Annotated in this window: 47 protein-coding genes (1 of these 47 running past the window's edge); 17 read left to right on the top strand and 30 right to left on the bottom strand. The window is 63.9% G+C overall.

Annotated features, from left to right (window positions below; genetic code table 11):
- The 5 genes from SPHV1_RS13155 to SPHV1_RS13135 form a co-directional block, all read right to left on the bottom strand.
- On the bottom strand, positions 1 to 2,082 hold the 5' portion of the coding sequence (locus tag SPHV1_RS13155; RefSeq protein ID WP_054946494.1) for a xanthine dehydrogenase family protein molybdopterin-binding subunit. It extends 177 nt beyond the left edge of the window; only the first 2,082 of its 2,259 coding nucleotides appear in the window; its start codon is at positions 2,080 to 2,082; the stop codon falls past the left edge of the window.
- Positions 2,079 to 2,567, bottom strand: a complete 489-nt coding sequence (locus tag SPHV1_RS13150) for a (2Fe-2S)-binding protein (RefSeq protein ID WP_054946493.1) — start codon at positions 2,565 to 2,567, stop codon at positions 2,079 to 2,081. The genes SPHV1_RS13155 and SPHV1_RS13150 overlap by 4 nt, the downstream gene beginning before the upstream one ends.
- Positions 2,564 to 3,433 carry a xanthine dehydrogenase family protein subunit M gene (locus tag SPHV1_RS13145; protein ID WP_054946514.1) on the bottom strand — a complete coding sequence of 290 codons (870 nt, stop codon included), beginning with the start codon at positions 3,431 to 3,433 and terminating at the stop codon, positions 2,564 to 2,566. Before SPHV1_RS13145 ends, SPHV1_RS13150 begins: the two co-directional genes overlap by 4 nt.
- Before the next feature lie 152 nt (positions 3,434 to 3,585).
- Positions 3,586 to 4,548: a sterol desaturase family protein gene (locus SPHV1_RS13140; RefSeq protein WP_054946492.1), complete on the bottom strand. Its 963-nt coding sequence runs from the start codon at positions 4,546 to 4,548 to the stop codon at positions 3,586 to 3,588.
- 237 nt (positions 4,549 to 4,785) lie between these two features.
- Positions 4,786 to 5,214: an organic hydroperoxide resistance protein gene (locus SPHV1_RS13135; protein WP_054946491.1), complete on the bottom strand. Its 429-nt coding sequence runs from the start codon at positions 5,212 to 5,214 to the stop codon at positions 4,786 to 4,788.
- 119 nt (positions 5,215 to 5,333) lie between these two features.
- Between SPHV1_RS13135 and SPHV1_RS13130 the strand changes: the two genes are divergently transcribed.
- Positions 5,334 to 5,798, top strand: a complete 465-nt coding sequence (locus tag SPHV1_RS13130; protein ID WP_054946490.1) for a MarR family winged helix-turn-helix transcriptional regulator — start codon at positions 5,334 to 5,336, stop codon at positions 5,796 to 5,798.
- Positions 5,799 to 5,849: 51 nt separating this feature from the next.
- On the opposite strand, the gene SPHV1_RS13125 is transcribed toward SPHV1_RS13130, so the two are convergent.
- Together SPHV1_RS13125 and SPHV1_RS13120 are read right to left on the bottom strand one after the other, a co-directional pair.
- A complete protein-coding gene (locus tag SPHV1_RS13125) occupies positions 5,850 to 8,381 on the bottom strand; it encodes a penicillin-binding protein 1A (protein ID WP_054946489.1) in 2,532 nt (843 codons plus the stop codon).
- A gap of 51 nt (positions 8,382 to 8,432) precedes the next feature.
- The gene (locus SPHV1_RS13120; RefSeq protein WP_054946488.1) at positions 8,433 to 9,302 is read right to left on the bottom strand and encodes an N-acetylmuramoyl-L-alanine amidase; all 870 of its coding nucleotides are present in this window, start codon (positions 9,300 to 9,302) and stop codon (positions 8,433 to 8,435) included.
- A 598-nt stretch (positions 9,303 to 9,900) separates the two neighbouring features.
- Here SPHV1_RS13120 and SPHV1_RS13115 point away from each other — a divergent pair.
- Positions 9,901 to 12,543 carry a ribonuclease E/G gene (locus tag SPHV1_RS13115; RefSeq protein ID WP_054946487.1) on the top strand — a complete coding sequence of 881 codons (2,643 nt, stop codon included), beginning with the start codon at positions 9,901 to 9,903 and terminating at the stop codon, positions 12,541 to 12,543.
- Between the two features lie 89 nt (positions 12,544 to 12,632).
- On the opposite strand, the gene SPHV1_RS13110 is transcribed toward SPHV1_RS13115, so the two are convergent.
- Positions 12,633 to 13,349: an SDR family NAD(P)-dependent oxidoreductase gene (locus tag SPHV1_RS13110; protein WP_054946486.1), complete on the bottom strand. Its 717-nt coding sequence runs from the start codon at positions 13,347 to 13,349 to the stop codon at positions 12,633 to 12,635.
- Between the two features lie 433 nt (positions 13,350 to 13,782).
- Here SPHV1_RS13110 and SPHV1_RS13105 point away from each other — a divergent pair, with 433 nt between their 5' ends.
- The 3 genes from SPHV1_RS13105 to zapE are packed head-to-tail and all read left to right on the top strand — an operon-like array spanning position 13,783 to position 16,156.
- Positions 13,783 to 14,565: a succinate dehydrogenase iron-sulfur subunit gene (locus SPHV1_RS13105; protein WP_054946485.1), complete on the top strand. Its 783-nt coding sequence runs from the start codon at positions 13,783 to 13,785 to the stop codon at positions 14,563 to 14,565.
- 20 nt (positions 14,566 to 14,585) lie between these two features.
- Entirely contained in the window at positions 14,586 to 15,044 is a 459-nt protein-coding gene (locus tag SPHV1_RS13100) for a PaaI family thioesterase (protein ID WP_054946484.1), read from the top strand.
- Complete coding sequence (gene zapE / locus SPHV1_RS13095) at positions 15,041 to 16,156, top strand: cell division protein ZapE (protein ID WP_054946483.1); 1,116 nt, start codon at positions 15,041 to 15,043, stop codon at positions 16,154 to 16,156. The genes SPHV1_RS13100 and zapE overlap by 4 nt, the downstream gene beginning before the upstream one ends.
- A gap of 419 nt (positions 16,157 to 16,575) precedes the next feature.
- On the opposite strand, the gene SPHV1_RS13090 is transcribed toward zapE, so the two are convergent.
- The 13 genes from SPHV1_RS13090 to SPHV1_RS13030 form a co-directional block, all read right to left on the bottom strand.
- The gene (locus tag SPHV1_RS13090; protein ID WP_054946482.1) at positions 16,576 to 18,876 is read right to left on the bottom strand and encodes an EAL domain-containing protein; all 2,301 of its coding nucleotides are present in this window, start codon (positions 18,874 to 18,876) and stop codon (positions 16,576 to 16,578) included.
- Positions 18,877 to 19,105: 229 nt separating this feature from the next.
- Positions 19,106 to 21,001, bottom strand: coding sequence for an XrtA/PEP-CTERM system amidotransferase (locus SPHV1_RS13085; protein ID WP_054946481.1), 1,896 nt, complete (start codon positions 20,999 to 21,001; stop codon positions 19,106 to 19,108).
- A gap of 12 nt (positions 21,002 to 21,013) precedes the next feature.
- Positions 21,014 to 22,564: an exosortase A gene (gene xrtA / locus SPHV1_RS13080; protein ID WP_054946480.1), complete on the bottom strand. Its 1,551-nt coding sequence runs from the start codon at positions 22,562 to 22,564 to the stop codon at positions 21,014 to 21,016.
- A gap of 1 nt (position 22,565) precedes the next feature.
- Positions 22,566 to 23,801 carry a TIGR03087 family PEP-CTERM/XrtA system glycosyltransferase gene (locus SPHV1_RS13075; protein ID WP_054946479.1) on the bottom strand — a complete coding sequence of 412 codons (1,236 nt, stop codon included), beginning with the start codon at positions 23,799 to 23,801 and terminating at the stop codon, positions 22,566 to 22,568.
- Entirely contained in the window at positions 23,801 to 24,877 is a 1,077-nt protein-coding gene (locus SPHV1_RS13070; protein ID WP_054946478.1) for a FemAB family XrtA/PEP-CTERM system-associated protein, read from the bottom strand. The genes SPHV1_RS13075 and SPHV1_RS13070 overlap by 1 nt, the downstream gene beginning before the upstream one ends.
- Positions 24,874 to 25,746, bottom strand: a complete 873-nt coding sequence (locus SPHV1_RS13065) for an XrtA system polysaccharide deacetylase (protein WP_054946477.1) — start codon at positions 25,744 to 25,746, stop codon at positions 24,874 to 24,876. The genes SPHV1_RS13070 and SPHV1_RS13065 overlap by 4 nt, the downstream gene beginning before the upstream one ends.
- A 40-nt stretch (positions 25,747 to 25,786) precedes the next feature.
- Complete coding sequence (locus tag SPHV1_RS13060) at positions 25,787 to 27,034, bottom strand: XrtA/PEP-CTERM system-associated ATPase (protein ID WP_054946476.1); 1,248 nt, start codon at positions 27,032 to 27,034, stop codon at positions 25,787 to 25,789.
- A gap of 20 nt (positions 27,035 to 27,054) precedes the next feature.
- Positions 27,055 to 28,809, bottom strand: a complete 1,755-nt coding sequence (locus SPHV1_RS13055) for a hypothetical protein (protein WP_054946475.1) — start codon at positions 28,807 to 28,809, stop codon at positions 27,055 to 27,057.
- Complete coding sequence (locus SPHV1_RS13050) at positions 28,806 to 29,855, bottom strand: AAA family ATPase (protein WP_054946474.1); 1,050 nt, start codon at positions 29,853 to 29,855, stop codon at positions 28,806 to 28,808. The genes SPHV1_RS13055 and SPHV1_RS13050 overlap by 4 nt, the downstream gene beginning before the upstream one ends.
- A 12-nt stretch (positions 29,856 to 29,867) precedes the next feature.
- Positions 29,868 to 31,388 carry an XrtA system polysaccharide chain length determinant gene (locus SPHV1_RS13045; protein ID WP_054946473.1) on the bottom strand — a complete coding sequence of 507 codons (1,521 nt, stop codon included), beginning with the start codon at positions 31,386 to 31,388 and terminating at the stop codon, positions 29,868 to 29,870.
- 18 nt (positions 31,389 to 31,406) lie between these two features.
- On the bottom strand, positions 31,407 to 32,051 hold the full coding sequence (locus tag SPHV1_RS13040) for an XrtA/PEP-CTERM system exopolysaccharide export protein (RefSeq protein ID WP_054946472.1): 645 nt from the start codon (positions 32,049 to 32,051) through the stop codon (positions 31,407 to 31,409).
- Between the two features lie 172 nt (positions 32,052 to 32,223).
- Positions 32,224 to 33,450: a pyridoxal-dependent decarboxylase, exosortase A system-associated gene (locus tag SPHV1_RS13035; RefSeq protein WP_054946471.1), complete on the bottom strand. Its 1,227-nt coding sequence runs from the start codon at positions 33,448 to 33,450 to the stop codon at positions 32,224 to 32,226.
- Positions 33,447 to 34,973 carry an acyl-CoA ligase (AMP-forming), exosortase A system-associated gene (locus tag SPHV1_RS13030; protein WP_054946470.1) on the bottom strand — a complete coding sequence of 509 codons (1,527 nt, stop codon included), beginning with the start codon at positions 34,971 to 34,973 and terminating at the stop codon, positions 33,447 to 33,449. Before SPHV1_RS13030 ends, SPHV1_RS13035 begins: the two co-directional genes overlap by 4 nt.
- Positions 34,974 to 35,011: 38 nt before the next feature.
- On the opposite strand from SPHV1_RS13030, the gene SPHV1_RS13025 reads away from it, so the two are divergent.
- The 4 genes from SPHV1_RS13025 to SPHV1_RS13010 are packed head-to-tail and all read left to right on the top strand — an operon-like array spanning position 35,012 to position 37,797.
- Positions 35,012 to 36,037, top strand: a complete 1,026-nt coding sequence (locus tag SPHV1_RS13025) for a GNAT family N-acetyltransferase (RefSeq protein ID WP_231634672.1) — start codon at positions 35,012 to 35,014, stop codon at positions 36,035 to 36,037.
- 38 nt (positions 36,038 to 36,075) lie between these two features.
- Complete coding sequence (locus SPHV1_RS13020) at positions 36,076 to 36,339, top strand: acyl carrier protein (protein ID WP_007011125.1); 264 nt, start codon at positions 36,076 to 36,078, stop codon at positions 36,337 to 36,339.
- A gap of 7 nt (positions 36,340 to 36,346) precedes the next feature.
- On the top strand, positions 36,347 to 37,021 hold the full coding sequence (locus tag SPHV1_RS13015; protein WP_054946468.1) for a hypothetical protein: 675 nt from the start codon (positions 36,347 to 36,349) through the stop codon (positions 37,019 to 37,021).
- Positions 37,018 to 37,797 (top strand): hydrolase 1, exosortase A system-associated, encoded by a 780-nt coding sequence (locus SPHV1_RS13010; RefSeq protein ID WP_054946467.1) that lies wholly within the window; start codon positions 37,018 to 37,020, stop codon positions 37,795 to 37,797. Before SPHV1_RS13015 ends, SPHV1_RS13010 begins: the two co-directional genes overlap by 4 nt.
- 143 nt (positions 37,798 to 37,940) lie before the next feature.
- Here the strand turns inward: SPHV1_RS13010 and trxB are convergent, their stop codons facing one another.
- Positions 37,941 to 38,912, bottom strand: a complete 972-nt coding sequence (gene trxB / locus SPHV1_RS13005; RefSeq protein ID WP_054946466.1) for a thioredoxin-disulfide reductase — start codon at positions 38,910 to 38,912, stop codon at positions 37,941 to 37,943.
- 190 nt (positions 38,913 to 39,102) lie between these two features.
- Between trxB and SPHV1_RS13000 the strand changes: the two genes are divergently transcribed.
- The 5 genes from SPHV1_RS13000 to SPHV1_RS12985 all read left to right on the top strand — a co-directional run bounded on the left by SPHV1_RS13000 (position 39,103) and on the right by SPHV1_RS12985 (position 44,338).
- Positions 39,103 to 39,981, top strand: a complete 879-nt coding sequence (locus SPHV1_RS13000; RefSeq protein WP_054946465.1) for an alpha/beta fold hydrolase — start codon at positions 39,103 to 39,105, stop codon at positions 39,979 to 39,981.
- Between the two features lie 213 nt (positions 39,982 to 40,194).
- Positions 40,195 to 40,452 (top strand): hypothetical protein, encoded by a 258-nt coding sequence (locus SPHV1_RS25795; RefSeq protein WP_231634671.1) that lies wholly within the window; start codon positions 40,195 to 40,197, stop codon positions 40,450 to 40,452.
- Between the two features lie 87 nt (positions 40,453 to 40,539).
- Positions 40,540 to 41,304 (top strand): HlyD family secretion protein, encoded by a 765-nt coding sequence (locus SPHV1_RS12995; RefSeq protein WP_231634670.1) that lies wholly within the window; start codon positions 40,540 to 40,542, stop codon positions 41,302 to 41,304.
- A 24-nt stretch (positions 41,305 to 41,328) separates the two neighbouring features.
- Positions 41,329 to 42,870 (top strand): MDR family MFS transporter, encoded by a 1,542-nt coding sequence (locus SPHV1_RS12990; protein WP_082431005.1) that lies wholly within the window; start codon positions 41,329 to 41,331, stop codon positions 42,868 to 42,870.
- Between the two features lies 1 nt (position 42,871).
- The gene (locus SPHV1_RS12985; protein ID WP_054946464.1) at positions 42,872 to 44,338 is read left to right on the top strand and encodes an efflux transporter outer membrane subunit; all 1,467 of its coding nucleotides are present in this window, start codon (positions 42,872 to 42,874) and stop codon (positions 44,336 to 44,338) included.
- A 49-nt stretch (positions 44,339 to 44,387) separates the two neighbouring features.
- On the opposite strand, the gene SPHV1_RS12980 is transcribed toward SPHV1_RS12985, so the two are convergent.
- A complete protein-coding gene (locus tag SPHV1_RS12980; protein ID WP_231634669.1) occupies positions 44,388 to 44,558 on the bottom strand; it encodes a hypothetical protein in 171 nt (56 codons plus the stop codon).
- A 621-nt stretch (positions 44,559 to 45,179) separates the two neighbouring features.
- Here SPHV1_RS12980 and modA point away from each other — a divergent pair.
- From modA to SPHV1_RS12965, 3 genes are read left to right on the top strand one after another with little or no spacing between them, the layout of a single operon-like run.
- On the top strand, positions 45,180 to 45,959 hold the full coding sequence (gene modA, locus SPHV1_RS12975) for a molybdate ABC transporter substrate-binding protein (protein ID WP_054946462.1): 780 nt from the start codon (positions 45,180 to 45,182) through the stop codon (positions 45,957 to 45,959).
- 12 nt (positions 45,960 to 45,971) lie between these two features.
- A complete protein-coding gene (gene modB, locus SPHV1_RS12970; protein ID WP_054946461.1) occupies positions 45,972 to 46,673 on the top strand; it encodes a molybdate ABC transporter permease subunit in 702 nt (233 codons plus the stop codon).
- A complete protein-coding gene (locus SPHV1_RS12965) occupies positions 46,663 to 47,298 on the top strand; it encodes a molybdenum ABC transporter ATP-binding protein (protein WP_054946460.1) in 636 nt (211 codons plus the stop codon). Before modB ends, SPHV1_RS12965 begins: the two co-directional genes overlap by 11 nt.
- Before the next feature lie 62 nt (positions 47,299 to 47,360).
- Here SPHV1_RS12965 and SPHV1_RS12960 read toward each other — a convergent pair whose 3' ends face one another.
- The 7 genes from SPHV1_RS12960 to SPHV1_RS12930 all read right to left on the bottom strand — a co-directional run.
- On the bottom strand, positions 47,361 to 47,579 hold the full coding sequence (locus tag SPHV1_RS12960; protein WP_231634668.1) for a formate dehydrogenase subunit delta: 219 nt from the start codon (positions 47,577 to 47,579) through the stop codon (positions 47,361 to 47,363).
- Between the two features lie 10 nt (positions 47,580 to 47,589).
- On the bottom strand, positions 47,590 to 50,430 hold the full coding sequence (gene fdhF / locus SPHV1_RS12955; protein WP_054946458.1) for a formate dehydrogenase subunit alpha: 2,841 nt from the start codon (positions 50,428 to 50,430) through the stop codon (positions 47,590 to 47,592).
- A gap of 6 nt (positions 50,431 to 50,436) precedes the next feature.
- A complete protein-coding gene (locus tag SPHV1_RS12950) occupies positions 50,437 to 51,990 on the bottom strand; it encodes an NADH-ubiquinone oxidoreductase-F iron-sulfur binding region domain-containing protein (protein ID WP_054946457.1) in 1,554 nt (517 codons plus the stop codon).
- Positions 51,987 to 52,451, bottom strand: coding sequence for a formate dehydrogenase subunit gamma (locus SPHV1_RS12945; protein WP_082431007.1), 465 nt, complete (start codon positions 52,449 to 52,451; stop codon positions 51,987 to 51,989). Before SPHV1_RS12945 ends, SPHV1_RS12950 begins: the two co-directional genes overlap by 4 nt.
- Positions 52,452 to 52,535: 84 nt before the next feature.
- The gene (locus SPHV1_RS12940) at positions 52,536 to 53,432 is read right to left on the bottom strand and encodes a LysR family transcriptional regulator (protein WP_054946456.1); all 897 of its coding nucleotides are present in this window, start codon (positions 53,430 to 53,432) and stop codon (positions 52,536 to 52,538) included.
- 178 nt (positions 53,433 to 53,610) lie between these two features.
- Positions 53,611 to 55,428: a translation elongation factor 4 gene (lepA, locus tag SPHV1_RS12935; RefSeq protein WP_054946455.1), complete on the bottom strand. Its 1,818-nt coding sequence runs from the start codon at positions 55,426 to 55,428 to the stop codon at positions 53,611 to 53,613.
- Positions 55,429 to 55,460: 32 nt separating this feature from the next.
- On the bottom strand, positions 55,461 to 57,671 hold a 2,211-nt coding region (locus SPHV1_RS12930; RefSeq protein ID WP_054946454.1), incomplete at its 5' end, for an EAL domain-containing protein.

The raw sequence follows: 57,671 nt of genomic DNA, 5'->3' as shown, positions 1-57,671 counted from the left end.
TACCGTATCGATCATCGGCATGTCCGATGCGACCGGCATACGGTAGTCGAGAAAGCCCGGATTTTCGAGCTTGCCATCCTTGTTGTAGATGTAGGTCTCGTTCAGCGCCCAGCCGATGCCCTGGGCGACCCCGCCCTGGATCTGGCCTTCGACATAGTCGGCATGGATTGCGCGCCCCACATCCTGCACGGCGGTGTAGCGAACGATGGAAACGTGGCCGGTTTCCTGATCGACTTCGACGTCGCAGATGTGGAAGCCGAAGCCCGGCAGCCAGCCCTGCGCGCTGAGCGCCGAGGTCGCCGTGACCGGCCCGCCCGAATGCAGTGAACTGCCCGCGACTTGCGCCGCGCTCATTTTCGAACCCTGCCTTTCGCCCGAGGTGCACACGGCATGGCCATCGAGCCATTCGACGTGCTGGGCGGGGACCTGCCAGGTGCGCGCGGCGCGCTCGCACAGGAGGCGCTTCACTTCCCTGGCGGCTTCGACCGTTGCCATGCCGGTCGCAAAGGTGGTGCGACTGCCGCCGGTGACGAAGGACAGGCCGATAGACGAGGTGTCGGCCACCACGCAACGAACCTGCTCGTACGGCACCTCGAGCACTTCGGCCGCCATGATCGCCATCGAGGCGCGGCTGCCGCCGATGTCCGGGCTGCCGGTGGCGACGGTGAAGGTGCCGTCCTCGGCAACGCTGAGATTGACGGTGGAGGGACCGCCGTAGTTACCCCAGTAACCGCCGGCGATGCCGCGTCCCTGGTTGGGGCCTAGCGGCGCAGACCAGTGCGGATGCGCCTTGGCCGCCTCCAGGCACTGCATCCACCCGATTTCGCCCCAGGGCAGACCCGATGTCTGCAGGTCGCCGGGCCTGGCCGCGTTCTTCATGCGCAGTTCGAGCGGATCCATGCCGAGCCTGATCGCCAGTTCGTCCATCGCGCTTTCGACCGCGAAGTTGACCTGCGGCGCCCCCGGAGCGCGATAGGCTTTCGCCGCCGGACGGTTGCACAGAACCTCGATCCCCGAAACGCGGGTATTGGCGATGCGGTAGTGTCCGATGGCGCTGGAAACGCCCGCGCCGGCATCGTTCGCGGCAAAGGCTCCGGAGTGGTACTTGAACGTCACTTCGGCGGCGACAAGGGTTCCGTCCGCATCGGCGCCGAGGCGTACGTCGATGATGGCACCGGGCGCGGGACCCGTGGCGCGGAAGACGTCTTCGCGGCTCATGCCCAGGCGCACCGGCCGGCCCGACTTGCGCGAGAGGATCATAGCCACCGGTTCGAGATATACCGTGGTCTTGCCGCCGAACCCGCCGCCGATCTCAAGCGGCGTTACGCGAATGTCCGACTGCGGGATCGCCAGCACCGATGCCGTAAGCGAACGGACCATGAAATGGCCCTGGCTCGAACACCAGATCTGCGCCTGCCCGTCCCCGTTCCACGAAGCGACGCAGGCGTGCGGCTCGATGTAGCCCTGATGGACCGGCTCCATCGTGTAGCGTCCCTCGACGACGACAGCAGCGCCCGAAAGCGCGGCTTCGACCTCGCCCCTGCCCATGGTCACATCCATCGCCACGTTGGAGGGCGTTTCGCCCGCCCCCCCCTTGGCCGGCTCCCGGATCAGCGGGGCATCGTCGGCCAGCGCTTCCTCGAGCCCAAGGACATGCGGCAGGACTTCGTATTCGACCGAAATCAGCGCCGCCGCCTCACGCGCAAGTTCCGGGGTGATTGCAGCGACCGCCGCGACCGGATGGCCCTCGTAGAGAACCTTGTCGTAGGCCAGGCAATTGTGGGAGATGTCGACGATGTCCGAAGCGCCCTCGCCCACGTGCATGACGAGCGACTCCAGCGTCGGCAGGTCCTTGCCCGTCGCTACCGCCTTCACGCCCTCCAGCTTTTCTGCGGCGCGGGTATCGATGGACAGGATCCGCGCATGGGGATGCGGGCTGCGCAGGATCGCGCCCCACAGCATGCCCGGCGCCTTGAAGTCGGTGCCGTAAAGCGCTTTGCCGGTAACCTTGTCGACCCCGTCGGGGCGAACCGGGCGCGTACCGATATGGCGGAAAGTCTCGATCTTTTCGGGTGCGTTCATGCCGGCGTCCTTTCCTGGCGAAGCTCGGCCGCGGCATCCATCACCGCACGCACGATCTTGTCGTAGCCGGTGCATCGGCACAGGTTGCCCGCCAGCCAGTAGCGCACTTCGGTCTCGGTCGGATTGGGATTGCGATCGAGCAGCGACTTGGCGGCAACGATGAATCCGGGCGTGCAGAAACCGCACTGGAGCGCGGCATGCTCAAGGAACTTCTGCTGCACCGGGTGCAGCACCGAACCTTCGGCAACGCCTTCGATCGTGGCAACGGTGCGTCCTTCGGCCTCGGCTGCAAGGACAAGGCAGGAACACACCATTTCGCCGTCGAGTTCGACCGTGCAGGCCCCGCAGTCACCCGAGCCGCACCCTTCCTTGGAGCCGGTCAGGTGAAGCGTATCGCGCAGGACGTCGAGCAGCGATGCGCCGGGATCGCAGAGGAATTCCGTGACATCGCCATTGATCGTGGAATTGACGTGAATTCTGTTCATGCCTTCGCTCCTGCGCGCTCGGCGGCAATCTGGACGGTGCGCTTCGCAAGGACGCCGGCCATCGCCTTGCGATAGGCCACGGTCCCGCGCTTGTCGTCGATGGGAGCGCAAGCCGCTGTCACGGCCTCGACCATGGCCGACAGCGCGCCATCGTCGAGCTTCGTGCCCACCAGCGCCGCGCCAGCAGCCTCGACCAACACGACAGTCGGCGCGACAGCGCCCAGCGCGATCCGCGCCGCAGTGCAGGTGCCCTCGGCATCGAGATCGAGATTGGCGCCCACGCCGACCACGGCAATGTCCATCTCCGTGCGTGGAATGGAGCGCAGATAGGCATCGCCTGCGCGCGCACCTCGCGCAGGAAGGCGGAACTCGACCACGAATTCGCCGGACGCAAGAGAGGTCTTGCCCGGCGAGACGGGAATGTCCTGCACGGCGACTTCGCGCGTGCCCGCAGGCCCGGCGACCACGCAGGTCGCGCCAGCTGCGACGAGCGCCGGAACGCTGTCTGCAGCGGGCGAGGCATTGCACAGGTTGCCGGCCATCGTCGCGCGGTTGCGAACCTGGACCGAGCCGATCAGGTTCGCCGCCTCGACGACACCCGGCCAGGCGGCGCACAGATCGGCATTATCCTTGAGCGCGGTGCACCGCGTTGCCGCGCCGATCACGAAAACATCGCCTTCGCGCCTGACGCCAGACAGCGCCGCAATCCGCTTGAGGTCGACCACGGCACCCGGAGCGATCCGGCCCGAGCGCATCTGAACGATCAGATCGGTTCCGCCACCAAGCGGCCGTGCGGTGGGATCGCCGGACAGGAGTGCGACGACGCCCTCCACGGTGTCGGGTGCGTGAAAGGCTGGTGACGGCATCGAACTCCCCTGCCGGTGGATCACTTCGCGCACAAGGTCGTGGCCGCAAAGGGATTAGTCAACCGACGGGCAAGAATATTGGCGGCACCATAGCGTCAAGCCGTACTCCCAGCGACTTCGATAGCGCCGTGGAACAACGCTGAGGCGCGCTTTCAGTGCGCCGCCAATCGACCTGTGCGCAGTCCGGCAAAAATCAGTCGCCCCATATTCACGACCGGATCGACCAGTATCCCCTTCAGGGAAGTGAACTGCCTGTCATCGGCTTCGGCACCGATCCCGTAGACCAGCATCTCGCCCTTGCCGGGCCGATAGGCGGTACCGAAAATCCAGTCGAGCAAGGCCAGGTTCGTGGCGAAGTTACGGTCCCAGTGGTGGACCAGCTTGCTGTGATGGACCTGATGCATGTGCGGACTGATGAATATCCGGTCGAACGGCCCCAGCCCGATCGGAAAGTGCGAGTGACGCAGGGGATCGAGCGTCACCGTGGTGATGACCTTGTTGAACAATCCCGAATAGGCAAAAATCAGGACGACATCTTCGTCGGTCAGGAAGCAGATAACGGCCAGCGGGATCGCGATGAGGATCGCGCGCATGTTTTCCGTGAAAAGGACTTCCACCGGGCTTCCACGCTGCGAAGTGATCGGGATCAGCGACGATGCCGAATGATGGACCTTGTGCAGTTCCCACAGGAAGGGAACCTTGTGGTGCAGATAGTGCAGCACGTAATCGACCAGTTCCTTCCACACGAACAGAAAGATCAGGACGAGCGCGGTGGTCGCCACACCGGCATGGATACGCGCATCCACGCCCCGCTCCGGCCCGGCCATGTAATCGAGGAACTGCGTGATGATGATGGCCGAGACGACGAGCGGAACGTACCGCTGGGACACCGTCAGCAGCTTGGAAATCGTCCAGAGCACGCAGTCATGGGCTGTGCTGCGGGACAGGTAGAATTCAGGCGGAAAGCAGGTTCGCAGAAGTCCGCGAAGGGAGAATCGGTCCTGCCCGTGCAGCACCGCCGAAGCGCAAATGGCCGTGCCGAAGACCAGTACGGTCACATAGGAGATCAGCAGAAATGGCACCTTATCGATAACGTGCAAAGCTTGGTCGATCATGACACCGGCACCCTCGGGATCTACGATTCGTGCTTTGACATCGGACGCCAGACCGCCGCCGTGACGCCCGCGACTTGGCTCAATTTAATGAAATCCGCAGCGAGGCTCCATTCGCGTGATGGACGAAACGCTCAAGACTTTTGGAGTACCTCCAAGGGATTTGTCGTTTCTGTCGGTCATGAACGAAAAAGGCCGCGCGACAACCGTCGCCCGGCCCTTTCGCGACTGCCCGTGGTGTCAGGCGACGGCGAGGGTCACGTCGATATTGCCGCGCGTCGCATGGCTGTACGGGCAGACGGTGTCCGCTTCGGCGACCAGCGCTTCGGCTGCGCTGCGATCGACGCCGGGCATCCTCACTTCAAGCGCGACTGCGAGAGCAAATCCCTTGTCGCTGCGCAGCCCGATGCCGACCGTGGCATTGACGCTGGCGTCGGCAGGGACCGCCGGAAGGTCCTTGTTCTGCGAGGCGACGAACTTCATCGCACTGAGGAAGCACGCGGCAAAGCCGGAAGCGAAGAGCTGTTCGGGATTGTTGCCGTCACCGTTGCCGCCCAGTTCCTTGGGCGTTCCCAGCTTGATCGAGAAGCTGCCGTCGTCGGTTTCGGCCTTGCCGTCGCGGCCGCCGGTGGCCGTTGCGCTGGTCTTGTAAAGGGCATTGATGGACATCGCTGAGTACCTTTCCTGATATAGATAGTGCACGATTAACTCGCATACGATTTAAATGATCGCAGCGACGCGATTCGTCAAGCCTTGCGATTAAATCGCGCGCAAATTATATTGCAGCCATGTCCAAGCAACCCGACCTGCCGCAGCCCTCAGCCACCGATCCCTTTGCGGATTTCCTTTGCTTTTCGGTGTACTCGACGGGTCTGGCCTTCAACCGCCTCTACAAGCCCCTGCTCGATCGCTACGGGCTGACCTATCTGCAGTATCTTGCGCTGATCGCCCTCGCCCTGCGCGGTGAACAGACCGTCAGCGAATTGGGCGAGAGCCTGTTTCTGGAATCGAGCACGGTCACGCCGCTTATCAAGCGCCTCGAAGCGGCCGGTACCGTCACCCGTCGACGCGACACGCGCGACGAGCGCGTCGTGCGCGTTTCCCTCACCGATCAGGGCAAGGCGATCCTGGAAGAAGCCCGCTGCGTGCCCCTGGAAGTCATGGAAGCCACGGGCACGCCGCCCGAACAGCTTCACCTGCTCAACGAACAGCTCAAGGCCCTGCGCGCCAAGCTCGTCACGAAGTCGGACTGACATGCGAAGAAGACGGCCGCGCCCGACCGAGCGCGCCGTCACTCCCGCAACTTAGTAAACCCCGCCCTGTTCCTCGGCGAAGTCACGCGCCTCGCTTGACGCCGCGGTTGCAGCGGCACGCGCTTCACGGGCCTCGCGGATTTCCGTCACCAGTGCGTCCCGGCGACGGGTGAATTCGTCCTCGGCAGTGTACTGGCGCGGTTCGGTGTCGGCCTTGAACGCTTCCCAGATGACGGAAGCCTTGGGCTCGTTGGTGGGTTCGACTCCCATGACCTTCTTGCCGGTCACGCGGTCGATGCGGACCATGCGGATCCCGGCCGGCGCGATGAAGGGCTGATCGCTCCAGCGCGAGCGGGTGTCGAGCACGACGTCCTTGAAGATCGGCGCGGCAATGCGGCCGCCTTGTGCGTAACCGCCCAGCGAACGCGGATTGTCGTAGCCGACATAGACACCGCCCACGTAGTCCTGGTTTCCGCCCATGAACCATACGTCGGTCGGGCCATTGGTGGTGCCGGTCTTGCCGAACAGCGGAAGGTTCAGGTCACGCAGACGCACCGCAGTGCCGCGAATGACCACGCCTTCGAGCATGTGGATCACCTGGTAGGCGGTGTCCGCGTCAAGCACCTGCTTGCCCTTGCGCTTGATGCGCGGCATCGGCTTGCCGTCCCATTCGGGCATGTTGCAGGCATCGCAGCGGCGCTTGTCACCGTTCCAGATCACCTTGCCGTTGCGGTCCTGAACATAGTCGATGACCGTAGATGGGAACTGCACGCCATTGTTGGCGAGCGCCGAATAGGCATTGGCCATGCGCGCCACCGTCGTCTCTCCGGCGCCAAGCGCGAAGGACAGGTAGGGCTTGTAGTCGCCGATGCCGAGATTGTGGAAGGTGCGGATGACGCGCGGCATGCCGGTATCGTTGGCAATGCGCACGGTCATCAGGTTGCGTGACTGCTCGAGGCCCCAGCGCATCGTGTGGCTGCCCGATCCGCCCTCGTTGCCGAAGTTGCGGAAGCACTTGTCGCCAAGCCCCGCGCCCTGGAAGACGCAGAACGTCCCGTCCAGCACCTGGGTCGCCGGAGTCATGCCGTACTGCAGCGCCGTCGCGTAGACGAAGGGCTTGATGGTCGAGCCAGGCTGGCGCTCGGCCTGCGTGGCGCGGTTGAACGAACCGAGCCCGGAATCGAAGCCTCCCTGCATGGCAAGGACGCGTCCGGACCAGGGCTGCTCAATAACCATGCCGCCCGAAACCTCGGGAATGGTGCGCACGGCGTAAGTGCCGGAGGAAATCGGTTCTGCCGCGACGAAATCGCCGACCTTGGCATTGTCCGGAATATTGGTCAGGGCGAAGGTATTGCCATCTGAGAAACCGATCTGGCCGTTACCGTCGCCAACGCTCAGGATGACGCCGACCTTCCAGTTCTTGTAGTCGATCGTCTTGTTCGAGACGATGAGCTGGGTCTGCCAGCTGTCCATGTCCTTGATGTGCGCGACCGGACCGGTCCAGCCACGGTTGCCGTGATAGCTCAGCAGCCCCTTGCGCAAGGCTGCGCGAACCGAGTCCTGCAGTTGCGTGTCGAGCGACGTACGCACCCACAGGCCGCCGGCATAAACACTGTTCGAACCGTCCTCAGCCTTTTCGCCATAGCGTTCGATCAGGCGGCGACGGACTTCCTCGATGAAGTAGCCATTACCCGGATCGTAGTTCGTCCCGCGCTGGGTCACGAGGCCGAGCGGCTCGGCCTTGGCCTTCTCCGCGTCTTCCCTGCTGGCCCAACCGTTGCGGACCATCTGGTCGAGCACCCAGTTGCGGCGTTCAATCGCCCGGTCGGCGTGCTTCTTGCGCCCGTAGACCTCCGGGGCGCGCGGCAGAATCGCGAGAAAGGCCGACTGGCTGAGCGTCAGTTCGTCGACGTCCTTGTCGAAATAGGCGCGCGCCGCGGCCTGCACGCCGAAGGAGCGGCGGCCCAGCGGGATTTCGTTGAGGTAGAGTTCGAGAATCTGCTGCTTGCTCAACACGCCTTCAATGCGGCGGGCCAGCACCATTTCCTTGAGCTTGCGGGTGACCGAGTACTCGTCACCGATAAGGATGTTCTTGGCGACCTGCTGGGTGATGGTCGAGCCGCCCTTGGCGCGTTCACCGCTGCCGTACTTGGCGATGTAGTCGACCACGGCGCCGGCAAAACCGCCGAAGTCGACGCCGCCATGGGTCCAGAACGTACGGTCCTCGGCCGAAAGGAAGGCATTGACCAGCGGACGCGGGAAATCGACGAAGCGCAGTTGCACGCGCCTTTCGCGCGCATAACTGTAGACGATCTCGCCATCGAGGCCGCGCACCATGGTCGGCAGCGGCGGCTGATACTCGAGCAGCTTGTTGGCGTCCGGCAGGTCGCGCGTCAGGAAGATCCAGAAACCGATCAGGCCGATAAGGCCCACGACGCACAGATAGGCGAAGCGGCGCACCCAGTTGCTGGTGCGCCAGAGCTGGCGGACTACAGAGAGTCCTCCCGACGCTTCCCTGCGTATCCGGAAAGTGAAGTCTTCAGGCTGCTGCTGGCTGCCCTGCTCGTTCGTCTCGTCGGTCATTGCGCCAGCCCTCTAGCATGAGCCTTCGGCGATATGCCAGATATCACGCGCTTACAGCGCCGCTTTCCTGGCGAAAAAGGCACGGATCGCCCGGGACGTCGCGCCGGCGATCGTGCGCTGTCCCTGTTTCGAGCCTAGGAATTGCGCGTCGTCCGCATTGTTGATGTAACCGGTTTCGAGCAGGATCGAGGGAATGTCGGGCGCCTTGAGCACCGCCAGCGCGGCGGTTTCGACATGGTCGCGGTGAAGGCCGACGCGCACGTCCTGCAATTCGCGCAGCATGAGCCCGGCGATTTCGCTCGAACTGACCTGGGTGTCGCGCTGCGACAGGTCGAGAAGGATCCTGCTCACATCGGAATCGATCCCGGAAAGCGGCACGCCGTTCACCTTGATCGAATGGCTGTCGGTGGCGGCAAAGCGCCGCGCCGCCTCGTCCGAGCCCTTTTCGGACAGGACGTAGACGCTAGCCCCGCGCGCGCTATCGTTCTCTGCACTGTCGGCGTGGATCGAGACGAACAGGTCCGCGCCGAGGCGCCGGGCGATATCGGGCCGGTCGGCAAGAGCGATGAAGCGGTCGTTATCCCGCGTCAGCGCCACCCGCACACCGCCACCCTCCAGAAGACGGTCGCGCACGGCGAGCGCGATCTGCAGTGCGACATTCTTTTCCTTCAGCGTGCCCTGCCCGGCGCCCGGATCGAAACCGCCGTGACCGGCATCGATCACCACCAGCGGACGACTGGCATCGGGCGGCCCCTCGACCCCGGGCAGGTCGACCGGGGCATCGATCGCCGGCATGTCGAAGCGGATCAGGTAGTGCCGTGCGCCGACCGGGCGCTCGAGCTCGCGGTGAACGACAAAGACCGCCAGTGCCAGCGACAGCGGCGCAGAGAGCAGTATGATCAGGCGAACGACCCGCGACATGGCCGAGTGACTAAGTGCCGCGCCGCGCCTCGACAATCCTTTGCCTGCGCAGTTCCCACGGAATTCAGCAAAGAAAACCTTAACCATGAGCGTGTCAGATATCTGTCAGGCAAGTAACTTGCCGTGCAAGGCCATGAATGCTAGGCCGAACCGACCCGGGGCAGGAATGCTTCGGTCCTTGCAATTCGGACAAGCGCCACGAAATGGTGCCGGGCAGGACCGACAGCACTGAAGCTCCGGTCGTCAAAGCCGGAAATTGTTCCGGATCCTAACAGGTTGACGCGAGACATGAGAAGCCAATTGCCGCCTTGCCAGCCGACGCCCCCGAGGGCGTGGGCGGTCTGGTCGCAATTCAACGCGTGTACGATTTCGCCACGCGGCCTTCCTCTCGCAGACACGCTCACCGCTTACGAAGCGGACGTAACGATAGCCGAAAACGGGGCGCTGGATTGCCCCGACTTCATTCTTACCCACGCCCGGAACACGAAGAGCTTCGCCGCGACTGGCCATGCCTTCGGAAACGCAACGGGCATTTTCGAACAGAATCGCGCCACCACGGCTGATCCGGCCGGGATAAGGCGCGTTTGGAGATCACATAATGGCAACGCGCATGCTCATCGATGCGCGCCACCCGGAAGAAACGCGGGTGGCGGTACTCAAGGGAAATCGCATTGAAGAGTTCGATTTCGAATCGACCGAACGCAAGCAGATAAAAGGCAATATCTACCTCGCGAAGGTGACCCGTGTCGAACCTTCGCTGCAGGCTGCCTTCGTCGACTTCGGAGGAAACCGTCACGGCTTCCTCGCCTTCAGCGAAATTCACCCCGACTACTATCAGATTCCGAAGGAAGACCGCGAAGCGCTGCTCGCCGAGGAAGCGGCCCACGCCGAGGAAGAGGCCGCCCTGCGCGCCCGTGACGGCGACGAGGACGATGAAGACGACGATCACGGCAATGACAGCGAGGACTTCGACGACGGCGGCCTGACCGAGGTCGACACGTCCGAGAAGGACGAAGTCGCCACGATCGAGGACGGCAACGTCGAGAACGGCTTCGATCACGGCAGCGAGGAAGAAGGCGAAACGTCGGAAGACGACAACGGCGGCTCGCGCCGTCGCGGTCGCCGTCGCCAGGGCAAGGGCCGTTCGAAGGAAGCCGACGAACTGCGCGCCAAGCGCATCGCCCTGCGTCGCCGCTACAAGATCCAGGACGTCATCCACCGGCGCCAGGTCCTGCTCGTGCAGGTCGTCAAGGAAGAGCGCGGCAACAAGGGCGCGGCGCTGACCACGTACCTCAGCCTCGCGGGCCGTTACTGCGTGCTCATGCCGAATTCGAGCCATGGCGGCGGCATCAGCCGCAAGATCAGCTCGGCCTCGGACCGCAAGCGCCTCAAGTCGATCATCGCCGAGCTGGAACTGCCGCGTTCGATGGGCTGCATCGTGCGCACGGCCGGCCTCCAGCGCACCAAGACCGAGATCAAGCGCGATTTCGATTACCTCGCCCGCCTGTGGGACGAACTGCGTGACAAGACGCTGCACTCGGCCGCGCCGTCGCTGATCCATTCGGACAGCGACCTGGTGAAGCGCGCGATCCGCGACATCTACAATCGCGAGATCGAGGAAGTCGTCGTCGAGGGCGAGGAAGGCTACCGCGCCGCGAAGGACTTCATGAAGCTGCTCATGCCCAGCCATGCGCGGCGGGTGAAGCCCTACTCCGACCCGGTTCCGCTGTTCCAGCGCTATGGTGCTGAGGACCAGCTCACCGCGATGTACGACCCTGTCGTCCAGCTCAGGTCGGGCGGCTACATTGTCATCAACCCGACCGAAGCACTGGTTTCGATCGACATCAACTCGGGCCGCGCCACCAAGGAGCACGGTATCGAGCAGACGGCGGTCGCAACCAACCTCGAAGCCGCGCAGGAAATCGCCCGCCAGCTGCGCCTGCGCGACATGGCCGGCCTCGTCGTCATCGACTTCATCGACATGGAGTACGGCTCCAACGTCCGCAAGGTCGAGAAGGCGATGAAGGAAGCGCTCAAGAACGATCGTGCGCGCATCCAGGTCGGCCGCATTTCCAGCTTCGGCCTGATGGAAATGAGCCGCCAGCGCCTGCGCACCGGCGTGCTGGAAGCGACCACCCGCTCCTGCCCGCACTGCGACGGTACCGGCCTCGTGCGCACCGCCAGCTCGGCGGGCCTCTCGGCGCTGCGCCTCATCGAGGACGAAGCAGCCAAGGGCAAGGGCGTGATTGTCTCGCTCTTCGCGTCGACCGAAGCGGCAGTCTACCTGCTCAATGCCAAGCGTGCGGACCTCGCCGACATCGAGGCCCGTTACGGCGTGGCCGTCGAAGTCATTCCGGAAGGCGAGAACGAAGGCGCCAAGATGCGCGTCATCTCGTCCGGTCCGCGCAATGAATTCGTCCCCCGCTTCGAACCGATCGCCGTCGAGGTCGAGGATGACGAAATCTTCGAGGAAGACGAGGACGAGATCGAGCGCGAGGAAACCGAATCCCGCGCCGAAGGTGAAGGTCGCCGCAAGCGCCGCCGCCGCCGCCGTGGTCGCAATCGCGACCGCCGTGACGAGCAGTCCGGTGAGGAAGGCGCCGAGACCGAGGTTTCGGAAAGCGCCGAAAACGACAACGAAGGCGAGGAATCCTTCGTCGGCGGTGACGAGGAAGAAGGCGATGCGCCCCGCAAGCGCCGCCGCCGTGGCGGTCGCCGCAGGCGCGGTCGTCGCAATGGCGAGGCCGGTGAGCATAGCGAAGGCGAGACCGGCGAAACCGGCGATGAGAGCCAGGACTCGGACGATGAAGCCGGTGTTGCGAAAGCTCCTGTCGAAGCCGAAGCTCCGGTAGCCGAGGCTGAACCTGCAGCGGAAGAGGCTCCCAAGCCGAAGAAGCGCACGCGCCGCAAGAAGGCCGAGCCCAAGACCGAAGCAACCGAAACCGCAGCCGAGGAAGCGCCTGAAGCAGTCGCCGCCGAAGCTCCGGCAGAAGAAGCTCCGGTTGCCGAGGAAGCGCCGGCCAAGCCCAAGCGCACCCGCCGCAAGAAGGCCGAGCCCAAGGCGGCCGCAGAAGCCGAGCCGGTCGCGGTAGAAACCGCTGCACCCGAAGCGGCACCTGCCGAAGCCGCGCCTGCTGGCGAGGAAGTGACTGCGGATGCATCGTCGGGCGACGAAGCTGCCGATGGCGAGAGCGCAGAACGCCCCCGTCGCGGCTGGTGGCAGCGCACGTTCGGCGAATAAGCCCAGCTAACGGGAAAAAGCCCCGCAGCGCCTTCGCGTGCTGCGGGGCTTTTTCGTATCCGCGACTGCTGACTGGATTTGTAGCGTCGTCAGAACGGGATCGGTTGGCCGTCCCAGGCGAAGAATCCGCCGCTATCGGCGGAACCAAGCCCATCGATAACGGAAAGCAGGCTTTGCGCAGCCTGTGCAGCGCCCGTTACCTGGCCATCAGGCAAGTTGCGCTGATAGGGACGTGAGAGCGGCGTATCCACGGTACCGGGATGGAGGGAGACGATCACGCTTTCGCTGTGAGTGCGCCGCAGTTCGATCGCGAAATTGCGGATGAGCATGTTCAGCGCCGCTTTCGACGCGCGATAGCTGTGCCAACCGCCCAGACGATTGTCGCCGATCGAGCCAACCCGTGCGGATAGCGCTGCAAAGACACTACGCCTGTCTCTTGGCAAGAGCGGCAGGACATGGCGCGCAACCATGGCCGGAGCAATCGCATTGAGCGCAAAGAGCTGCGCCATCCTTGCCTGGTCCAGCTTGCGATAGGACCGCTCGGGCCCTGTCCCATCGGCAAAGTCGAGCGCGCCGCTGGCTACGATCACGAGGTCGGGCCGCCCTTCCCTCTCCATAAGCCGTGCAGCCTCGGCAATAGCGCTTTCCTCGGTAACATCGCAGATCAAAGGGACGATCTTGTCGCTGGCCGCCACCGGGTTTCTGCTGGCAGCGTATATCCGTTCGACATCGCCGCGCGCATCGAGCGCTGACACAAGCGCCGATCCAATCCCGCCTCCGGCCCCGAACACACAGGCGCATGTCATCAATCCCGCTCCTTGCTCAATCCAGCGAAACCGCGTGATCCTGTCATCTTCTACGCTACCGGGGCGCAGCGGTTCCCATGTGTGACGCAGACCCAACCGGATCACCAACGCATTCAAAGGGCGCACCGGAAGGCCGCCTTCCACGGCGAAACAGCTGTGATTCGCGCAAATCTTCCATCGCCCTGAACACAAATCCGGGCACCGGCCCCACGCCCAAAAGCACACAAGCCTCCTCCAAACAGATCGAAATTCGTTACTTATATCATAATTTTCAATGACTTAAATCGCAAATCAGACCTTACATGACCGTAATGGCACCCCCTATCCAAACAGCAGAACCTGTCACTCTGGCCCCTTGCCCCGGCCCGCTGAATCGCTAGAGGGGTCTGCAGAAGCGGTTCATGCCGCAATGCGAGATCACGGGGATTCTTTCATGGCGACCTTCACCCTCCCGGCCAACAGCAAGATCAAGAAGCAGGGCAACGTCCACAAGGCGGAAGGCGCCGCGCGCGTGAAGAAATTCACCGTCTACCGCTATGATCCGGACTCGGGCGAAAACCCGCGTTACGACACGTTCGAAATCGACCTCGACAACTGTGGCCCGATGGTCCTCGACGCGCTCATCAAGATGAAGAGCGAGCAGGATCCCTCGCTGACCTTCCGCCGTTCGTGCCGCGAAGGCATCTGCGGTTCGTGCGCGATGAACATGAACGGCTCGAACGGCCTCGCCTGCACCACTGCGATCGAAGACCTCAAGGGCGACATCCGCATCACCCCGCTGCCGCACATGGAAGTGATCAAGGACCTCGTTCCCGACTTCACGCACTTCTACGCGCAGTACGCCTCGATCCGGCCCTGGCTGCAGACCGTCTCGACGACGCCGTCGGGCAAGGAACGCCTGCAGAGCCCCGAACAGCGCGAGAAGCTGGATGGCCTTTACGAGTGCATCCTGTGCGCTTGCTGTTCGACCTCGTGCCCGAGCTACTGGTGGAACTCCGACAAGTTCCTCGGCCCGGCGATCCTGCTTCAGGCCTATCGCTGGCTGGCCGACAGCCGCGACGAGATGACCGGCGAGCGCCTGGATGAGCTGGAAGATCCCTTCCGTCTCTACCGCTGCCACACGATCATGAACTGCGCCAACGTGTGCCCCAAGGGCCTCTCGCCGGCGCGCGCCATCGCCGAAATCAAGAAGATGCAGGCGGAGCGCCAGGTCTGATCCTCGCGGTCTGAGCCGAGGTGGAACCTACCAGCGCATTCATCCACGCCCCCGATCCGGAACATCCGGGTTGGCATACGTGGGACATGACCGACCAGGAACGCTTCAACCCTGTCGTTATGGGCAAGATGCTCGTGCGACAGGAAGGCGACCGGGCGGCCCGTCTGCGGCTGCTCAGCACCAGGACGATGCACGGAAACCTGCACGGCAACATTCACGGCGCCGTGATTCTTGGCCTGATCGACATCTCCCTGTTCGCGACCGTTAACCAGGTGATCGGCGGCAATTCTGCCTCTTCCGTGACCCTCGACCTGTCGACACAGTTCATTGGAAGCGGGCGCATCGGCGAGCCGCTCGATGCCGTCTGCGAGATCATGAAGGAAACCGGTCGCCTGTTCTTCCTTCGCGGAAATCTTGAACAAGGGGGCGATCTGATCGCTTCCTACATGGGCACCTTGCGGAAACCGTCAGCGCGATGACCGGCATGCTCAACCGTTACGAGGCGCTCGTCGCCACGGGCGAACTCCGCGTCGATCCGGAGCAGGCAGCGGCAGCCGAACGCCTGGATCGTCTCCAGCGCGAGATGTACAAGGCGCGCTCGTCCACCGGGCTGCTCGGACGCCTGCTCGGGAAGAAGGCCCAGCCCCCGCGCGGCGTCTACATGTGGGGTGGCGTCGGCCGCGGCAAGTCGATGCTGATGGACCTTTTCCACCAGACGCTAGACATCACCGAAAAGAAGCGCGTCCACTTCCATGCCTTCATGCTGGACGTACACGCGCTGCTGCGCGACGAACGCAAGAAGGAAACCGGCGATCCGATCCCGCCGGTCGCAGCCCAGATCGCGCGCAACGTCCAGTGTCTCGCCTTCGACGAGATGGTGGTCAACAATTCCGCAGACGCCATGATCATGAGCCGCCTGTTCACGCACCTGATCGTGAACGAGGGCGTGACGATCGTCACCACCTCGAACCGGGCGCCATCGCAGCTCTACAAGGACGGCCTCAATCGCGAACATTTCCTGCCCTTCATCGGTCTGATCGAGCAGGAACTGGACGTGATGACGCTGAACGGTCCAACCGACTATAGGCTTGCACGTCTCGGCGGCATGCCGACCTGGCACATGCCTTTGGGCGAACCGGCAACCCAGCAAGCGCGCGAAGCCTTCTATCGCCTCACCGACTATCCGCCCGAGGATGCTGAACACGTACCATCCGCCGAGATCGATGTCGGCGGCGGTCGCACCCTGTTCGTGCCAAAGAGCCTCAAGGGCGTCGGCGTGTTCAGTTTCAAGCGGCTGTGCAACGAAGCGCGCGGTGCATCAGACTATCTTGCCATTGCCCGCGCCTATCATACGGTCATCCTCGTCGGCATTCCGAAGATGGGGCCCGACCGTCGTAACGAAGCGGCCCGCTTCGTGACCCTGATCGATGCGCTCTATGAGAACAAGGTAAAGCTGATCGTGGCGGCCGACGCCTCCCCCGAGGAGCTTTACGAGGCCGGCACCGGCCGGTTCGAATTCGAGCGCACGGTAAGCCGCCTCAATGAAATGCAGAGCGCAGATTATCTTGCGCTCGGCCATGGCGAGAGCTGAATTCGTTAACGAATTCACCCGTTCGAGCCTCTTGGATCGTTAACGAGTCCCGAATCGGGACTCGAGCGAGTCGCGAACTACAGCCCGTTAACCAGGTCTCGCGAACAACAGGCGTCCCGCACCTTACTATCGCCAAAATATCAAAAGCGCCCTGAGCCAACGCGGCCAGAGCGCTTCGTTACGGAGCTAAATGCATCCGTTAAATACCTGATTTAGAGCGATAAATGCCCAGAAATCGGTATTGGAAGACGCCGCGACCCGTCGAGACATTTACTCTCGAAGAGGTCGCTGACAGTCCGATTTTTAGCGACCGAGGCCGCCCCAAAGCCAGCTGTACATTGTATTTCCCCATGTGAACCGCCGCGTTTTTGCGGCTGCCCATATGGATAACAATGAGTTAAGAAGTCAGCAAGACTTTTTTAACCATTCATTCGGACGTGCTTCCTTTCGATATTATCGATCAGGTCCATGAACGGGACGGGACGACTGACGTAGTAACCCTGGATCGTATCGCACCCCATGCCCTTGAGAATTTCGAGCGCAGTCCCTGTCTCGACCCCTTCCGCGACCACTATGCGGTCGAGCGAATGGGCCATTTCGATGATCGACTGGACGAGCAGATAGTCTTCCTTGTTGGCCTCCATGGCCTGAACGAAGACCTTGTCGATCTTGATCTCCGAGGCCGGAAGGTAACGCAAGTAGTCGATCGTCGCGTTACCGGTGCCAAAATCGTCGATCGACAGGCGCAGTCCTGACTGGACCAGGCGCTGAAGCATCTGGAAGGTGCGCGAACTGCGATCGAGACGATCGGTCTCGGTGATTTCAAGGACCAGCTTCTCGGGAGGCAGACCGTGGGCAGCCAGAATCTCCGAGATCATTCCCGGAAGGCCCGGATTGCGCAGGAGCTGGGCCGAGATATTGACCGACATCGAGAAGTCGTATCCCATCTGCGCAAGGTCTACGGCTGAACGCACCGCTTCGTTGACGACAAAGCGCGTGATGCGTTCGATCCGATGGAATTCCTCGGCAATGCGGATGAACTTGTCCGGGCTGATCGGCCCGCGTTCGGGATGCGTCCAGCGAACGAGTGCCTCCGCTCCGGCGATACGGTTGGTCTTCACATCGAGTTTGGGCTGATAGGCCACCCAGACTTCGCCATTGTCGATGGCCCGGTCCAACTGGGTCAGCAGCGAGAGCTCCCACTGCGCCTCGTGCCGGCGACTGTCATGCTGATAGACCAGTTCGTCATTGCGAACCGCTTCCTCGGCCGACTGCATAGCGCTCGCGACACGGCTCGAGACTGTCCGGTCGAACTCGGAATCGATGCCGCAGTTGAACGACAGGTCGATGTCCATGCCGCTGACCTGGATGCCGTTCTGGACAATGCGATGCAGGCCCTCGAGGTTCTCGAACAGATCGAAAGTGCTGCGAATGTTGGACAGCCACAGGAACATGCCGCCTTCGTGATAGACGGTAACGTCATGATCGCTAATGCGGATTCGCCGGACAATTTCGTGCGCAACCTGCGCTTCAACATGCTCGGCGAAGCTTCCGATTATAGCGCCGTAGTTACGGATTTTGAGAGCAACCAGAATCTTGGTGGACATCGCTTCGTAGTTGCGCAGCGCCTGAACGCTAGGAAGTCCCGATCCTGCGTTGGTCTCGCCAGCCACTTCGACACGATCAAGGTTTCGCATGCGGAAGACTGCTACCGCAGCTGTCGCCAAGGCAGGGAAGATCGCAACCTGTACACTAATGTAATTAAGGACGAAAGGAGCCGCGATAAGGACCACAGTCAGGCCGCTAAAGCGATATACATCGAAAACTCGCCCTCGGCCCAGGCCAGAGACGATGATGACGCATACAAGCAGAAATGGCGGAAGCCATCCCAACTGAACCGGCAATCCGCGTTTGAGGGTCTCTGCAGCAATTGCATGTGCATATCCGCCCGGAGCGTAGCCCTGCCCCGGCAACGGATGGATATCGTTATAACTGATCGCGCCAGGTGCGATAATTACATCTTTGCCGCTGACCAAACTGACATCGAGCTTCCCTCGAATTACATCGATATAGCTCGAGGTCGGTATCGTCTTGTAATCTATAGAATAGTCTGGCTGAAAAACGCCATCAGGATAATCTTTCAATCCTGCAATTGCGACCGACATGCTGGGAATTTGTCCCATCGGACTATCCGATGAAAAGGGTATACTCATGTTCAAGTTGAAAGGATGGAACAGGGCCAGCAAAGAGACAACATGCGCCTCTTTGCGGAACTGACGAACAGGTAGCGACGCAGCGTAATTGCCGCCTACGCCATTGTTGCTTGGCATCGCACCAAGAAAGACCCTGTTCGGATATTTCTTCAGTACTTCGACAAACTCATCGTTGCCCTTGTTGTCAGCATAATAGCTCAGCGCTCGATCGAAAAACACGCGCTTCGCCCCAGCCTTGAAGAGCGCATCGACGACTACGGCGTCATTCGAACGTGACACGTCCATCGCGCCCAAGGCATTAAGCGTGTTCGTGTCCTGCAGGACCATCGCGATTTCACCCTTAGACGGATGAATCCTGAGGTAATTTCTGAGGTTCGACAGCACATCCTCGACCGGCAAACCAACGCCCGAGACACCGCACAGTACGCCGGTCAGCGTCGCCCAGAAGACGATGCGGAAGCGGGCATTGCTCCAGAACTTGCGGAAACGGGCCTTGAGATCGGTCATTTCGGCCTCACCCTTCGTTCCACGGCATTCACGGACGTCGGGTGCACGTCAGCACCGCGGGAATCCCCCGCATTTTTCGTCCGAGAATCGTAGACCTTGACCTTCATACACGTCCTTCAATGACGCTTCTCAGGGATGGCCTAGAGTAAATGTCCTAAGATTGGGTGTAGTTAATTCCCGGCTTTTACACAGGCTGGTCAAGACCGGTTTATCCAGCCCGCAGGCGGGTTCAGGCAATACCCAACTTGGTAAATGCCTTCTCAAGCATCAACAACTGCCAGAGCAGCCGGGAATTGTCAGAAGTTCCCGCAAGATGGGCATCGACCAGACCCGTCAGGCGGCGGCTGTCGAACCAGCCGGTCCGGGCCAGCTGTGCGCTGGAGCAGACGTCCCGGGCTACCTGGGCCAGCGGACCGCGAAACCACTGGGCAATCGGCGTCACGAAGCCCTGCTTGGGGCGATAGAGGATGTCGTCCGGCAGGAATCGCTGCATCGTGCGCTTCATCAGCCACTTGCCCTGCCCGCTGCGCACGCGCATCGATTCGGGCAGGCTGGCGGCGAATTCGATCAGCCGGTGATCGAGCAAGGGCTCGCGCGCTTCGAGACTGACAGCCATGCTCGTACGGTCGACCTTGGTCAGGATGTCTCCCGGCAGCCACGCCTTGAGATCGGCATACTGCGCCCGGTCCAGTCCGGAGCGCGCCGGCGCGCGGCGCATCAGGTCCAGCAGCGGCGCCTCGGCACGATAATCCCCACGCAGGCGGAGGAATTCGGGCGAGTAGAGACTGTCGCGAAGTTCCGGCGGGGTAAAACCGATCGCACGCGCATAACCTTCCGCGGAATCGCCGGCCAGCGAAAGCAGTGTCGTCTTCGCCCGCAGCGGGCGCGGCGCCCAGTCAGCCTTGGGATAGATCGCGCCCAGCGTTCCGAAGACCGGTGCGCGCACCGCCTGCGGCACAAGCGCGCGAATGCGATCCTCTCCGTACTGGAACAGATGCCGGCGATAGCCCGCAAGCGCCTCGTCCGCGCCGTCGCCGGACAGCGCAACGGTCACGCTTTCGCGCGCCAGTTGGCAAACGCGCCATGTCGGCAGCGCCGAGGCATCGGCGAACGGCTCGTCGAACATGCCCGCCAGTGCATCGATCATTCCGAAGTCGTCCGGTGAGACCTGCCGGGCCTGGTGATCGGTGCCATAGCGCTGCGCGACCTGACTCGCGTAAGCCGTCTCGTCGAGCGCAGCGACATCGAAGCCGATGGAGCAGGTGCGCACGGCTTGCGAAGATGCCTCCGCCATCAGGGCCACCACGCTCGAACTGTCGACCCCGCCCGAGAGGAATGCCCCGAGCGGAACGTCCGCTGCCATGCGCGAGGTCACCGCCTGCCGCATCAGGTGCAGCAATTCGGCCTCGAGATCCTCCACTTTGCCCTTGCGACGCTCGGCGAAGGAAACGTCCCAGTACTGCCTTGGGGCAGGCATCGCCTTGCCGTGCTGCAGGAGCAGCGAATGGCCAGCGGGCAACTTCATCACGCCCTTCAGCATGGAGCTGCTGTCGGGCACGTAGCCCCAGGCCAGGTAATCCTCCACAGCGAGCGGATCGACTTCCCGCCGCAGCATCGGATGGGCGAGAAGCGCCTTGAGTTCGGAGCCGAACGCCAGACTTCCGTCGCTCAGGGGCGCCATGAACAGCGGTTTCACGCCCAGACGGTCACGAGCGAGGAACAGCGTGCGCGCCTCGCAGTCGTAAAGGGCGAAGGCGAACATCCCGTGCAGGCGGCTGACGCATTCCGGGCCCCAGCGCTGCCACGCAGCGAGAATGACTTCGCTGTCGCCATCGGTGTGGAACATCGCGCCCGCCTTGCGCAGTTCCTCGCGCAGCTCGCGGTAGTTGTAGATCTCACCATTGAACACGAGCATCGCGCGGCCGTCGCTCGACGCCATCGGCTGAGGCGAGCCGGCAAGGTCGATGATCGACAGGCGTCGATGCCCCAACCCTACGCCCGGCGCCGTCCATACGCCGTGGCCGTCTGGCCCGCGATGGACCATGGCGTCGCACATCGCCTCGACCCTTGCGGGGTCGACGGGCTTGGGCGTTTCAAGATGATAGATACCGGCAATGCCGCACATGCAGACGGGTACCTACCGGAGTTGGGCGACGCGGTCCATCCACGCGTCCAGCGGTCCGGTGGATGACACAAAGCGCGATATGGCCTCGGCAGCGGGCTGGTCAGGCGTATCCGTGGCGGAGACGATCAGCATCGTCGTCGGGCGTGCCCTCAGGAGAAGATGATTGCCGATCACCGCCAGCTTGAGACGCGCATTGCTTCCTGTCAGCAGGTCTCCGTTGCGATACCAGGTGACGGCCAGCCGCTCGACCTTGCCGGCACCGAGCAGCCGTTCGCTCCTGCCGCTGGCGAAGGCCCTGCCCGGCCCCTGCCATGCCCAGGCGCTGTCCGGCATCAGCGCGCCCTGCCCAAAGCCGCCGGCTTCGCGTCCTTCCCCCTGCGAGGCATAGAGCGCGAGGAAGACGTCCACCTTGCCGCCCTCGCCATCGACATAGCGGCCTAGCAGGCGGTGCTCCGCCCCTGACGCTTGCGGTTCCCACCAGATCGCTGGTGCATAGTCCGCGCGGCTCCAGCCGGAGACTTCTGGAAGGTGAATTTGCGCCGGCAGGGGCGCAGCGATCCGGTCGGCTCCAAAGGCCCAGCCGCGCGCCAAGAACAACAGGGCAACAAGGCCGAGCAGAGCGAAGGTGTAACTCACCTCCATTGCGCAAAGGCGTGCCAGTACCGCATGGCCGCGGATCGCTTCGGCATCGATGATGGGATCGGCCGGCGGACGGTCGAAGAACCGCCAGGCCCCGAGGATGACGAGCCCCAGCACGATGGCGAAGAAGAACCAGCCATAGACGATATGATCGAAGCCTGCCGCGACGTCTGCGCCAAACCACTGCGCAGCATAGATCGTGCCCCATGCCCTGACGCCATTGGCGAGGATCGGCACGACCACGCACGCTCCGACCATGGCGATCCGGCGCGGCCAACTGACGAAACAGACATTGGCGGCCAGAACGCCGAATGCGACCATCGCGATCAGGAACTTCACACCCGAGCAGGCTTCGGCCACCTCGAACAGGCCAGCCGGGGTATCGATGAACACGCCGTCGATAACAGCGGGAATGCCGCTCAGGTGCGTGAGCCCGACCGTAATTTTGGCCGTAATCATCTGCAGGACGTTCACCAGTTCCTCGCCCAGCGGGACGAGGAAGGCGAGGTAGCACAGCGGGAACAGCAACCCTGCGCTCACCTGCGGGCCCAACAGCAGCGGAACGCTCGCGCCCAGCATGGCGATGGCCCCGGCCTGCCGCGCAAGATCCAGTCCCGATATCGCCCCCAGCAACCAGATGAAGGCGGCTGCTCCCAACAGAAGCAGGCCCGGCCACCACGCCTGCGGCTCAAGCTTGCGCAATTCGCCCCAGCGCTGCCAGACCAACCAGCCAAGGATCGGCGGGATCAGTAGGATATGGTTGTAGGTAGAGATGTCCCACCACTGCCGCACCATCGCCGCCCAGTCCGCGGCGAATGCGCCAAGAAGAACGAGCCAGACCCCTGCCAGTCGCAGGAGCGGACCGTGCCAGCTTGCAGGAATCGGGCCTCCTCCGGAATGGAGGACTTCGGCGAAGGAGCGCATGTCAGGCAACGTCGCTCAGGCGTGGGCATGCACGACCGATGTATTCAGGCAGGCGCGACAGCGCGGCCGACCAGCTTGCGTTTTCAACGATCCAACGGCGTGCAGCCGAACCCTTGGCCTGCTTGCGCGCCGCGCTCTGGGAAAAGGCGAGGATCGCACCGGCCATGGCGGCATCGCCGTCGGCTATGTGAAAATCGCGCCCGTCGACGGCATCGATGCCGTTGGCCGCTCCCGGAGTGAGGATCACCGGCAGTTCCATCGCCATTGCCTCGAGCACCTTGTTCTGCACGCCGCGCGCGATGTCCAGCGGCACCAGTGCAAGATCGGCACCTGCGAGCCACGGGCGAATATCCTCGACGCGCCCCCATATCCGCGTGCCGTTCACGCCGTCGCGCGCAAGCAATGCCTCGACCGGATTGCGGCCGACGACATGCAGTGTCGCATGTCCGCAGGCCGCGCGCACGGCAGGCATGATGCGATCGATAGCGCGCAGGACCGCCGCGACATTGGGCGCATAGTCCATTTGTCCGGTAAAGATGATCCGCGGACCGCCCGACTGAACGATGCGCGGTTCGGGCTCCACCAGGGCCGGGTCGAACCATGCGCTGTCGAGGCCATTGCCCATCGCGTGGACCTTTGCACTACCAGCAAGATCCAGCGGCAGGCGCGAACACAGCAGTTCGGCTTCGAGCGAAGTGATCAGCAGGCTGGCGTCGGCACGGCGGACGATGCGCGCTTCTTCCGCGCCGAGGACGCGCCCTTCGCGACGATCGATCCAGCTGCGCAGGCCCTTTCCGTTCGCCCCATAGGCTTCGAACTTGGCCGAATCGACATCGACCAGATCGGCGACGACGCGGCCGGTGAAGCTGTCGGGCACGTACTGCGCCATCTGCCCGGAGAAGACGTAGATGACGTCGATTTCACGCTTGCGCAGGGTTTCGCGCACCCACCCCTTCAGGCGGCGGTCGTGAAAGGCGGTGAGGCTGACCGGCCTGCCCCACGACAGGGCTTCGATAGCGGCAAGCGGCAGCGGCTTTATCCGGCGCAGCAGCAGGTGGCTTGCCGAAATCGCAGCGAGGTCAGACTCGCTCGCGAAGTCCTGCTCATCGTCGGCAAACGTGGCGACGTGGACCGGAGCCATGCCCGCCAACGCCTTGAGAACGTGGTGCGAGCGGATCTTGTCGCCCCGGTCGGGCGGGAACGGAATGCGGTGGGACAGGAACAGGATTTCACCCATCAGCCGATCCCCCGGGCGATCAGCGGGCCGAGGCGGTTGGCGATGCCAAGCGGCAGTTTCTGCCAGATCGCGATCTGGAGCGACAACTTGGAACTGGCAGGGTCGGCCTCGCGCGGGGTGGCTCCGGGAGCGGTCCAGCTGGCATAAGTCAGCGGCTCGGGTTCGAAGCCCCAGTTGCGCTTGAAATGGTAGGCTCCGCTTCGCGTCTTCGACCGACCGAAATCGAACGTGCTGCACCCGCGCCTGCGGGCATGGAGCATGAGTTCATAATACATCCGGTCATTCGCGCGCAGGCGCCGCGCTTCCCATGTGCCACCGCCCCAATAGGGCATGGCAGCGCCCCGGTGATAGACCGTGATCACGCTGGCGAGGGGACGTCCTTCGTGTCGCACGGTCAGGATGTCCGCATCCTCGCCGAAGGCATCGACAACGGCGTCGAGCAGCGCGCGCGGAAATACCGGCGTGCCGAGATTGCGGTAGCTTTCGGCAAAGACCGCATAATGCGCAGACCGGTCACGCTCGGACGTGCCGATCTCGACGGACAGGTCATTCGCCAGCGCCTTGCGCACCTCGGCGCGCTGCTTGCGCGGGATCGCAAGCAGTTCCGCCTCATCGTCCGCCGCCAGAGGCCGTGCGAAATTGCAGTGCGATTCGGTCTTGAGGGCCCAGCCCTGCCCCGCCTCGGGAAGCACGCCGCCGCGCAGCTCGACAGTCGGGCAGGACAGACGCAGCGCCAGTTCCTCTGCGGCGCGCAGCACTTCACCGGGTTCGGAGCCTTCATCCGCCAGCAAGCCGCCGCCGACCGCAAAACCGCTGGAGGCCAGCATATCCCCGAAGATGGGCGAATGGATCGCGCTCAAGGGAAGGAAGGCAACGAGTTCGCCGTGCCGCTCCTGCACCAGCGCGAATGACCGGTTGCCGGTCGCACGGGCAGTCGCCACGAACCAGGCGGGACGGTGAAAAGGCGTGCCTTGCGGATGCGCCGCGACATAGCCTTCGAGCCGGGCGACCTCATCCGGATCGGCCAGATCGGCCAGCCGCACTTGCGCGCGGGTCGGGGCGAAAGGCGCGTTCATGCCGCCAGCGCCAAAGCCCTGCCAGCTTCGCGCGCGGCCAGTTCGTCCATGCGGCCCCAGCTGAACTCGTCGATGAGCTGGCGCAGCTTGGCCGCCATGACATCGAGATTGGTGTAGTGCCGCAGACGCGAGCGAAGCGGAGCGTTCTCGACTCGCGGCTGGTCCGGATCGATTTCCCAAGGGTGGAAATAGAAGACCGCCGGACGGCCCTCGACGCGGTTCACCTGCCGGATCGCCCAACGCGAAAAGCCATAGGGCAGAACGCGGAAGAAACCGCCCCCGCCCGCGGCAAGACGGCGGCCGGCGAAAGTGGCCGTCGTGACCGGAATCTCGACGAAATCGCTGCCTGCCAGCGGATGGAAGGTAAAGCGCGGCGCCTCGCGCCAGCCGTAGTGATCGTGAGCGATCGGCGCGACGCTGGAGCTATAGGCATAGCCCTGTCCGGCCAGAACTTCGAAGGCCCAGGGCGTGCGCGCATCGATGGAAAAGCTCGGTGCCCGGTAGCCGGTTACGGCCACACCGGCGGCGTCCTCGATGGCCTTGCGGCTGCGTTCGAGATCGCGTGCGAAACCTTCAGCACCAAGGCGGAAGACGCGCTCATGATCCCAGCCGTGGCTTGCTACTTCATGCCCCTCACCCGCGATGCGGCGCATCAGCGGACCGTGACGCTCGGCCACCCAGCCCAACGTGAAGAAGGTGCCCTTCACCCCGGCATCGGCGAACATCGCAAGGATCGCATCGCAATTGCGCTCGACGCGGTCCGCCAGCGTGGACCAGTTTTCGCGGGCAATGACGGTTTCGAAGGCGCCGACCTGGAACCAGTCCTCGACGTCGACCGAGAGACCGTTGATCGGGAGACTGGCAGGCATCGGGCTCACTCCGGTCAGACGCGAACGAAGGCTGGGGCTATCAGGCGGCGCGGCGCTGGCCCTCGCCGCCTTCGATCCACTCGATCAGCATTGTCAGGGTATGACGCAGCATGCGGTCATGCTCGGCAAGGCGCGCCTCGAGATCCGAAACATGGCCGGTCATCGCCTGAAGCTGCGTTTCGAGAGCCGCGACCCGCGCCTCACTGGCGACGGCAGCTTCCTGCTCGCGCGCTTCGGCTGCGGTCGCGAGTTCAAGCACGGCCTGCTGCAGTTCGGTGATCTGCGCGTCCCGGTCAGCCAGCGCCGATTCGATCACCGCGGCGACTTCCTCGGTATCGATGCCTGCCTGAACGGGCTCGGCCTGTACCTGGACTTCGCGTTCGCCCCCCTCCGTTTCGGCAGCCTCGACCTGCATGGCAGGCCCCTTGCGCTCGACTTTCGGCTCGGGAGCCTTGCGGCTTACCAGCGAGATCGACCCATCGGCATCCAGTTCGGCAAGGACCTGTGACAAGACGTCCAAATCGATCACGGAACGCTGCTCGACCGCACCCAGCAGCAGCAGGCGATTGACCAACTGGTTGATCCGCCGCGGCACGCCACCCGTCGCTTCGAAGATCCCGGCAAAAACTTCCGCATCGAACTGCGGATTGCCCTGCCAGCCCACGCAACAAAGGCGGTGCTCGATATAGGCCTGCACTTCGTCTGCCTGCATCGCTTCGAGGTGGTGCGTGGCGATGACACGCTGACGCAGCTGTTCCAATTCCCTGCTATCGAGCAGGGTCGCGCGGAATTCCGGCTGGCCGAGCAACAGCGTCTGCAACAGCGGATGCGATCCGAGCTGGAAGTTCGAAAGCATGCGCAGTTCTTCTAGCGCGGAGACCGAAAGGTTCTGCGCCTCGTCGACGATCAGCAGGCAGCGGCGACCGTGGCGCGCCTCTTCATGCAGGAAACCCTCGATAGCACCCAGCGCCGAGGCCTTGTCGTGCCCGGCAACCGGCAGGCCGAACGCCTGTGCGACGACATGGACGATTTCCTCGCCATCGAGCGCGCTGGTGACGACCTGCGCCGCCGTCAGGCGACTGGGATCGATCGTCGCCATGAGATGCGCGACCAGCGTCGACTTGCCCGCACCCACTTCACCGGTGATGACAACGAAGCCTTCCCCCTGGGCGAGGCCATAGCCGAGGTAGGACAGCGCCTTGCGGTGCGTCCGGCTCTCGAAATAGAACGCCGGGTCGGGCGTAAGCTGGAACGGGCGGCTTTCGAACCCGTAGAAATCGTCGAACATCTCTCGTCCTCCTTAGGACTTCAGAAATTGTACCGCAGGCCGACGAGGGCCGATGCGGTCCAGATATCGTCAATGGAGGGATCGTTGCGGGTCGTCCCGTCGATCCCGAGCGCCGCGGTAGCCCGCAAGCGCTGCGTCAGCAGGCGGTAGTAGGCCGCCGTGGCGCCATAACCGGCAACGTCGCCGCCCAGCGGGCCGGAACTCGAAAGCCAGTTGGCATAGACATTCGTGCTCCAGCCGGCATCGGGGCCGAGCCGACCGCTCAAATAGGCCGCCAACCAGTAATTTTCGTCGATGAGGCCGTTGGCCGAGGCCAGAACCGTCCCCTCGGCGGCGATGAACTTGCGGCGATCGTAACCGGCACCCACGCCTGCATTGAGGCGTCCCAGCTTCATCGCATAACTTGCCGTCACCCCGCGCGACCGGAACGTGGCCGACCGCACCGAACCGAGTGCACCGGCAAGGCAATTGCTGCCTTCGAGCGAATCGACACAGCCGCGCAGTTCTCCCGTGATCGGATCGCGCACCGCCTCGAAATCATCGGGCAGATCGTTGAGGAAGCGGTTGAGCTGGCCACCGAAGCCGGCGACGTTGTCATAGACTGCCACGCTCAGTTGGCTGCGGTCGTTCGGCGCATAGGCGAGAGTACCGCCGAAGCTGGTCGCCCCGTAACGTCGCCCGACATGGGCCGAAAGCGACGTGCGCCGGCTGGGACGCCACATCACCGCAACATCCCAGATCAGGCCCTCCACGTCATAGGCGATCTGGCGCGGCGCGCTCTTGTCTGTCCTGAAGCGACCGTTCCTGCCGATCACCGGGTTGCCGTCTGCATCGCGCACGGCATCGCGGCTGGACACCTCGACATCTTCGTACCCGATCGCACCGACGGCCTGGACCGTGCGGCTGACCGGCACCGTAACCATGGCGCGCGCCTGCATGTCACGCACGCGCTGATCGAGGTTGGAGATGTCCTCCTGATAGAAGCTGCCCGCGGCGGCCAAGCCAACGGGCAGGATCTCGTAAGGCGCCACGCCCGCCTCGACATCGGCAACGTGCGAGACGCTCTCGTCGAAAATATCGCCCGATGCGCCGCCAGCGTCGCCAATGTAGGCATTGGGCTGCTCGACCTTGGTGTAACCGGCGCGGTAGTTGGCATTGATCGAAACGTCACCGGCCCGGGTTGCCACCGAAGGTCCGCCATAGACAGAATAGATGTTGGACGAGGAGTCGCCGCCAACCAGACTGCTGCCCAGCGCAGAGCCGCCGTTTTCAACGCTGACCCGGGTCGCAAGCGCACCTGCCTCCAGCGTCACGCCTGGCGTTACCGTGGCATAACCGCTTACGAGTCCACTGATGGTATCGCCATCGCGCGCCTTGCCACTCCAGCCGATCTGACGCGCGTAACGCACGGAGGCGGAAACCGCATTGCGCTGCCCGACGATGCTGGCATCGACCCCGACCGCAACCTGCGTGTAAGTGAGCACGTCATCGCCCGGCGAAAGCTCCGCGTCGACGATCTGATCGACCTGGATATAGGGCTGAATCGCAAAGCGGCGCTGGCCGCCTCCCCGACCGCCACGCGCCTTCGCCTTTGGCGGGGAATACGTGTCTGAGCCTGCACCGTCCGATGCCTGGTCGCCGTCCATCCCGCCCCCGCCGACGCCTTCGTAGCCAAGCGTCTGCGCGTGCACTGCGGCAGGCAGCGACAGGGCCGCCAGCGCCGCCATCGTCGCCATCGTCGCCAGGCCGGTCCGGAGGCGTCGCTTCGCCGTCATCCCTGATATCCGTAGTAAGTGCCGAAACGACGGCCGCTCGGGCTGAATTGCGCCGCGTTCAGAAGAAGCTGCACATTGGGGCAGGCACCGAGGAGCGAGATCGCATCTTCCAGCGCCCCCTGCCCGGTTCGATCCGCGCGTACGATCACCACGACCTGACCGACGTATTTGGCCAGCTCCGCGGCGGGCGAAGCTGCCAGCGCGGGCGGCGAATCGAAGATCACCACGCGGTTCGGTGCGCCTTGCGTCAGGCGATCGAGCACACGGCGGGTTCGCGAGCTGGAAAGGTATTCGCTGTCGGTGTTCGAGGTGTCACCAGCCGGCAGCACCCAGAGGCCCGGGATATCCGTGCCCAGCACGCAATCGGCAACGTCGATACTCTCGTCCATCAGCGCATCCATCAGCCCCGGACCGCCGGGCAGTCCGAGCGCGGAAAGGATCGACGGCTTGGCGAAATCGGCATCGACGAGAAGGACTTCGCTTTCCTTTTCGGCCGCGATGGAAAGCGCGAGGTTGAGCGCGCAGTAGGTCTTGCCCTCGCCCGGGTGCGGAGAACTGATGAGCAGGCGCTGTGCGACGGGTCCTGCGTTCTGGCGGCGCAAGTCGGCGCACTGGAGGAGCAGCTGCCGCTTGACGATGCGGAACTCCTCAAGGCTCGCGGTCACCGCCCCTTCGGGCACGATCAGGCCCTGATCGCGCAGGCGATTGCGGTCGACGGGATGATGAACACCGCGGAATTCGGTGCGTTCCTGCGAAGCGGGAGGCGATTGCGGGGCAGCAGCCACTTGCGCGGCTGGTTGAGGTACCTCGACGGCAGGGTCTGGTTGCGCAGCCTGCGCGGCAGGCGGCCGTTCTGCTGGCGGCTGTACTGCAGGCTGCTCGACTGCGGGCGGCGCCGGCTTGCGGATCCTGCTCGCCACCTCGGGCGGGATCGGCGCGGGCTTGGCGATCAGGCTGTTGAGATCGAGGCCACCGGTGGCGCGCTCGATCAGCGATCCACCGGGAGCGGCCTTGCCGGGAAGCGGGATGCGGGAGTGCTCGGTCATCGCTCGTTCCCTTCAGGCCACCATGCCGCGCTGGATGAATTCGACTGCGAGCAGCACGACGAAGAGCCCGCAGAGCGCGGCACTGGCGCCGTAGAAATACTTGAGGCGGCGCTTGCGCAGCGCACGGGCCGCATCGGTCAGGTTCTGAGAGATCGCGCCGAGCACCGGCAGGCCGATCGAACGCTCCAGACCCGCTGCCGTCGCATAGACGGAGCGCACCTTGCTGAGCGCGAAGGCACCCGCGCAGCCGCCGCCGATGCCGACGACCAGCACGCCCAGCAGCAGGATCGGGCGGTTGGGCGCCACCGGGGCGCGCGGCGTCGTCGGCGGATCGACGACTTCGAACTTGACGGCCTCGCGCTCGGTCTTCACTTCGCCGCGCAGGCGCAGTTCCTCGCGGTCCTGCAGGAGCTTGTCGTACTGCGAGCGCAGGACGTCATAGTCGCGGTTGATCCGCTGGGCCTGGCTGGCGAATTCCGGGTTCTGGATCGCCTGCGCGGTCAGCCCGGAGAGATCGGACTGCAATGCGGCCTTGCGGGAAATCAGCGCCTGCACATTGGCCTGGCGTTCGGCGCGGATCGACTGCAGCGAGGTAAAGGCCGGGTTCGGCGTACCGACGCCGTTGGCCGCTTCCTGCGCCGCCGGTCCCTTGAGCGAGGCGATCTGGTTGCGCGCGGCAATCACGTCGGGATGCTCTTCGGTAAGGCCACGGGCGCGCAGGGCTGCAAGGTTCGACTGGGCCTGTGCCAGAGCCGCCGATGCACCGCCGGCGCTACCCCCGGGGATGGTCCTGGGCGTACCGGCAAGCTGGCCGTCGATGGCGGCAAGCGCGGCCTGTGCGGCGGCGAGATCGGCCTCCACGCCGCGCAGTTCGGCGCGCGAGGATTCAAGGCGCTGTGCGCTGGCCGCCCCGCCAAGAGCGAATTCGGGATGCTCGGCCTCGAACGCTGTGCGCTTCTGCTCGGCCGATTCGAGTTCCTTCTCGCGCTGGGCGAGTTGCTGGTTCACGAACTCCAGCGTCTCGACCATCTCGCCGCGATTGCCCGACAGGTTTTCCTCGCGGAAGATATCGATCAGCTTCTGGGCGATGTTCTGGGCAAGCTTGGCGTTTTCCGCATCGGAGAACGACGAATAATTGGCGGTCGCGGTGATCTCGAAGAGGTTGTCCTGCTGACTGATAACCTTGACGTTCTTGGCCAGGGCGAGTACCGCCGCTTCCATCTGCTTGGGTGCTTCGATCGTGTCGCCGATGCGGGTCGAACGCACGACCTTTTCAAGGTTCACCGCGCTTGTGAGGGTCTGGCGGATGCGTTCGATGTCACGCTTCTTGTCGGCAACGCCGATGCCCACCTGTTCGGCCAGCGCGTCGTCGAGCTGGATGAAGATGCGCGCGCGCGATTCGTAGCTGTTGGGGATCAGCGCCACGACCAGCCAACCCAACAGGCAGATGCCCCAGGCAATGCCCAGGGCAATCCAGCGCCGGTGCCAGACGCTGTGGATTGCGGCCAGCAGCTCTTCGTAGAGAGAGTTCATCGCGTGCGCCGGCCCCTCTTAGAACATGCTTTCGGGGATGATGATGACGTCACCGGGGCTGAGCATGACGTTGGCCTTGCTGTCCCCCTTCTTCAGCAGATCGCCCAGCCGCAGGGCATATTCCTTCTGCTTGCCGGTCGACTTGTCGAAGCGGATCAGGTGCGCCTTGTTGCCCGCCGCATATTCGGACAGGCCGCCCACCGCGATCATCGCGTCCAGCACGGTCATGTTGGCACGGTAGGGAATAGACGCCGGCTTCTCGGTCGCGCCGACAATGCGGATCTGCTGGCTGAAGGTTCCCGCGAACTTGTTGACGATAACCGAGACCAGCGGGTCCTCGATGTACTGGGAAAGCTGCAGGCGGATGTCCTGCGCCAGCATCGAGGGGGTCTTGCCCACGGCAGGCATGTCGGTGATCAGTGGCGTGGTGATGCGCCCGTCGGGACGGACCTGCACTTTCGCGCCCAGTTCGGGATTGCGCCATACGAAAATGGTCAGTTCATCCAGAGGGCCGATGACATATTCCTCGCCCGGCCCTTCCTGCATTGCAACAAAGGAGGCCGGGGGAAGCTCGGGCGCGGCACCGCCGCCTGCACATCCGCTGAGAGTCACGCCGGCAAGCGCGCAAACGGCGAGCAGGCGGGTCAGACGGCGATACGGCATGGGCACTTCCCTCACTGCGCCAACCCGCCGCAATCCTCACGAGAGCGGCGGACCTGGCGAAATCCGGCTTCCGCTATCGGTCAAAAGGGTGAACATAGCGTTAGCCTTGAGAGGCCAATTGGCAGCAGGTCCCAAAAAGGGACGCGCAAATACCTAAATCCTTACGGCTTTTTCAGACCCGCAGCTCGCGGGCCGGTCCCTGCCCCAGGAAACTGGCCGGGCTGGCGCTGGCACCATAGGCCCCGGCACAGAACACCGCCACGAGATCACCGACGTCAGCGCGAGGGAACCCGCCCTTGTCCGCCAGTTTGTCGAGCGGTGTGCACAGGCAGCCGACGATGGAAGCCTCCTCCTCGACCTCTGCACCGAAGCGCGTGGCAATGGCCGAGGGATAGTTGCGGCGCACAACGGTTCCGAAGTTTCCTGAGGCGGCGAGCTGATGATGCAACCCCCCGTCGGTGATCAGAAAAACTTCGCCGTGGCTGACTTTCCGGTCGACGATGCGCGCGATGTAAACACCTGATTCGCCGACGAGATAGCGCCCCAGCTCGATGCAGAAACGGGTTTCGCGCAGGCTGTCGGGCAGCTTCTCGAAGCGCTCGGCCAGCCGGGCGCCGACAAAAGACAGGTCGAGCGGTTCGTCGCCCGGGAAATAGGGAATGCCGAAGCCTCCGCCCAGATTGCAGTGCGGCAGTGGCGCTCCACTCTCCTGCGCAAGGCGCGCCGCCAGATCGAGGGTCTGGCCCTGGGTCTCGGCAATGGCCTCGGCGGAGAGCGCCTGGCTGCCTGCGAATATGTGGAACCCGCGCCATTCGGCACCGCTGGCGATCACTTCGCGCACGAGAGCGGGCACACGCTCGGCATCGATGCCGAACGGCTTGGCGCCGCCGCCCATCTTCATGCCCGAGCCCTTGAGGTCGAAATCGGGGTTCACCCGGATCGCCAGTCGCGGCGTGACGCCCAGCCGACCTGCGATCGCCAGTGCCCGCGCCGCCTCGCCCTCGGATTCGAGATTGAGCGTCACCCCGGCCCGGATCGCCGCTTCCAGTTCCGCATCGCGCTTGCCCGGCCCTGCAAAACTGACCCTGTCGAGCGCGATCCCGGCACCGCGCACGATCTCCAGCTCGCCGCCAGAGGCAATGTCGAAGCCATCGACAAGGCCGGCCATTGCCGAAAGCAGCGGCGCAAAGGGATTGGCCTTCACCGCGTAATGCAGCGACAGCCGCTCGGGCATCGCCGCACGCAGCGCCGCAGCCCGGTCGCGCACGCGGTCGGCCGAATAAAGGAACAGCGGGGTTCCGCCGGCTTGGTCAACCCAATGCGTCACCGGTTTGCCGCCCACAGCCAGCACGCCGTCGATGGAAGTGAACCCGGCGGGAATCGGACCGAGCGCCTTCATGCCGCCAGCTCCGTCTGCAGACCGGTGCGGTCGATCTTGCCATTGGGGCCGATCGGCATGGCTGCGCGCCAGTGAATGACTTTGGGCTGCATGAAATTCGGCAGTTCCTGCATGAGTTTACGGGGCAATTCCTGTTCGGGGTTTTCAGCGCCGGGGGCCGCCCTGACGATCAGGTGGACCGCCTGACCCAGCCGTTCGTCGGCAAGGCCGAGCGCCACCGCCTCGGCAACGAGGCCGGTGGCGAGCGCGGCTTCCTCGATCTCCTGCGGACTGATGCGGTTGCCCGCGCTCTTGATCATCGCATCGCGGCGCCCGACGAAATAGAGCAGTCCGTCCGCTTCGCGCCGTACCCGGTCGCCCGACCAGACGGCGGTGCCGCCATAGTAAGAGCTTGCGGGCGCCGGCTTGTAGCGCTCGGCCGTGCGCTCCGGATCCTGCCAGTAGCCCTGCGCGACGAGCGGCCCGCAATGGACCAGCTCCCCCTCCTCGCCATCAGCGGCCAGTTCGCCCGCATCGTTGATGACGAGGATCTCGGCATGGGGAATCGCCGTGCCCATCGAGGTGGGGTGCGTGTCGACAAGCGCAGGATCGAGATAGGTCGAGCGGAACGCCTCGGTCAGCCCGTACATCGGGAAAAGCCGGGCCTGCGGGAACAGCGCACGCAAGTGGCGGACCAGATCGACGGTAAGCGCACCGCCGCTGTTGGTCAGGCGGCGCAGCTTTCCGGCGGTCTCTGCCGGCCAATCGAGTTCGCTGACCTGCACCCACAGGGGCGGTACCGCCGCGAGCGTCGTGATGCCGTGGCGCTCGACCGCTTTCACCAGGTCGCGTGGGAGCAGGTAATCGAGCGGGATGACGCAGCCGCCCGCATACCATGTCGAGAACAGCTGGTTCTGCCCGTAGTCGAACGAGAGCGGCAGCACCGCCAGGGTGCGGTCATCGCCTGCCAGCCCCAGATAATCGGCCACGGCCTCTGCCCCCAGCCACATGTTGGCATGGCTGAGCATGACGCCCTTGGGTCGCCCGGTCGATCCGCTGGTGTAGAGGATTGCGGCCAGCGCCTGCGCATCGACGCTCGAGGGCCCCATGTGCCCCCCAAGGTCCGCCGCCGCGGCCAAGGCCGCAGGCTCCTCGATAACGCGGCATTCGTGAGGGACATCGCCCTCACCCAGCGTCTTGAGGCGCGCAGGCGTTCCGATCAACATGGCCGCGCCGCTGTCCGCAAGGATATGCGCGACTTGCGCATGCTTGAGCAGCGGATTGACCGGCACGTGAACCAGTCCGGCACGCGCTGCAGCAAGCGGCAGCAGGCAGGTCAGTTCGCCCTTGGCCGCCCAGCTCGCCACGCGCGCGCCTTGCTGCGGCACTTCCCGCGCCAGCCAGGCAGCAAGACGAGAGACACGCGTTCTTAAGTCCTTGTAGTTAAGAACGCCCTCGCGCAGCACGAGAGCATCGGCCGCATCGTCCCCGCGAAGGACGAGATGGTCGAGCGGAAGGACCGGATTTTCGCTCTTGCCGCGCATTTTGGTGGAACTGCTCCCGCGAGGTTCTGGAAGGTATCGTGGTAAAGATCGAATATCACTCCGATCTTAAGGAACTGCAATCCGACGCACAGCTTGCAAGGCTGCTCTCGCCGGAATGCCAGTCCGCGCCCTTCGATCGCCTTGCATGGTGGGAAGCGCTTGGCAAGCATTGCGCCATCACACCGACGATCGCCGTAGCGCGCGAAGGCGATGCGGTGGCCGTCCTGCCGCTCACCGGCGATGGCGGCCACCTCTCGGCACTGGCGAACTGGTACACTTTCCGGTTCCGACCGGTGCTTTCGCCGGTGCCGCAGGCTGAAGGCTTGCTCACCCAAATCGCCCACGATCTGGCCGGAAAGGCGCGCCGCCTGACGCTCTCCGGATTGCCAGACGAGGACGACTCTGCATCACGCGTCGAATCCGCCTTCCGCAAGGCCGGCTGGCTGGTCATGCGCGAGGCCAGCGACACAAATCATGTCCTCGCAATCTCGGGCCGCAGCTACGACGACTATATCGCCGGGCGCCCCGGCAAGCTCCGCACGACGCTCAAGCGCAAGACGAAGAAAGTTGCCGTCGAGGTTCTCACCCGCTTCGATGCGCTGGCCTGGGAGCAATACGAGGCGATCTATGCCGAAAGCTGGAAGCCCGAAGAAGGATCTCCGACCTTCCTGCGCGCCTTTGCACAGGCCGAAGGCGAAGCAGGTCGCCTGCGTCTCGGCATCGCCCGGGCCGCCGAAGATCCCGAAGGCCCGGCCATCGCCGCGCAGATGTGGACGGTCGAAGGCAAGACAGCTTTCATTCACAAGCTGGCCCACCGCGAGAGCGCCAAGCCGCTTTCGCCCGGCTCCATCCTGAGCGCCGCGCTGTTCCGGCACGTCATCGACGTCGACCGGGTGACGCTGGTAGACTTCGGTACCGGCGACGATCCCTACAAGCGCGACTGGATGGAACAGGTGCGGCCCCGCTACCGACTGGACATGTTTCGCCCCTTCGATCCGCACAACTGGCTCATCGTCGCGCGGATCGGCCTGCGACGTCTTGCCGCAAGTGCGAAGGGCGGCTAGAGCCGCTGGCCAAAGTACAACGCTTTGTTGAGGGGGCCATGCAAGACGATACCGACCTGCTGCTGCGTCGCATCCTGACGGATGTCCTCGGACTCGCGCAGGGACAGGCCGACACGTTCGATGCCGAAACGGGCCTGTTCGGTCACCTGCCCGAACTCGATTCGATGGCGGTTGCCGGGCTCCTGACCGAGATCGAGGACCGCCTAGACATCGTGATCGAAGACGACGAGATCGACGGCGAAATGCTCGAAACCTTCGGCGGCCTGCTCGAATTCACCAAGTCCAAGCGCGCCGAGGCCTGATCCGGCGGTGACACCGGCGAGCTGGCCCTGTCCGCTGCCCGCCGGTGGCTTCGTCGACGAACATGCCCTCAGCTTCGATCGCAGTCGCAAAACGCGGTTGCTGATAGTCCCGGCGCTGTTCGATGAAGGCAACAAGCTGCGTCGCCTGACGGTGGAGACGATGCGCCGCCTCGACTCGGCCGGGATCGACTGCATTCTGCCGGACCTTCCCGGTTGCAACGAGAGCCTGCAACAGCTCGACCGGCAGGTGCCCACAGCCTGGCGCAGCGCAATGGACGCTGCTGCAAAGCAGTTTCGCGCGACCCACGTTCTGGGCATTCGCGGTGGCTGCATGTTCACGCCGGACGGCCTTCCAACCTGGCACTATGCCCCGGTGAAGGCCGCCTCGATCCTGCGCCAGATGCTGCGTGCGCGAATTCTCGCGAGCCGTGAGGCTGGACGCGAGGAAAGCCGAGAAGATCTGGCCAAGCGCGCCAGAGAGCAGGGCATCGAGCTTGCCGGTTATCCCCTCTCGCCAGAATTCTGGCGGGAATTCGAGCCCACGATCGCCACGGATACGGCAAGAGTGATCGAACAGGCCGAAATCGGCGGTAGCGGTCTGTGGCTGCGAGCGGAACCGGGTGAAGACCCCGATCAGGCAGACGCCCTCGCCGCGATCCTGACCTGGGGCGCCACGGAATGAACCGACGCCATTTCCTGTTCGAATGCGAAGGCGCCCGGCTGGCCGCAACGCTGGACGATGCGCCCGGCACCGTCGTCCTGCTCCTCGTCAGCGGCGGCAACGAAGTGCGCGCCGGGGCATGGAACGGACAGGCCAAATTCGCCGCCCGGATTGCTGGCCGCGGTTACCCCGTCATGCGCTTCGATCGCCGTGGCGTCGGGGACAGCGAGGGAGTGAACGGCGAATTCCGCTCCAGTGCGCCAGACATAGCCGCGGCCCTCGCAGCATTGCGCCGCGAATGCCCGCAGGTCACCAAGATCGTCGCCTTCGGCAACTGCGATGCCGCCAGTGCGCTGATGCTGACGCGCGGCGCGGGGATCGATGCGATGGTGCTGTCCAACCCGTGGACGATCGACAACGATGCACGCGACGGACCCGCCGAAGTGGTCCGCGACCACTATCGCCGCCGCCTCACCGATCCTGCCGCAATCCGCCGCCTGCTGACCGGCAAGGTCTCGATCGGCAAGCTCCTGCGCAGTCTCCTGTCGGCCGCGCGCCCTGCATCGGCCAGGCTATCCGGTCTTGCCGCCGAGATGGCCGAGGGCATTGCGACCTATCGGGGCTGCATCCGCTTTCTGGTCGCCGCGCGCGACCGGACCGGACAGGCGTTCCTTGCAAAGTGGAACAAGAGCGACACCCGCATCCGGATCTGCCCCGATGCGACCCACAGCTACGTAGAGCTTCATGCGCAAGACTGGCTGGTGGAACAGGTTATCGCGGTTCTGGAGGCACAGTAGCGCCTTCGACCGCCCTCACCCCGAACGACCTCAGACGATCAGCGGTCTGGCGGGGCGTGCAATTGCAGGCGGCCGAACATGCCGAACCGCCTGCCGGCACTCCCCGCTTCCTCATAGGAAACGGGGAGGCAATCAGAAATGGCTCAGGCTTCGACCTTGGCCGCCTCGGCGAATTCCTTTTCGGCGAGGAAGCGCTCGGCGTCGAGCGCGGCCATGCAGCCGGTGCCGGCAGCGGTGATCGCCTGGCGGTAGACGTGGTCCATCACGTCGCCGCAAGCGAATACGCCCGGGACGTCGGTCTTGGGCGTACCCGGCTCGACGAGCAGGTAGCCCGTATCGTCCATGGCGAGTTGCCCCTTGAACAGTTCGGTCGCGGGGGCGTGGCCGATGGCGACGAAGGCACCTTCGGTCTCGATCTCGCTTTCCTCGCCGGTCACCGTGTCGATCAGCTTGAGCGCCCGCAGGCCACCGCCCTCGCCGCCGCCCAGGAAGCTGTCGACGCGCTTGTTCCACACGACGTTGATCTTGGGGTGCGCAAAGAGGCGGTCCTGCAGGATCTTCTCGGCGCGAAGGGAATCGCGGCGGTGGATCAGGGTGACGTCCTCTGAATGGTTGGTGAGGTAGAGGGCTTCTTCAACGGCGGTGTTGCCGCCGCCGATGACCACGACCTTCTTGCCGCGATAAAAGAAGCCATCGCAGGTGGCGCAGGCGGAAACGCCCTTGCCCGAGAGTTCCTGCTCGCCCGGAACGCCGAGCCAGCGCGCCTGCGCGCCGGTGGCGATGACCAGCGTGTCGCCCTCGTAAACGTCGCCGCTGTCGCCCTGCGCCGTGAACTTCTCGCCCGACAGATCGACCGACGTGATCGTGTCCCACATCATGCGGGTGCCGACATGTTCAGCCTGGGCCTGCATTTCCTGCATCAGCCAGGGGCCCTGGATAACCTCTCGGAAACCGGGGTAATTCTCGACATCGGTGGTAATGGTGAGCTGGCCGCCCGGCTGGAGGCCCTGCACGACGATCGGCTCCATGCCTGCACGGGCACCGTAGATCGCGGCAGAAAGTCCGGCCGGGCCGGAACCGATAATGAGCATGCGGGTCTTGTGCGTCGTCGCCACGTCTAACCTCTTGTGTGAAACCTGTGCGGAAAGCTTTTCGCTGCCGGAGATAGGAGCAAGGGGGCCGGTTTGCCAAGCTTGAGCGTCGCAAGGATTAGTTTCATCCCCGCAAATGCACACCTGCGTCCCTGACTCCGGGGGCAACGGAAGCGCGATTGACCTTGCGCCCTGGAGGCTCCACTTGAAAGCCATGGAACGCCTACTCGGACCGACATCGAACCGCTTCGTCTCACAACGCCTGCGTCTGCATTACGTGGACTGGGGCAATCCCGAGGCACCGCCGCTGATTCTCCAGCACGGCGGGCGCGATCATTGTCGCAGCTGGGACTGGGTGGCCGAGGAACTGCGTCGCGACTGGCACGTGATCTGCCCGGACCTGCGCGGGCATGGTGACAGCGATTGGTCGTCCGAGGGCAACTATGCGATGGACGCCTATGTCTACGACTTCGCCCAGCTCGTCCACACGCTGGGCTACGACAAGGTGACGATCATGGCCCATTCGCTTGGCGGCAACATCGCCACGCGTTTCACCGGCCTCTATCCCGAGAAAGTCGAGAAACTGGTCAACATCGAGGGCCTTGGCCCGAACCTTGAAGAACGCCGCCAAATGCTGGGTGACTGCTCGTCCGAACGGCTGCGGGACTGGATTTCCAAGAAGCGACAGGCTGCCGGGCGCACTCCGCGCAAGTACCTGACGCTGCGCGATGCCTACGAACGGATGAAGGCGGAGAATTCCTTCCTTACCGTCGAGCAGGCCCGGCACCTTACCATTCATGGCGCGAGCCGGAACGAGGATGGCACCTGGAGCTGGAAGTTCGACAACTACCTCAATATCTGGCCGGTTGTGGACCTTCCGGGAGAGCACGTGATCTCCCTGTGGGAAGCGATCACCTGTCCGATCCTGATGCTGTGGGGTAAGGACAGCTTCGCTTCCAGTCCCGCCCTCGATGGCCGCATGGACCATTTCCCGACTGCGCGCCTGATCGAGTACGAAGATGCCGGACACTGGTTGCATCATGACCAGTTCGATCGGTTCATGAACGATGTGAAGGCCTTCTTCGCCGGCTGAGCGCGGCTTGCGGCCATTTGCCGCCCTGACGGATTAGCGAAGCAAATCACCGGGTCGGGCGATTTTCCGACCCGATCGCGCCTGCCTGCCCGCGAAGCGACGGAGCCGGTCCAGCCCTGACACTGACAACGGCGTATGGATCGCCCGATCTTCCTGTTGCAGATACTATCCATGCTTAGTATAAGCCTGCTGCAAATTGAGACAGGAAGTCGCATGAACGCGCAGAGCACCATATCAGCCGACAGCGCAGCCGAGCCGGTCGTCCCGCCTCGCAAGCGCAGCCGTCGTACGATCCTGATGATCGCCGGACCGGCAATCGTCCTGCTTATTGCTCTGGTCGGCTATTTCTGGAGCGGCCGCTACGAATCGACCGACAACGCTTCGCTGCAAACCGGCATGGTCGCCATCAGCCCGAGCATTTCGGGCAAGGTCATCTCGGTGGAGGTGAAGGAGAACCAGCGCGTCAGTTAGGGCGACGTCCTGTTCCGGATCGAAGCCAACAGCTTCAAGTCCGCAGTCGCCGAAGCCGAAGCAACCCTCGCTACCGCGCGCACCGATGTGCAGTCGCTCCGGGCCGATTACCGCGAGGCACTTTCGCAGGTCAGCGCAGCGCAGGCGCGCTACGATTTTGCAACCAGCGAGGCCGCCCGTCAGAAATCGCTCGTGGCGGAAGGGATTTCTTCCAAGGCGCAGTACGACCAGGCGACGACTGCCATGCGCACCGCGCGCGATGCGATTGCCGCTGCTAAGGCCAAGGCGGACAGCCTGCGCGCCGAGCTGTCCGGTCAGGTGGAAGGCCCGATCGACAGCCAACCCGACGTGCGCAAGGCGGCTGCACAACTCGCTCAGGCCAGGATCAATCTCAACGATGCCGTCGTGCGTGCACCGCAGGACGGTGTGGTCACCCGGGTAAACCAGCTTCAGGCCGGCAACTACGTCTCGCCGGGTCGTCCTGTCTTCATGATGACCGGGCTGCACTATTGGGTCCAGGCGAACTTCAAGGAAGATCAACTGCGCTACATGCGCATGGGACAGCCGGCCACGATCACGATCGACGCCTATCCCGACCTGGAATTGCACGGTCGCGTCGAAAGCTTCAGCCCGGGCACCGGATCGAGCTTTTCCGTCCTCCCGGCCGACAATGCGACAGGCAACTGGATCAAGGTGGTCCAGCGCCTGCCCGTCCAGATCGCCATCGATCACCTGCCCGATGGCCTGCCGCTCGGAGCCGGGCTGAGCGCCAGCGTCGAAGTCGACACCGGCCACGAACGCCACCTTTTCAGGGCCGACAGCTCGCCCAGCTCTCCTGCTGCCAAGCAGTAAGCGCAGCGAAGGACCGGCCCCGTCGTGAGCTCCGAACAGCCCATCCAGTACCCTTCGCCGGCGCGGCGCATCCTCATCACGATCCCCTCGATGATTGCCTCGACGATGGTCTTCGTCGACATCACGATCGCCAACGTTGCCCTTCCGCACATGCAGGCCAGCCTGTCCGCTTCTCAGGAGCAGGTGCTGTGGGTGCTGACTTCCTATCTCGTGGCGGGCGCAATCGCGACGCCGCTCAGCGGATGGCTCGCCGGCCGCGTGGGCCGCAAGAACGTCATGCTCTTTTCAGTCGGCGGCTTCACGCTGGCTTCGATGCTGTGCGGAATTTCGACGGACCTTGGCACGATCGTCTTCGCCCGGTTCCTGCAAGGCAGCTGCGGAGCGGCTCTCGTGCCCCTCAGTCAGGCCATCCTCCTCGATATCAATCCGCCCAAAGATCACGCCAAGGCCATGGCGATATTCACGATTGGCTCTCTGGCCGGTCCGATCATCGGTCCAACGCTGGGCGGCTATCTTACCGACACCCTGAGCTGGCGCTGGGTGTTCTTCATCAATGTCCCTTTCGGCATTCTGGCCTTTATCGGCATGCTCGTTTTCCTGGTTCGCCGTCAAAATCGGGAATGCCCGCCGTTCGACAAGTTCGGATTCCTGACGATATCCATTGCCCTGGCAGCACTTCAGCTCCTGCTCGACCGCGGCGAACATCTCGACTGGTTCGATTCCAACGAGATCAGGATCTACGGCCTCATCCTCGTCATCGCGCTATATCTTGCGACAATCCATCTTGCGACGAGTGCGAACCCGTTCATTCGCCCCGAACTGTTCAAGGATCGCAATTTCGCCGTCAGCACCCTGGTCAACACCCTCCTTGGCATGGTGACCTTCGCATCGATGCCGATGATCGTGGTCATGACACAGTCGCTCCTCGGCTATTCGGCCATGCAGACCGGTCTGGTCAGCCTGCCGCGGACTTTGGGCGCCATGATCGCGATGATCGCGGTAACGCGACTGGTCGCTTTGATCGAAGCCCGGTTCCTGCTGCTGACGGGCATGATCATCATGAGCATCGGCATGCTGATGTATTCGAACTTAGACCTCTTCGTCGATGAGCGTACGCTGGTGGTGACCGGCTTCGTGCTGGGGCTGGGAAGTGGCCTGCTGTTCGTACCGCTCTCGGTCGTTGCGTTCTCAACGCTGCAGCCGCGGCTCCGCAACGAAGGCACGGCGATGTATGCCTTGACCCGCAATATCGGCAATGCAGCGGGCATTTCGCTGCTGCAGTTTCAATACAGCCACTTCGCCGCGCAATCGCAGAACAGCCTCGTCCAGGGCGTCAGGCCCGACAATCCGATCATGCAGTACATGAGGCCCGACTTCGATTTCAATTCGGTAGAGGCCCTGGCGGGCATGAAAGCCCAGATCATGCGGCAGGCCGCCATGGTCGGCGACATCTCTGTCTATCACCTGATATTTCTGGCCACCGTTGTCACGATGCCACTCGTGCTGCTCTTGCGCGGCCGCCAGACAGGCAAAGTTGACGCGGCAACGCTACCGCATGGGGAATGACATGAAACGCAAGACCGCGGCGCTGCTTCCGCTCCTCCTCGCCAGCGCCTGCACGAGCGTGGGCCCCGATTTCGCGCGCCCCGCAGCGCCGTCGGCCGAAGTTGGCTATGCCAGCGATGGCAAAGGACACGCCGAACTCGCTGCCGGGCCGCAGCTGCAGTGGTGGAAGGCTTTCCAGTCGGCGCGCCTCGACGCGCTCGTCGCGCAGGCCATGAGCGGAAATCACAGCCTTGCCGCCAGCCGGGCGACACTGGAAAAGGCACGCCAGCGCATCGCTGCCGTCGCAGGGCGGTCTCTGCCGCAGGTCGATGCCAATGCCCGCGCCGAATACCAGAAGGTCAATCTGGCAGCGTTCGGCCTTTCCGATCGCTTCGGTTCGGGCGGGATCAAGAATCCGGAATTCGACCTCTATACGCTCGGCGCAGGCGTGCGGTACGACCTCGACCTGTTCGGGCGCAACCGCCGCGCACTGGAGCAAGCCGCTGCGCAGGCCGAGGCGCAGGAACGCGCCACCGAGGCAGCGCACCTGGTGATCGCCGGACGCGTCGTCACCCAGGTCCTGGCGATCGCTGCGCTCAACGATACGATCGCCACGCAGAACCGCCTGCTGGCAGAAGACGAACGCAATCTCGACCTGACCCGCAAGCGCCAGAACGCCGGTTCGGGAACGCTTGTCGAAGTGCTCAGCGCGCAAGGCCAGCTTGCCGGCGACCGGGCAAGCCTGCCCTCGCTCGAACAGGAACTGGCGCAAGGACGCGCCATGCTGGCGACATTGCTGGGAATCTCTCCGGCGCAGCTCGGGCCGACCGATTTCAGCCTCGACGACTTTGTCCTGCCGGGCAAGATCCCGGTAGCCCTGCCCTCCGCCCTGGTACGAAAGCGCCCCGATATCCTGGAAGCGGAAGCGCGGCTTCACGCCGCGGTTGCTGCCGTCGGCGTCGCCACCGCCGATCTCTACCCAGACATCACCCTGGGTGCATCGATCACGCAGTCGACCTCGCAGCCCGACCGGATCACCAGCAGCAAGTTCAATGCCTTCGACATCTTCGCCGGGCTGACCGCGCCGATCTTCCACGGCGGCACCCTGAAGGCCAACAAGCGCGGCGCCGAGGCCGAGGCACAGGCAGCAGCCGCCCAGTATCGCGAAGTCGTAACCGAAGCCTTCGGCCAGGTGTCCGGCCTCCTGTCCGCCTTGGGCAATGACAGCCGCGAACTGGCCGCGCGCGTGGATGCAGCGCAAGTCGCAGACCGTTCGCTCTACCTGTCACGGCGCAGTTTTGAAGTAGGCAACAGCGGCGTGCTTCAGGTTCTCGACGCCAACCGCACGTTTCAGCGGGCCAATCTTGCGTTGCTGGAGGCTCGGACCAGCCAGTACCAGAACGTGGCGCGGCTCTATGCTGCGACGGCCGGCGGCTGGCTGCCCGCCACGTCCGAAGCCCCCAAAAGCACAGAGGCGCCAACCGGCTGATCGCCGTTGGCGCCTCTTCGATCCGAAACCGGTCTTGACCGGCTGCCGATCAGCCCAGCAGGAAATATCCCAGCGCGGCCCAGCAAGCTACGCAGAGCGCTATGGCAAGTACCAATCCGCGTGCATCGTGTTCACTCTCGCCTTCCATGTCTTCAGGCGCGGAACACGCAAAGCGGCTGGCTCGCCCGCTCTTGCGGTCGTTCCCGGCTTCGAATCCCATAAATCTTTCGTCTGCGACCTTCATTCAGCATCCCCACTCAAACGGTCGGCGTTTCCAATTTGCCGACCTTGCGATCCGTCATTGGATTGAACGGATCGATATTGCCCCCAAATGCACTTGGACCTTGTTATTCTTGTTGGTTCGTTCCCAAGCGACATTTCACTTATAACAGATACGCCGGGAATTTACCAGAACTTGCCGATTGTAGCCTTGACGTTTCACATAGAAATGCTCGAGGCAAAGGACATTCCCGGGATCGGACATTTCGTGCCGCCATCGCCACACAATCCTGCGAAGCGCTAACCTGCGTTAACGCGATGCAGCATCGCCAGAGCATGGCCGAATTGGCTGCATCTTGCGTCTAGTCACCTCCGCCAACTTCGCCCGGTGCCGCACGGCAATAATTCCGAACGGGCAAAGTCGATCAGCCGCAGATGCAGGTTCTCGAGAAACGCTTTTCCAAGTCTCTCCCGATAATTTTCCTTGCGACCTGCCGGGACAGCGCGTCCTCGCGAGAATCACTTCACTATCCGTCTGCGCCCAGCCCCGATCACCAGGACGCACTTGCCATTCGGGTCACGCCATATATCATCGTATATAGCACTCGCGGAGATCCCTGAATTGACTGTCTTCTCTCGCCTGATCGGCCTGATCCTTTCTTTCGCCCTGCTTGTGGCCGCACCGCTTGCCCATGCAGCAGGTGCCAGGACCGGGCCACTCGTGCTCGCCGCAGCCAGCCTGCAGGAAGCCATGAACGCCGCCGCAGACGGCTGGGCGGCCAAGGGGCATGCCCGCCCGCGGATCTCGTTCGCCGGGTCTTCGGCCCTTGCTCGCCAGATCGAGGCCGGCGCAAACGCGGACCTTTTCATCTCTGCAGATGAGGCATGGATGGACGAGGTGGAACAGAAGGGCTTTCTGCGTCCGCGCACGCGGGTTTCCTTCCTGCGCAATGTCCTCGTCATCGCAGCGCCGCGCAGCAGTTCGCTCAAGATCGCGGTCGCACCCGGCTTTACGCTGGACAAGGCGCTCGGAAACGGCCGTCTGGCCCTGGCCGACCCGCGCGGGGTTCCGGCAGGTATCTATGCCAGGCAGGCGCTGACCAATCTCGGCGTCTGGAATTCGGTTTCGGGCAAGCTCGCCCCGGCAGAAAATGTGCGCGCGGCCCTTGCCCTCGTCAGCCGGGGAGCTGCCCCGCTGGGCATTGTCTATGCAACCGACGTGCAGGCCGACCCCAAGGTACGCGCCGTGGGCACTTTCCCGATAACGTCGCATGATCCGATCAGCTACCCGGTCGCGGTCCTCAAGGCTTCGCGCAATCCCGATGCCGAGAATTTCCGCCGGTTCCTTCTGTCCAGCGAAGGCAAGACCATCTTTCGCCGCTTCGGTTTCGGCACGCAGTAAGCCTTCCGGGTCATGACTTCACTCAGCCCGCAGGAGTGGGAAGTCCTGCTGCTTTCCCTGAAAGTCAGCACGGTGGCGATACTGGCCGTTTTGCCGCTGGCCTTCGCGCTGGCCTGGATGCTGGCGCGCTGGCGCTTCCCCGGAAAGGTCCTCGTCGATGCCCTCGTCCACCTCCCGTTGGTCCTGCCGCCGGTGGTGACGGGCTGGCTGCTGCTCCTGGCCTTCGGCACCAATGCGCCGCTTGGCCGGTTCTTTTCCGAGTATCTGGGACTTACCTTCCTGTTCCGCTGGACTGGCGCGGCGCTCGCCGCCGCGGTGATGGCCCTGCCGCTGATGGTGCGCGCGATGCGCCTCTCGCTCGAAGCCGTGGACACCCGCCTCGAAAGCGCCGCGCGGACATTGGGAGCCAGTCGCCTGCGCACGTTCGCATCGATCACCCTGCCCCTTGCCTCCTCCGGCATTCTGGCCGGCCTTGTCCTTGGCCTCGCCCGCTCGGTGGGCGAGTTCGGCGCGACGATCACATTCGCCTCGAACATTCCCGGCGAGACGCAGACGCTTCCGCTTGCCATTTACAGCGCATTGCAGATCCCGGGTTCGGAACTGCAGGTCGTGCGCCTGGCGGTCCTGTCGGTCCTGCTGTCGGTCGGCGCACTGGTCCTGTCCGAATGGCTCGCGCGGCGCAGCGGCCAGGGAAAGGTGCGCCATGTCCTTTGACGTCGACGTCACTATCCGGCGGGGTTCTTCGCGGCTGTCCTACACGTTCAAGACCGGCAAGGGACTGACGGCCCTGTTCGGTCCCTCCGGCGCGGGCAAGACGAGCCTGCTCGATGCGATAGCAGGTCTCGTGCGACCGCTCTCAGGCCGGATAGCGGTCTCCGGGACAGTCCTGTTCGACAAGGCAGAGCGGATCAACCTGCACCCCGAGCAGCGCCGCTGCGGCTATGTGTTTCAGGACCTGCGTCTCTTCCCGCACAAATCGGTTCGAGCAAACCTCGAGTTCGGCTGGAAGCTCGCCGCGTACCACGAACGCTGGCTCTCGTTCGAAACCGCACTGGACTTTCTGGGCATCGGCCACCTGCTCGACCGCATGCCCGCGACGCTATCCGGAGGCGAAGCGCAGCGCGTGGCGATCGGCCGAGCCCTGCTGTCCGGCCCACGCTTCCTGCTGCTCGACGAGCCCCTGGCATCGGTCGATGCCGAACGGCGCGGGGAGATCCTTCGGCTGATCGAACGCGTCCGCGACGAACTGGCGCTGCCGATCCTCTATGTGAGCCACGACCGGCCCGAAGTGGAACGTTTGGCAGACCGGATCATCCCGGTCGAACGCGTGGAAGGCTGATTGGCGGGGTGCCGGTACAGGCACCGCGTGCGGTCTCTTACCAATCCCTGTCCAGTGAAACTTCAGGCTGCGACGCGCAGTTTCCCGAAGACCGCACGCACCGGCTCGGGAAGATCGATCTCCGGGTCGTCCAGCATGTCCAGCGCCTGCGCTTTCATGTGCGGGTCCCAGTAGAGCACGAGATGCTCTGCGGTCGCCGAGACTGCTGCCTCCTCGCCACTGGAGGCGAAGTTGCGGAAGATCTGGCCTGCCATGTAGATCAGGTGTTCGCGCGTGTTCATCATCGCCGGGTCACTCCGCAGGCTCGACGGCTTCGATGCGGCGGCTCGCTTCTGCCAGCTCGCGATAGCTCTTCTGCCAGTCCGACGGACCGTTCGATGGCGTGACCTGCACCGCGGTCACCTTGTATTCGGGGCAATTGGTCGCCCAGTCGGAGAAGTCGGTGGTGATGACGTTGGCCTGCGTGTCAGGATGGTGGAACGTGGTATAGACCACGCCCGGGGCCACGCGGTCGGTGATCTTGGCGCGCAGGGTCGTCTCCCCCGCGCGGCTGCGCAGCGAAACCCAGTCCCCGTCGCGCACGCCGCGGTTCTCGGCATCGTGCGGGTGGATTTCCAGCCTGTCCTCGGCATGCCAGTCGACATTGGCGGTACGCCGTGTCTGCGCGCCGACGTTGTACTGGCTGAGGATGCGCCCCGTGGTCAGTAGCAGAGGGAAACGTGGCCCGGTACGCTCGTCGGTCGGCACATAATCGGTGACGACGAACATGCCCTTGCCGCGCACGAAGTGATCAATGTGCATCATCGGCGTGCCATCCGGTGCGGCCTCGTTCATCGGCCACTGTACCGATCCGCGCTGCTCCAGCGCGTCATAGTTCACGCCCGCGAAAGTCGGCGTCAGGCGCGCGATCTCGTCCATGATCTGCGAGGGGTGCGTGTAGCCCCAACCCAGCCCCATGGCATTGGCGACAAGCTGCACGACTTCCCAGTCGGCATAGCCGTTGAGCGGCTCCATCACCTTGCGCACCAGCTGGATGCGGCGCTCCGCATTGGTGAAGGTCCCGTCTTTCTCGAGGAAGGTCGAGCCGGGCAGGAAGACATGCGCGTAGTTCGCCGTTTCGTTGAGGAAGAGGTCCTGCACGACGACGCATTCCATTGCCGCAAGGCCCGCTGCAACATGCCTGGTGTTGGGATCGGACTGGAGGATGTCCTCACCCTGGATGAAGATCCCCTTGAAGGTGCCGTCGGTCGCGGCATCGAGCATGTTGGGAATGCGCAGGCCCGGCTCGGGATCGAGGGTGGCGCCCCAGTCCTTTTCGAACAGCGCCCGGGTTTCTGCATCCGAGATGTGGCGGTAGCCGGAAAGCTCATGCGGGAAGCTGCCCATGTCGCAGGCGCCCTGCACGTTGTTCTGGCCGCGCAGCGGGTTCACGCCGGCGCCTTCCTTGCCGACATTGCCCGTCGCCATGGCGAGGTTGGCGATGGCCATGACCGTCGAGGAGCCCTGGCTGTGCTCGGTAACGCCAAGGCCATAGTAGATCGCGGCATTGCCGCCGGTGGCATAGAGCCTGGCAGCCGCGCGCACTTCCTGCGCGGGAACGCCGGTCAGTTCCTCGATCGCTTCGGGCGAACGCAAAGGATCGGAGACGAATTCGGCCCATTCGGCATAGGCATCGCGGTCGCACCGCTCGTGCACATAGGCTTCGTCGACGAGGCCCTCGGTGACGATGACATGCGCCATCGCCGTGAGCATCGCGACATTGGTGCCCGGCCGCAACGGCAGGTGATGCGAAGCCTCGATATGCGGCGAGCGGACAAGGTCGATGCGGCGCGGATCTATGACGATCAGCTTCGCCCCCTGGCGCAGGCGTCGCTTCATGTGGCTGGCGAAGACCGGATGGCCGTCCGTCGGGTTCGCACCGATCACCAGGATCACATCGGCATGCTGCACGCTGTCGAAATCCTGCGTACCCGCCGAAGTGCCGAAAGTCGTCTTCAGGCCATAGCCGGTCGGCGAATGGCAGACGCGCGCGCAGGTATCGACATTGTTGTTGCCGAAGCCCTGTCGCACCAGTTTCTGGACAAGGAACGTTTCCTCGTTGGTGCAGCGGCTGGAGGTTATGCCGCCGATCGAGCGGGTGCCGTAGGCATTCTGGATGCGGCGGAATTCGCGGGCGACGTGGCCGATCGCCTCTTCCCAGGACACCTCGCGCCATGGCTCGTCGACCGAACCGCGCACCATGGGATTGACGATGCGGTCGTTGTGGCGGGCATAGCCCCAGGCGAAGCGGCCCTTGACGCAGGAGTGGCCGTGGTTCGCCTTGCCGTCCTTCCACGGCACCATACGCACCAGTTCCTCACCGCGCATCTCGGCGCGGAAGGTGCAGCCCACGCCGCAATAGGCGCAGGTCGTCACCACCGCCCGATCAGGCGTACCCTTCTCGATCACGGTGTTTTCGATCAGTGCCGACGTCGGGCAGGCCTGCACGCAGGCACCGCAGGAGACGCATTCGGACGACAGGAAATCCTCGTCCTGACTTGCCGCGATCTTGCTGGCGAAACCGCGCCCGTCGACCGTGAGCGCCAGGGTTCCCTGTGTCTCGTCGCAGGCGCGCACGCAGCGTGAACAGACGATGCACTTGGCCGGATCGAAGGTAAAATAGGGGTTGCTCTCGTCCTTACAGCCTTCGAGGTGGTTTTCACCCTCGTACCCGAAGCGCACGTCGCGCAGGCCGACCGCACCTGCCTGGTCCTGCAACTCGCAATCGCCGTTGGCGCTGCAGGTCAGGCAATCGAGCGGGTGGTCCGAGATGTAGAGTTCCATCACCCCGCGCCGCAGCTTGCGCAGCTTGTCGGTCTCCGTGCGCACGACCATGCCGGGCGCAACCGGGGTCGTGCACGAAGCCGGGTAACCGTTGCGCCCCTCGATCTCGACCAGGCAAAGGCGGCAAGAGCCGAAGCTTTCGAGGCTATCAGTGGCACAGAGCTTGGGAATGTCGGTCTCAAGCATGGCGGCCGCGCGCATGATCGAGGTGCCAGCGGGAACGGTGAGTTCCTGGCCGTCGATGGTGAGCGATACCGCCTCACCGCTTGCAGCTGGAGTGCCGAAATCCTTTTCGCGGGTAAACGTCATCAGGTCTTACTCCGCCGCTTCGCGCAGCGCATCGCCGCCGCCGAAGTCTTCGGGGAAATGGTCTAGCGCACTCAGGACCGGGTAGGGCGTAAAGCCGCCCAGTGCGCAGAGCGAACCGTGCTTCATGGTGTCGCAAAGGTCGCGCAACAGTTCGACTTCCTCGTCGTGCGTGCGGGCCGCGCGGCTGGCGTTGCGGATCTGCGGCATGGTTTCCAGCGCGCCTGCCGCGCGCGGAGCCTTGGCGACGATGCGGTCGATCAGTTCGACGCCGCGGGTGGAGCCGATGCGGCAGGGCGTGCACTTGCCGCAGCTTTCGACTGCGCAGAACTCCATGGCGAAGCGCGCCATGTGCGCCATGTCGACGCTGTCGTCGAAAACGGTGATCCCGGCATGGCCGATCAACCCGCCCGCCTGCGCGAAAGCCTCGTAGTCGAAGGGCAGATGGAACATCGAGGGCGGGAAATAGGCGCCCAGCGGTCCGCCGACCTGCACCGCGCGGACCGGACGACCACTGGCCGTGCCGCCGCCGATCCCATTCACCAGCTCGCCCAGCGTCACGCCGAAGCCGACTTCGTAGAGCCCGCCGTTCCTGACGTTTCCGGCGATCTGGATCGGCATCGTGCCGCGCGACCTGCCGAAGCCGACATCGGCATAGGACTGCGCCCCTTCGGCGAGGATGAAGGGCACGGCGGCAAGGCTCAGGACATTGTTGATGACCGTGGGCTTGCCCCAGAGCCCTTCGATAGCGGGCAAAGGTGGCTTGGCTCGCACTTGCCCGCGCTTGCCCTCGATGGAATCGAGCAGCGCGGTCTCCTCGCCGCAGACATAGGCCCCCGCGCCGACGCGCACTTCCAGCGTGAACGGCGCGATCCTGGATGCGGAACGGGCAATGGCTTCGCGCATGGCTTCGATCGCGAAGGGATACTCGCTACGGATGTAGATGTAGCCGTGCCCTGCGCCGACCGCGTGTCCGGCAATAGCCATGCCCTCGATCAGGCAATAGGGATCGCCTTCCATGAGCATGCGGTCGGCAAAGGTGCCACTGTCCCCCTCGTCCGCGTTGCAGACGATGAACTTCTCTTCCGCCGGGGTATCGAGAACGGTCTGCCACTTGATGCCGGTGGGAAAGCCTGCGCCGCCCCTGCCGCGCAGGCCCGAAGCCTTGACGGCATCGACGACATCCTGCGCAGAAAGCGCAGTGGCCGCCTCGAGCCCCTTCCAGCCGCCATGGACGCCATAGTCGGAAAGGCTCAGCGGATCGGTCACGCCGCAGCGCGCAAAAGTGAAGCGCTGCTGGCGCGCGAAGAAGGGATGATCGGCAATGGCACCGATGCGCGTTCCATGGCTGCCATCCAGAACGGCAGCGACGTCATCGGGGCCGACCGGACCATAGGCCACGCGACCCTCTGACGTCTCTACCTCGACGAGCGGCTCAATGGCAAAGAGACCGTGCGAGCCGGTGCGCACAACCTCGCAGCCTGCCTTGACGAACGCCTGCGCCACAGCGTCTGCGCCGAGCGCCACGGAGGCCATGTCCTTGCTGATGAAGACGCGGGTCATGCTTCCACCTCGTTGCCAATGGCCACGACACGGGCACTGTCGATCCGGGCAACCGGCCGGTCGTCGACGAGCGCATTGGGGCCGATGGCGCACAGGCCGAGACAGTAGACCGGCTCAAGCGCGACCTGTCCGTCCTTGCGGGAATGGCCCATGGCGACGCCGAGCTGGTGCGACAGCTGCGCCTCGATGGCCGCACCGCCGCGCGACTGGCAGCTTTCCGCGCGGCACAACTTGACGACATGGCGCGCCGGCGGCTCGGTCCGGAAATCGTGGTAGAAGCTGATCACGCCATGCACTTCGGCGCGGCTGAGGTTGAGAGCATCGGCGATCAACGGCACGGCGGCCGGATCGACATGGCCGAACTCCTCCTGCAGCGCGTGCAGCAGCGGCAGCAGAGCGCCGCGCATATCCGACTGCATGAAGCGGTCGATAGCGGTCTGAATCCCGGCAATATCTGTCATGGCATCTTTCTCTTTGCCGCCACGCTGCGACATCGGGCAAAGCCGGTCAAATTGATTAGGGCAATGCCTGATAGACAATATCAATCAAACTCCGTCCACTCCTGCAATGGACCGTGCGCAGCCCAGCGCGGCATTCGCCACCGGATCGAGCGGCGCGCGATCTCCGACGATCACCCCGATCCGGCTGACCGCAGCATCCATCGCCAGTGGATGGACACTGGCCCAGCCGGCTCCTTCGATCAGCCCGATATAGCGCTCGGGCATGACCGTCGCGAGGCCGCCGGAACGCACCATCGCCAGCAGTGCAACATAACCGTCCGCCGTCGCCCGCGGCCGCACCGAGACGCCCTGCCCGCTCATGAGCGTGTCGAGAATACGCCGATTCTGCATGCCCTGGTGCAGCAGGCAGAGGGGATAGCCCTCGATCTGCCCCCATGAGACCGGCCCGGGCGCGGGGCTGCGTTCACCGGCCGCGGTTACGAATACATAGCGTTCGGCATAGAGCGGCACGCTGATGACATTGGCCGGACTTTCATGGTCGAGATAAGTGATCCCGGCGTCGATCTCATAGGCTTCGATGGCGCGCACGATCTCGCGCGAAGTCTGCGAGCGCACCGAGATCGTCATGCCCGGATGCAAGCGCAGCAACGCCTCGGAAAACGCACCGACGCTGGGCGTTGCTGCCGGTATCACGCCCAGGCGGAACTCACCATGCAACGGCCCGTCGAGCGCCTCGACCGCATGGACCATGCCTTCGTGCGCGGCGAGCAACTGTTGCGCCCAGGGCAACATCGCGCGGCCCTCCTGGGTCAGACCGATGAAGCGCCGGTCGCGCTCTACGAGACGCTTGCCAAGCTGGTCCTCAAGCGCAGCCAGAGCCGACGAAAGCGTCGGCTGCGTCACCCCGCAAGCCTCCGCCGCCCGCGCAAAGTGCCCTTCGCGCGCCAGCGTCACGAAATAGCGCAATGCCCTCAACTGCATTCGTCCGTTCCGATCGCTTCAGATAGACGTTCTCTATCAGAAGCGGTGCACGGCGCGAAGCGGTACATGCGTCACTGCAAGGACAATGGCCTCAACGCTGCAACAGAGCCGGGGTCGAGACCTTGCAGCCATCCCGGCGAAGCTCGGGGTCTCCTCCTTTGGACGAGACCCGGTCTTCTTACTCCTCGCCCATGCGCAGCGCGGCGATGAAGGCTTCCTGCGGGATGCTCACATTGCCGTATTCGCGCATGCGGGCCTTGCCCTTCTTCTGCTTTTCCAGAAGCTTCTTCTTGCGGCTGATGTCGCCGCCATAGCATTTGGCGGTAACGTCCTTGCGCAGCGCGGCGATGGTTTCGCGGGCGATCACCTTACCACCGATCGCGGCCTGGATCGGGATCTTGAAAAGGTGGCGCGGGATCAGGTCCTTCAACCGCTCGCACATGCCGCGGCCGCGTTCCTCGGCGACCGAGCGGTGGACGATCATGCTGAGCGCGTCGACAGGCTCGTTGTTGACCAGGATGTTCATCTTCACAAGGTCGCCGGGGCGCAGGCCGATCTGCTCGTAGTCGAAGCTCGCATAGCCGCGGCTGATCGACTTGAGGCGGTCGTAGAAGTCGAACACAACTTCGTTGAGCGGAAGCTCGTACGTCACCTGCGCGCGGCCGCCGACGTAAGTGAGGTCCTTCTGGATGCCGCGACGGTCCTGGCACAGCTTGAGGATCGGCCCCAGGTATTCGTCAGGAGTATAGATTACCGCCTTGATCCACGGCTCCTCGATTTCCTCGATCCGGTTGGGATCGGGATAGTCGGCCGGGTTGTGCAGTTCGATCGTCTGCGCATCTTCGTTCTTCGAATGCGACAGCTGGATACGGTAGACGACGCTGGGCGCCGTGGTGATGAGGTCGAGGTCGTATTCGCGGCTAAGGCGTTCCTGGATGATCTCCAGGTGCAGCAGGCCGAGGAAGCCGCAGCGGAAGCCGAAGCCAAGCGCCGCGCTCGTTTCCATCTCGTAAGTAAAGCTGGCGTCGTTGAGGCGCAGCTTGCCGATCGATTCGCGCAGCTTCTCGAAGTCCGCCGCGTCAACCGGGAACAGGCCGCAGAAGACGACCGACTGGACTTCCTTGTAGCCGGGCAGCGCCTTGGTCGCACCGTTTTTCACCGTGGTGATGGTGTCGCCGACCTTGGCCTGCTCCACTTCCTTGATCTGCGCGGTGATGAAGCCGATCTCGCCGGGGCCGAGTTCGGGCAGGTCGATGCGCTTGGGGGTGAAGCAGCCGACACGGTCGATCAGGTGCTCGGTGCCGCCCTGCATGAACTTGACTTGCTGTCCCTTGCGGATCGAGCCGTCCATGACGCGCACGAGGATGACGACACCGAGGTAGGGATCGTACCAGGAATCGACCAGGAGAGCCTTGAGCGGCGCGTCACGGTCGCCCTGCGGGGCGGGAATGCGCTGGACGATGGCCTCGAGCGTTTCTTCCACACCGATGCCGGACTTGGCGCTGGCGAGCACCGCTTCCGACGCGTCGATGCCGATGATGTCCTCGATCTCGGCACGGACCTTGTCGGGCTCTGCCGCGGGAAGGTCGATCTTGTTGATGACGGGGACGATCTCGTGGTCGTGCTCGATCGACTGATAGACGTTGGCAAGCGTCTGCGCCTCTACCCCCTGCGCGGCATCGACGACCAGCAACGCGCCCTCGCAGGCGGCAAGACTGCGGCTGACCTCATAGGCAAAGTCGACGTGGCCCGGGGTGTCCATGAGGTTCAGCTCATAGGTCACGCCGTCCTTGGCGGTGTAGTTGAGACGCACCGTCTGCGCCTTGATGGTGATGCCGCGCTCTTTCTCGATGTCCATGTTGTCCAGCACCTGGGCGGACATTTCGCGCTCGGTCAGGCCCCCGGTGAACTGAATCAGCCGGTCGGCAAGCGTCGACTTGCCATGGTCGATATGCGCGATAATCGAGAAATTTCGGATCTGCGAGAGTTCGGTCATGAGTGCGCCGTTAGCAGCGCTTTTCGCACCTGTCAGCCCGCCTTGCGCAGGACTCCCGTTTCCTTCTTGTCGCGCGGCAGGCGCGGCGGGGTAAACACGACGGCTCCCTTGGCATCTATTTCCAGCGGACGGGCGAATTTCACGCCCATCCGGTCTTCCTTGCACCACTGCGCTTCGGCCACGACGATGCAGTTATCGGCAAGGTGAATCGCAAAGCGCGTGCCTGCCGGAACGTTCCACAGCCCCTCCACCAGCGCGCCGGTGCGCGAGATATTGCGGATCGTCGCGTGGTAGCTGTGGGAATCGTGGTCGAGCACGACCTTGCGCAGCATCGTCTGGCGCGCGGCACGCGCCGAGCGCGGGCCTTTGGCCACGGCGATGAGACCTTCTTCGAGGCGGCGGGTGGCCTCCTCGGCGGTCAGGCTGCGTTCGTAGATGTAGCCCTGTACATGGCTGCAGCCCAGCTCGCGCACGAGTTCCAGTTCGTCGAGCGTTTCGACCCCTTCAGCCGTCGTTTCCATGCCGAGCGCTTCGGCAAGGCTGACGATCGAGGCAATGATCGCCCCGTTGCGGCTTCCAGGGATAGTGGCACCGCGCACGAAGCTCTGGTCGATCTTGATCTTGTCGAAAGGCGCCTTCTTCAGATAGCCGAGCGAGGAATAGCCGGTACCGAAGTCATCCAGCGCAAGCCGCACGCCAACGCCCTTGAGCGATGAGAACATCGCCTCGGTCGACTTGTCGTCGCCCAGGAAGACGCTTTCGGTGATCTCGAGTTCGAGGCGCCCCGGCGCGATGCCGGAGGAAGCGATGGCGCTGGTGACGATGGCCGGCAGCGCGGGATTGGCGAACTGGAGCGGCGACACATTGACGGCGACGCGCACGTCATCGGGCCAGGTAGCCAGATCGCGGCAGGCCGTGCGCAGGGCCCACTCGCCGATCTGGGCGACAAGGCCGGTTTCCTCGGCGATCGGCACGAACTTGGCCGGGGACATGTAGCCATGCTTGGGATGATTCCAGCGCAGCAGCGCCTCGAACCCGGTGATCTGTTCGGTCGTCGTGCGCACTTGTGGCTGGTAGTGCAGTTCCAGTGCGCCTTCGGCAATGGCGTCGCGCAAGTCCTGCTCAAGCTGCTGGCGCTCCTGCGCGTCGCTGTGCAGGTCCTCGTCGTAAAAGTGATGCCGCCCGCGCCCACCGCCCTTCGCCGCATAGAGGGCGAGGTCCGCATTGCGGATGATCGCCTCCGATGTCGTGCCGTCGTCCGGACATACGGAAATGCCTACGGATGCGCCGATGACGACACGGCTGCCCTCGATCGAATAGGGCTGTGACAGGTTCTCGATGATCCGCCGGGCCAGATGCGCCAGACCCTCGCGCTGGTGATGGCCGGGAAGCAGGACCTGGAACTCATCGCCGCCGAGACGGCCGACGCGGCCCATGTTCGCGACGGTCGAGCGCAGGCGGTCCGCCACCTGCACCAGAAGGGCGTCGCCGGCGGGGTGGCCCATGGTATCGTTGACCTGCTTGAAACGGTCGAGATCGAGCAGGAAGACCGCGCAGCTGCGGCTGTCGATGCGCGGCGAATTGAGCAGCTTCTCCAGCCACTCGGACATCTGGAAGCGGTTCGCCAGCTTGGTCAGCGAATCGAATCGGGCCAGCTGGGTCACGTGCTGCTGCGACTTGCGCGTCTCGGTCAGGTCGGTGCCCGATCCGCGAAAACCCATGAAATTGTTGAACTGGTCGAGCACCGGCCGCCCGCTGATCGACCACCAGCGTTCTTCCTCCTCATCGGTCGCAGCGCGCACCGACAGGTCCTGGAACGAGGACCGGGTGGAGAGGTGGAAAACAAGCGTGCGCTCGCTTTCCTGTTGCTGTCCTTGGAGTAGGAAGAGACTGGTAAAGGGTCGACCTTCCAGTTCCTCCAACGGCTTGTCCACGAGCTGGGCGATGCGCGGAGATACATAGACGATCTGCCCGCGCCGGTCGGTTTCCCAGAACCAGCCCTGCCCGGTCTGTTCGTATTCGTTGAGCAGTTCCTCGGCGCGGCGCTGCTCCTTTTCCCGCTCGGCCAGCCTGTCGGCTTCACGCCTTGCGATGCGACTCTGGCGAATGCCGAGATAGAGGGCCAGGCAACCGCCCAATGCGAGGAGGAGGACGGCGCCGAACGAGCGTGAGACGAAAGTCCCGCTGCTCCACAGGGCCAGCGTCGCACCGATGATCGAAGTCGTCCGCCCTTGCAGCAGGGC

The organism is Novosphingobium sp. KN65.2, from assembly GCF_001368935.1.
Taxonomy (GTDB): domain Bacteria; phylum Pseudomonadota; class Alphaproteobacteria; order Sphingomonadales; family Sphingomonadaceae; genus Novosphingobium; species Novosphingobium mathurense.
The sequence above is the reverse complement of the archived record's forward strand: the minus strand, read 5'-3'. Positions and strand labels throughout refer to the sequence as shown.

Bases quoted from the DNA above. Each gene is read 5' to 3' on its own strand.
- SPHV1_RS13150 (WP_054946493.1), bottom strand. From the start codon at position 2,567: ATGAACAGAATTCACGTCAATTCCACGATCAATGGCGATGTCACGGAA.
- SPHV1_RS13145 (WP_054946514.1), bottom strand. From the start codon at position 3,433: ATGCCGTCACCAGCCTTTCACGCACCCGACACCGTGGAGGGCGTCGTC.
- SPHV1_RS13140 (WP_054946492.1), bottom strand. From the start codon at position 4,548: ATGATCGACCAAGCTTTGCACGTTATCGATAAGGTGCCATTTCTGCTG.
- SPHV1_RS13135 (WP_054946491.1), bottom strand. From the start codon at position 5,214: ATGTCCATCAATGCCCTTTACAAGACCAGCGCAACGGCCACCGGCGGC.
- SPHV1_RS13130 (WP_054946490.1), top strand. From the start codon at position 5,334: ATGTCCAAGCAACCCGACCTGCCGCAGCCCTCAGCCACCGATCCCTTT.
- SPHV1_RS13125 (WP_054946489.1), bottom strand. From the start codon at position 8,381: ATGACCGACGAGACGAACGAGCAGGGCAGCCAGCAGCAGCCTGAAGAC.
- SPHV1_RS13120 (WP_054946488.1), bottom strand. From the start codon at position 9,302: ATGTCGCGGGTCGTTCGCCTGATCATACTGCTCTCTGCGCCGCTGTCG.
- SPHV1_RS13115 (WP_054946487.1), top strand. From the start codon at position 9,901: ATGGCAACGCGCATGCTCATCGATGCGCGCCACCCGGAAGAAACGCGG.
- SPHV1_RS13110 (WP_054946486.1), bottom strand. From the start codon at position 13,349: ATGACATGCGCCTGTGTGTTCGGGGCCGGAGGCGGGATTGGATCGGCG.
- SPHV1_RS13105 (WP_054946485.1), top strand. From the start codon at position 13,783: ATGGCGACCTTCACCCTCCCGGCCAACAGCAAGATCAAGAAGCAGGGC.
- zapE (WP_054946483.1), top strand. From the start codon at position 15,041: ATGACCGGCATGCTCAACCGTTACGAGGCGCTCGTCGCCACGGGCGAA.
- SPHV1_RS13090 (WP_054946482.1), bottom strand. From the start codon at position 18,876: ATGACCGATCTCAAGGCCCGTTTCCGCAAGTTCTGGAGCAATGCCCGC.
- SPHV1_RS13085 (WP_054946481.1), bottom strand. From the start codon at position 21,001: ATGTGCGGCATTGCCGGTATCTATCATCTTGAAACGCCCAAGCCCGTC.
- xrtA (WP_054946480.1), bottom strand. From the start codon at position 22,564: ATGCGCTCCTTCGCCGAAGTCCTCCATTCCGGAGGAGGCCCGATTCCT.
- SPHV1_RS13075 (WP_054946479.1), bottom strand. From the start codon at position 23,801: ATGGGTGAAATCCTGTTCCTGTCCCACCGCATTCCGTTCCCGCCCGAC.
- SPHV1_RS13070 (WP_054946478.1), bottom strand. From the start codon at position 24,877: ATGAACGCGCCTTTCGCCCCGACCCGCGCGCAAGTGCGGCTGGCCGAT.
- SPHV1_RS13065 (WP_054946477.1), bottom strand. From the start codon at position 25,746: ATGCCTGCCAGTCTCCCGATCAACGGTCTCTCGGTCGACGTCGAGGAC.
- SPHV1_RS13060 (WP_054946476.1), bottom strand. From the start codon at position 27,034: ATGTTCGACGATTTCTACGGGTTCGAAAGCCGCCCGTTCCAGCTTACG.
- SPHV1_RS13055 (WP_054946475.1), bottom strand. From the start codon at position 28,809: ATGACGGCGAAGCGACGCCTCCGGACCGGCCTGGCGACGATGGCGACG.
- SPHV1_RS13050 (WP_054946474.1), bottom strand. From the start codon at position 29,855: ATGACCGAGCACTCCCGCATCCCGCTTCCCGGCAAGGCCGCTCCCGGT.
- SPHV1_RS13045 (WP_054946473.1), bottom strand. From the start codon at position 31,388: ATGAACTCTCTCTACGAAGAGCTGCTGGCCGCAATCCACAGCGTCTGG.
- SPHV1_RS13040 (WP_054946472.1), bottom strand. From the start codon at position 32,051: ATGCCGTATCGCCGTCTGACCCGCCTGCTCGCCGTTTGCGCGCTTGCC.
- SPHV1_RS13035 (WP_054946471.1), bottom strand. From the start codon at position 33,450: ATGAAGGCGCTCGGTCCGATTCCCGCCGGGTTCACTTCCATCGACGGC.
- SPHV1_RS13030 (WP_054946470.1), bottom strand. From the start codon at position 34,973: ATGCGCGGCAAGAGCGAAAATCCGGTCCTTCCGCTCGACCATCTCGTC.
- SPHV1_RS13020 (WP_007011125.1), top strand. From the start codon at position 36,076: ATGCAAGACGATACCGACCTGCTGCTGCGTCGCATCCTGACGGATGTC.
- SPHV1_RS13010 (WP_054946467.1), top strand. From the start codon at position 37,018: ATGAACCGACGCCATTTCCTGTTCGAATGCGAAGGCGCCCGGCTGGCC.
- SPHV1_RS13000 (WP_054946465.1), top strand. From the start codon at position 39,103: ATGGAACGCCTACTCGGACCGACATCGAACCGCTTCGTCTCACAACGC.
- SPHV1_RS25795 (WP_231634671.1), top strand. From the start codon at position 40,195: ATGAACGCGCAGAGCACCATATCAGCCGACAGCGCAGCCGAGCCGGTC.
- SPHV1_RS12985 (WP_054946464.1), top strand. From the start codon at position 42,872: ATGAAACGCAAGACCGCGGCGCTGCTTCCGCTCCTCCTCGCCAGCGCC.
- SPHV1_RS12980 (WP_231634669.1), bottom strand. From the start codon at position 44,558: ATGGGATTCGAAGCCGGGAACGACCGCAAGAGCGGGCGAGCCAGCCGC.
- modB (WP_054946461.1), top strand. From the start codon at position 45,972: ATGACTTCACTCAGCCCGCAGGAGTGGGAAGTCCTGCTGCTTTCCCTG.
- SPHV1_RS12965 (WP_054946460.1), top strand. From the start codon at position 46,663: ATGTCCTTTGACGTCGACGTCACTATCCGGCGGGGTTCTTCGCGGCTG.
- SPHV1_RS12960 (WP_231634668.1), bottom strand. From the start codon at position 47,579: ATGAACACGCGCGAACACCTGATCTACATGGCAGGCCAGATCTTCCGC.
- fdhF (WP_054946458.1), bottom strand. From the start codon at position 50,430: ATGACGTTTACCCGCGAAAAGGATTTCGGCACTCCAGCTGCAAGCGGT.
- SPHV1_RS12950 (WP_054946457.1), bottom strand. From the start codon at position 51,990: ATGACCCGCGTCTTCATCAGCAAGGACATGGCCTCCGTGGCGCTCGGC.
- SPHV1_RS12945 (WP_082431007.1), bottom strand. From the start codon at position 52,451: ATGACAGATATTGCCGGGATTCAGACCGCTATCGACCGCTTCATGCAG.
- SPHV1_RS12940 (WP_054946456.1), bottom strand. From the start codon at position 53,432: ATGCAGTTGAGGGCATTGCGCTATTTCGTGACGCTGGCGCGCGAAGGG.
- lepA (WP_054946455.1), bottom strand. From the start codon at position 55,428: ATGACCGAACTCTCGCAGATCCGAAATTTCTCGATTATCGCGCATATC.